44 protein-coding genes (1 of these 44 running past the window's edge) are annotated in these 57,671 nt (G+C 71.2%); 5 read left to right on the plus strand and 39 right to left on the minus strand.

Going from position 1 to position 57,671, the window contains the following annotated elements:
- Positions 1-667 precede the first annotated feature (667 nt).
- A complete protein-coding gene (locus QM595_RS06490) occupies positions 668-1,150 on the plus strand; it encodes a hypothetical protein (RefSeq protein ID WP_415170719.1) in 483 nt (160 codons plus the stop codon).
- Between the two features lie 111 nt (positions 1,151-1,261).
- Here the strand turns inward: QM595_RS06490 and QM595_RS06495 are convergent, their stop codons facing one another.
- From QM595_RS06495 to QM595_RS06565, 15 genes are all read right to left on the minus strand, one after another.
- Complete coding sequence (locus QM595_RS06495; protein WP_415170720.1) at positions 1,262-1,639, minus strand: hypothetical protein; 378 nt, start codon at positions 1,637-1,639, stop codon at positions 1,262-1,264.
- Positions 1,640-1,779: 140 nt separating this feature from the next.
- Positions 1,780-3,246 (minus strand): pyruvate kinase, encoded by a 1,467-nt coding sequence (gene pyk / locus QM595_RS06500; protein WP_415170721.1) that lies wholly within the window; start codon positions 3,244-3,246, stop codon positions 1,780-1,782.
- An 81-nt stretch (positions 3,247-3,327) separates the two neighbouring features.
- Entirely contained in the window at positions 3,328-4,818 is a 1,491-nt protein-coding gene (locus QM595_RS06505) for a glutamate synthase subunit beta (RefSeq protein WP_415170722.1), read from the minus strand.
- A 32-nt stretch (positions 4,819-4,850) separates the two neighbouring features.
- The gene (gltB, locus tag QM595_RS06510) at positions 4,851-9,410 is read right to left on the minus strand and encodes a glutamate synthase large subunit (protein ID WP_415170723.1); all 4,560 of its coding nucleotides are present in this window, start codon (positions 9,408-9,410) and stop codon (positions 4,851-4,853) included.
- A gap of 153 nt (positions 9,411-9,563) precedes the next feature.
- Positions 9,564-10,457 carry a prolipoprotein diacylglyceryl transferase gene (gene lgt / locus QM595_RS06515; protein WP_415170724.1) on the minus strand — a complete coding sequence of 298 codons (894 nt, stop codon included), beginning with the start codon at positions 10,455-10,457 and terminating at the stop codon, positions 9,564-9,566.
- Complete coding sequence (locus QM595_RS06520; RefSeq protein ID WP_415170725.1) at positions 10,454-11,035, minus strand: SCO family protein; 582 nt, start codon at positions 11,033-11,035, stop codon at positions 10,454-10,456. The genes lgt and QM595_RS06520 overlap by 4 nt, the downstream gene beginning before the upstream one ends.
- A gap of 76 nt (positions 11,036-11,111) precedes the next feature.
- Positions 11,112-11,912: a tryptophan synthase subunit alpha gene (gene trpA / locus QM595_RS06525; protein WP_415170726.1), complete on the minus strand. Its 801-nt coding sequence runs from the start codon at positions 11,910-11,912 to the stop codon at positions 11,112-11,114.
- On the minus strand, positions 11,909-13,192 hold the full coding sequence (trpB, locus tag QM595_RS06530; protein WP_415170727.1) for a tryptophan synthase subunit beta: 1,284 nt from the start codon (positions 13,190-13,192) through the stop codon (positions 11,909-11,911). The genes trpA and trpB overlap by 4 nt, the downstream gene beginning before the upstream one ends.
- Positions 13,189-13,971, minus strand: coding sequence for an indole-3-glycerol phosphate synthase TrpC (gene trpC / locus QM595_RS06535; RefSeq protein WP_415170728.1), 783 nt, complete (start codon positions 13,969-13,971; stop codon positions 13,189-13,191). The genes trpB and trpC overlap by 4 nt, the downstream gene beginning before the upstream one ends.
- A gap of 58 nt (positions 13,972-14,029) precedes the next feature.
- Positions 14,030-14,461, minus strand: coding sequence for a DUF2752 domain-containing protein (locus QM595_RS06540; protein ID WP_415170729.1), 432 nt, complete (start codon positions 14,459-14,461; stop codon positions 14,030-14,032).
- Between the two features lie 4 nt (positions 14,462-14,465).
- Complete coding sequence (locus QM595_RS06545; RefSeq protein ID WP_415170730.1) at positions 14,466-14,666, minus strand: HGxxPAAW family protein; 201 nt, start codon at positions 14,664-14,666, stop codon at positions 14,466-14,468.
- Positions 14,667-14,676: 10 nt separating this feature from the next.
- Positions 14,677-15,225, minus strand: coding sequence for a Trp biosynthesis-associated membrane protein (locus QM595_RS06550; protein WP_415170731.1), 549 nt, complete (start codon positions 15,223-15,225; stop codon positions 14,677-14,679).
- Positions 15,222-15,569, minus strand: a complete 348-nt coding sequence (gene hisI / locus QM595_RS06555; protein WP_415170732.1) for a phosphoribosyl-AMP cyclohydrolase — start codon at positions 15,567-15,569, stop codon at positions 15,222-15,224. The genes QM595_RS06550 and hisI overlap by 4 nt, the downstream gene beginning before the upstream one ends.
- Positions 15,569-17,374 carry an ABC transporter ATP-binding protein gene (locus QM595_RS06560; RefSeq protein WP_415170733.1) on the minus strand — a complete coding sequence of 602 codons (1,806 nt, stop codon included), beginning with the start codon at positions 17,372-17,374 and terminating at the stop codon, positions 15,569-15,571. Before QM595_RS06560 ends, hisI begins: the two co-directional genes overlap by 1 nt.
- Positions 17,371-19,140 (minus strand): ABC transporter ATP-binding protein, encoded by a 1,770-nt coding sequence (locus tag QM595_RS06565; RefSeq protein WP_415170734.1) that lies wholly within the window; start codon positions 19,138-19,140, stop codon positions 17,371-17,373. The genes QM595_RS06560 and QM595_RS06565 overlap by 4 nt, the downstream gene beginning before the upstream one ends.
- A 161-nt stretch (positions 19,141-19,301) precedes the next feature.
- Here QM595_RS06565 and QM595_RS06570 point away from each other — a divergent pair, with 161 nt between their 5' ends.
- Entirely contained in the window at positions 19,302-19,583 is a 282-nt protein-coding gene (locus QM595_RS06570) for a helix-turn-helix domain-containing protein (protein WP_415170735.1), read from the plus strand.
- A 26-nt stretch (positions 19,584-19,609) separates the two neighbouring features.
- On the opposite strand, the gene QM595_RS06575 is transcribed toward QM595_RS06570, so the two are convergent.
- From QM595_RS06575 to hisD, 7 genes are all read right to left on the minus strand, one after another.
- A complete protein-coding gene (locus tag QM595_RS06575) occupies positions 19,610-20,899 on the minus strand; it encodes an HNH endonuclease (RefSeq protein WP_415170736.1) in 1,290 nt (429 codons plus the stop codon).
- A gap of 215 nt (positions 20,900-21,114) precedes the next feature.
- Positions 21,115-21,876 (minus strand): imidazole glycerol phosphate synthase subunit HisF, encoded by a 762-nt coding sequence (hisF, locus tag QM595_RS06580; protein ID WP_415170737.1) that lies wholly within the window; start codon positions 21,874-21,876, stop codon positions 21,115-21,117.
- Between the two features lie 6 nt (positions 21,877-21,882).
- Positions 21,883-22,626 (minus strand): bifunctional 1-(5-phosphoribosyl)-5-((5-phosphoribosylamino)methylideneamino)imidazole-4-carboxamide isomerase/phosphoribosylanthranilate isomerase PriA, encoded by a 744-nt coding sequence (gene priA / locus QM595_RS06585; protein WP_415170738.1) that lies wholly within the window; start codon positions 22,624-22,626, stop codon positions 21,883-21,885.
- Positions 22,623-23,252 carry an imidazole glycerol phosphate synthase subunit HisH gene (hisH, locus tag QM595_RS06590; protein ID WP_415170739.1) on the minus strand — a complete coding sequence of 210 codons (630 nt, stop codon included), beginning with the start codon at positions 23,250-23,252 and terminating at the stop codon, positions 22,623-22,625. Before hisH ends, priA begins: the two co-directional genes overlap by 4 nt.
- Positions 23,249-23,860 carry an imidazoleglycerol-phosphate dehydratase HisB gene (hisB, locus tag QM595_RS06595; protein ID WP_415170740.1) on the minus strand — a complete coding sequence of 204 codons (612 nt, stop codon included), beginning with the start codon at positions 23,858-23,860 and terminating at the stop codon, positions 23,249-23,251. Before hisB ends, hisH begins: the two co-directional genes overlap by 4 nt.
- On the minus strand, positions 23,857-24,939 hold the full coding sequence (locus QM595_RS06600; protein ID WP_415170741.1) for a histidinol-phosphate transaminase: 1,083 nt from the start codon (positions 24,937-24,939) through the stop codon (positions 23,857-23,859). The genes hisB and QM595_RS06600 overlap by 4 nt, the downstream gene beginning before the upstream one ends.
- Positions 24,940-24,941: 2 nt before the next feature.
- On the minus strand, positions 24,942-26,267 hold the full coding sequence (hisD, locus tag QM595_RS06605) for a histidinol dehydrogenase (RefSeq protein ID WP_415170742.1): 1,326 nt from the start codon (positions 26,265-26,267) through the stop codon (positions 24,942-24,944).
- 75 nt (positions 26,268-26,342) lie between these two features.
- Between hisD and QM595_RS06610 the strand changes: the two genes are divergently transcribed.
- Together QM595_RS06610 and QM595_RS06615 are read left to right on the plus strand one after the other, a co-directional pair.
- Positions 26,343-27,008 carry an LON peptidase substrate-binding domain-containing protein gene (locus QM595_RS06610; protein ID WP_415170743.1) on the plus strand — a complete coding sequence of 222 codons (666 nt, stop codon included), beginning with the start codon at positions 26,343-26,345 and terminating at the stop codon, positions 27,006-27,008.
- Between the two features lie 91 nt (positions 27,009-27,099).
- Positions 27,100-27,729, plus strand: a complete 630-nt coding sequence (locus tag QM595_RS06615; protein WP_415170744.1) for a response regulator transcription factor — start codon at positions 27,100-27,102, stop codon at positions 27,727-27,729.
- A 16-nt stretch (positions 27,730-27,745) separates the two neighbouring features.
- Here QM595_RS06615 and QM595_RS06620 read toward each other — a convergent pair whose 3' ends face one another.
- On the minus strand, positions 27,746-29,965 hold the full coding sequence (locus QM595_RS06620; protein ID WP_415170745.1) for a sensor histidine kinase: 2,220 nt from the start codon (positions 29,963-29,965) through the stop codon (positions 27,746-27,748).
- Positions 29,966-30,046: 81 nt separating this feature from the next.
- Between QM595_RS06620 and QM595_RS06625 the strand changes: the two genes are divergently transcribed.
- Positions 30,047-31,534: a hypothetical protein gene (locus QM595_RS06625; protein WP_415170746.1), complete on the plus strand. Its 1,488-nt coding sequence runs from the start codon at positions 30,047-30,049 to the stop codon at positions 31,532-31,534.
- Positions 31,535-31,539: 5 nt separating this feature from the next.
- On the opposite strand, the gene QM595_RS06630 is transcribed toward QM595_RS06625, so the two are convergent.
- The 16 genes from QM595_RS06630 to QM595_RS06705 form a co-directional block, all read right to left on the minus strand.
- Positions 31,540-32,523 (minus strand): DUF2510 domain-containing protein, encoded by a 984-nt coding sequence (locus tag QM595_RS06630; RefSeq protein WP_415170747.1) that lies wholly within the window; start codon positions 32,521-32,523, stop codon positions 31,540-31,542.
- Positions 32,524-32,526: 3 nt separating this feature from the next.
- Positions 32,527-33,384: an NPCBM/NEW2 domain-containing protein gene (locus QM595_RS06635; RefSeq protein WP_415170748.1), complete on the minus strand. Its 858-nt coding sequence runs from the start codon at positions 33,382-33,384 to the stop codon at positions 32,527-32,529.
- 29 nt (positions 33,385-33,413) lie between these two features.
- Positions 33,414-34,700, minus strand: coding sequence for a hypothetical protein (locus tag QM595_RS06640; protein ID WP_415170749.1), 1,287 nt, complete (start codon positions 34,698-34,700; stop codon positions 33,414-33,416).
- Positions 34,701-34,784: 84 nt separating this feature from the next.
- On the minus strand, positions 34,785-35,081 hold the full coding sequence (locus QM595_RS06645; protein WP_415170750.1) for a WXG100 family type VII secretion target: 297 nt from the start codon (positions 35,079-35,081) through the stop codon (positions 34,785-34,787).
- Between the two features lie 48 nt (positions 35,082-35,129).
- Positions 35,130-39,650 carry an FtsK/SpoIIIE domain-containing protein gene (locus QM595_RS06650; RefSeq protein WP_415170751.1) on the minus strand — a complete coding sequence of 1,507 codons (4,521 nt, stop codon included), beginning with the start codon at positions 39,648-39,650 and terminating at the stop codon, positions 35,130-35,132.
- The gene (locus tag QM595_RS06655; protein WP_415170752.1) at positions 39,647-40,807 is read right to left on the minus strand and encodes an RDD family protein; all 1,161 of its coding nucleotides are present in this window, start codon (positions 40,805-40,807) and stop codon (positions 39,647-39,649) included. The genes QM595_RS06650 and QM595_RS06655 overlap by 4 nt, the downstream gene beginning before the upstream one ends.
- A complete protein-coding gene (locus QM595_RS06660) occupies positions 40,804-43,071 on the minus strand; it encodes a transglutaminase domain-containing protein (protein ID WP_415170753.1) in 2,268 nt (755 codons plus the stop codon). Before QM595_RS06660 ends, QM595_RS06655 begins: the two co-directional genes overlap by 4 nt.
- Positions 43,068-44,369: a DUF58 domain-containing protein gene (locus tag QM595_RS06665; protein WP_415170754.1), complete on the minus strand. Its 1,302-nt coding sequence runs from the start codon at positions 44,367-44,369 to the stop codon at positions 43,068-43,070. The genes QM595_RS06660 and QM595_RS06665 overlap by 4 nt, the downstream gene beginning before the upstream one ends.
- Positions 44,369-45,337 (minus strand): AAA family ATPase, encoded by a 969-nt coding sequence (locus QM595_RS06670; protein WP_415170755.1) that lies wholly within the window; start codon positions 45,335-45,337, stop codon positions 44,369-44,371. The genes QM595_RS06665 and QM595_RS06670 overlap by 1 nt, the downstream gene beginning before the upstream one ends.
- A 40-nt stretch (positions 45,338-45,377) precedes the next feature.
- Complete coding sequence (locus QM595_RS06675) at positions 45,378-51,533, minus strand: Ig-like domain-containing protein (protein ID WP_415170756.1); 6,156 nt, start codon at positions 51,531-51,533, stop codon at positions 45,378-45,380.
- Positions 51,530-52,261 (minus strand): hypothetical protein, encoded by a 732-nt coding sequence (locus QM595_RS06680; protein ID WP_415170757.1) that lies wholly within the window; start codon positions 52,259-52,261, stop codon positions 51,530-51,532. Before QM595_RS06680 ends, QM595_RS06675 begins: the two co-directional genes overlap by 4 nt.
- Positions 52,261-53,799 carry a serine/threonine-protein kinase gene (locus QM595_RS06685; protein ID WP_415170758.1) on the minus strand — a complete coding sequence of 513 codons (1,539 nt, stop codon included), beginning with the start codon at positions 53,797-53,799 and terminating at the stop codon, positions 52,261-52,263. Before QM595_RS06685 ends, QM595_RS06680 begins: the two co-directional genes overlap by 1 nt.
- Positions 53,796-54,968, minus strand: coding sequence for an FHA domain-containing protein (locus tag QM595_RS06690; protein WP_415170759.1), 1,173 nt, complete (start codon positions 54,966-54,968; stop codon positions 53,796-53,798). Before QM595_RS06690 ends, QM595_RS06685 begins: the two co-directional genes overlap by 4 nt.
- The gene (locus tag QM595_RS06695; protein ID WP_415170760.1) at positions 54,965-55,807 is read right to left on the minus strand and encodes a PP2C family protein-serine/threonine phosphatase; all 843 of its coding nucleotides are present in this window, start codon (positions 55,805-55,807) and stop codon (positions 54,965-54,967) included. The genes QM595_RS06690 and QM595_RS06695 overlap by 4 nt, the downstream gene beginning before the upstream one ends.
- 209 nt (positions 55,808-56,016) lie before the next feature.
- The gene (locus tag QM595_RS06700; RefSeq protein ID WP_415170789.1) at positions 56,017-56,628 is read right to left on the minus strand and encodes a DUF4339 domain-containing protein; all 612 of its coding nucleotides are present in this window, start codon (positions 56,626-56,628) and stop codon (positions 56,017-56,019) included.
- 191 nt (positions 56,629-56,819) lie between these two features.
- A protein-coding gene (locus QM595_RS06705; protein WP_415170761.1) for a DUF3352 domain-containing protein crosses the window boundary here: on the minus strand, positions 56,820-57,671 show its final stretch. Its footprint extends 987 nt past the window's final position; only the last 852 of its 1,839 coding nucleotides appear in the window; its start codon lies beyond the right edge, outside the window; the stop codon is at positions 56,820-56,822.

A 57,671-nucleotide genomic window follows, 5' to 3' on the forward strand; every position in this document is an offset into this window, starting at 1 on the left:
GCTTCACTTGATAAGTGCCCGATCTGCTCGGTGGTTCTGACCTTCGCAAGCCAGAGTCTCCCAAGCAGAACGGGCACTTTCACGTTCCTAGGCCGCGCGTCACCAGATCACCCATGAAACGCCGAGGTTAGCTGACGCTCAAGTCTTGGAGCGCGTGTGGCACGCCGACCCACTACGGCGCCACCGGCCCCGGCGTCGATCGCTCCATCAAGCCAGACATCCACCACACCGGCGGAAGAGCCCTCTACACGCGGCCCGTCGTCGTGCCAGGCCAAGAGACCGTCGCCCTCGGGCTCGCCCCGACGGCACTCGCCGGTCCTGGCCTTCAAGTCGCTGCACCAGGCCGCGGCGGCGCGACCAACAACACGGTGTTCAGCGTCGGCACCAGCAACGCCACAGCCCTGGTCACTCGCGAGGCCAGCCGCCTGTTCGACATCCTCGAAGCGGGAACCGACAGCGAAGACGATCTGCCCCTGCCTGACCCGCAGTACCACCCGCTACTCGTGCGCGCCTTGCTTCTCATGCCAGCAGTTGGGGCGGCTGGGACTCCTACTTCCGGCGAGAGCTCGGGATCAACGGTCAAGACGCCCGACGCAAACTATCGGCGCTGCTCGGCTACGGAAAGCTCGACACATCCCGCCTTGGCGTCGCCGCCACGAACCGCGCGGTGCTCGTCGCCGGCAGCCTGATCGGCAGAGATCAGCGCCACACCTACGACCTCCCGCTGCCACCCTCGCTTCGGACCCGTGCGGAGTGGCACCGCTTCGCCATCACCCTCGCCTACGCCGTTCCCACCGTCGGGCATCTCACCCGATACCGCGGCGCGAAGGTCTACTTCGACACTCCGGACACCACCCTCGCGGCCGGCGACCGGATCGAGGGCGAGCGCTTCACCGTCCGACGAGGGAGCCTCCAGCACGAACTGGTCCAAGGAACGCGAGCGATGGTGTTCAGAGACGGCGCTTCGTTTCCGATCCACATCGAGTGCATGGACGACGCCCAACGCCTCGGTGCAGGCAAGAACGTCCGCTACGCGCTCGTCGTCTCGATCGAGACCACCGAGGAAGTCTCCACAACGATCCACGACGAAGTGCGAGCCAGACTCCGCCAGCAAGCGCGTGAGCGTGCCCGCGGGCGCATCCAGAGTTGAATCGAAGCGCTGGCTACCGCGCCCCACTTCCAGCGCAAGGCACTTCTTCCAATCAGCCCACCCGCTAAACGGGCAAGAAGAGCCTCTTGGAGGCCTAACGCCGATCGCTTCTTAGGGCGCAGCCGCCGGGCGGCGGCCGCGGGGGCGAATCTCAACGCCTTCCGCGGCTACGGCCCTTCTTACTGCCTGCTGACTGACACCGAACCGTAGCCCGACCTCCACGAGCGTCAGCCCGCTCTCGTACAGACGCACAGCTTCGGGAGTGTCCGCCAACGCGAGCCCGCGCTGACGCAGCGGGACCGAGCGACGAACCAGGTGTGCGGCCGCCGTCCTGGTGTAGATGCCGAACCTCCTGCTGACCTCGGCAATGTTCAGCCCCTCGCCGTACAGGGCCACGAGCTCGTCGACCTGGGCGGCGCTCAGAAAAGTTTGAGTCTTCCCAACTGAACGGATCAGCCGACCCCGGTCATCGGTGATCGAGGGTTCCAAGGGCCGCTCACTACGCTTGTAGACACCCCGAGACAGGCGGGAAGCCACGGTTTTCATGGCCGGGGAAAAGTTCTCAAACTCTCTACGCAGGTGCACGCCACCGTCCGGCGAGGCGCTCGTCGCGCCGGAAGGGGGAATGGTCAGCCCCGCTTGTAGGCGGGGGCGACCTCGTTGATGGCGTCGCCCATCCGGTGGATGCGCAGCGCGTTGGTGGAGCCGGGGATGCCCGGCGGGGCGCCGGCGATGATCACTACGAGGTCGCCCTCCTCGACCCGGCCCAGCTGCAGCAGCGCCTCGTCGACCTGGCGGACCATCTCGTCGGTGTGCTCGACCTCGGCGGTCTTGAACGTCTCCACGCCCCAGCTGAGCGAGAGCTGGGAGCGGACGTTGGCGAACGGGGTGAAGGCCAGCACGGGGATCGGGCCGCGCAGCCGGGAGAGCCGGCGGGCGGAGTCGCCGCTGGCCGTGAAGGCGACGAGGTACCTCGCGCCGACCCGCTCGGCGACCTCCTCGGCGGCCTTGGCGATGATGCCGCCCTTGGTGTGCGGATCCCAGTCGATATTGGCGGCCAGTCCGTTGAACTCGAACGCGTGGCTCTCGGTGGCGGAGACGATGCGGGCCATGGTCTCGACGGTGTGGACGGGATACTCCCCCACGCTGGTCTCGGCGGAGAGCATCACCGCGTCGGCGCCGTCGAGCACCGCATTGGCGACGTCGGAGGCCTCTGCCCGGGTGGGCTGCGGGTTGGTGATCATCGACTCGAGCATCTGGGTGGCCACGATGACCGGCTTGGCGTTGAGCCGGGCCTTCTCGACGATCCGCTTCTGGAGGAAGGGCACCTCCTCCAGCGGGCACTCCACCCCCAGGTCGCCCCGGGCGACCATGAAGCCGTCGAAGGCCTCGATGATCTCGTCGAGGTTGTCGATGGCCTGCGGCTTCTCGATCTTGGCGATGATCGGCACGTTGACGCCGACCTCGCGCATCACCTTGCGGACGTCCTCGGCGTCGGCGGCGTTGCGCACGAACGAGAGCGCCACGAAGTCGACCGCGAGGCTCAGCGCGAACCGCAGGTCGTCGATGTCCTTCTCCGACAGTGCCGGCACCGAGACCGCGACGCCGGGCAGGTTGATGCCCTTGTGATCGCTGACCGGGCCACCGACCAGCACCTCGGTGGCGACGTCGGTGCCCTCGACGCCGGTGACCCGCAGCCGGATCTTGCCGTCGTCGATCAGGAGCATGTCGCCGACCTTGACGTCGCCGGGAAGCCCCTTGTACGTCGTACCGCAAATGGTGGCGTCGCCCTCGACGTCGCGGGTGGTGATGGTCCAGGCCTGGCCGCGGCGCAGCGTCCACTTGCCGCCCTCGGGGCGGGCCTTGAAAGTTTCCAGCCGGATCTTGGGCCCCTGCAGGTCGGCCAGGATGCCGACGCCCTTGCCGCTGGCGTCGGAGGCCTCGCGGACCAGTCGGTAGCGCTCGGCGTGCTCTTCGTGGGTGCCGTGGCTGAAGTTGAGCCGGGCGATGTCCATGCCGGCATAGACCAACTCGCGGATCCGTCGTTCGGAGCCGACTGCCGGGCCCAGGGTGCATACGATCTTGGCTCGCCTCACGTCGACACAGTCTACCGCTTAGATCGATCCAATGCCCCGTCGGGTGGGCAGCGGACCTCCGCGCCGCCCACCCGACGCGGCTCAGACCATCAGCGGCCGGTCGGTCGGCCTGATCGGCGCGGGGAGCGCCGTCGAGCCGGTGAGGTAGGCGTCCACAGCAGCGGCCGCGGACCGGCCCTCGGCGATGGCCCAGACGATGAGCGACTGGCCGCGACCGGCGTCGCCGGCGACGTAGACGCCCGGGACCGAGGTCGCGAAGGAGGCGTCGCGGGCCACATTGCCGCGCGGGTCCAGCTCGACGCCGAGCTGCTCGACCAGGCCGGGCTGCTCCGGGCCGACGAAGCCCATCGCGAACAGCACCAGGTCGGCCATGAGCTCCCGCTCGGTGCCCTCCTGCTCGACCAGCCTGCCGTCCTGGAAGGAGACCTCGACGAGCTTGAGCGCCCGCACGTTGCCGTCCTCGTCGCCGAGGAACTCCTTGGTCGAGACGGCGTAGACCCGGCTCTGCACATCGAGCTGGGCGCCCTCCTCGTGGGCGGAGGAGACCCGGTAGATCATCGGGTACGTCGGCCAGGGCTGCCCGGCGGGACGATCCTCGGTCGGCTGCGGCATGATCTCGAGCTGGGTGATCGAGGCGGCGCCCTGCCGGATCGAGGTGCCCAGGCAGTCGGCACCGGTGTCGCCGCCGCCGATGATGACGACGTGCTTGTCGGTCGCAGAGATCGGCACCTGATCTGGCGCCAATGGCTGGCCGAGCGCGGCGCGGTTGGCCTGCGGCAGGAACTCCATCGCCTGGTGGATGCCCTTCAGCTCCCGTCCCGGCACCGGCAGGTCGCGCGGCACCGTGGAGCCCATGGCGAGCACGATGGCGTCGTACCGCTCCTTGAGCTGGTCCCCGGTGATGTCGGTGCCGACCGCGACGCCGGCCCGGAAGACGGTGCCCTCGCGGCGCATCTGCTCCAGCCGCCGGTCGAGGTGCTTCTTCTCCATCTTGAACTCGGGGATGCCGTAGCGCAGCAGACCGCCGAGGGCGTCGGCGCGCTCGTAGACCGCGACCGTGTGACCGGCGCGGGTCAGCTGCTGGGCGGCGGCCAGACCGGCGGGGCCGGAGCCGATCACCGCGACGGTGCGGCCGGAGAGCCACTCCGGCGGCTGCGGCCGGACGAATCCCGACTCCCAGGCCTTGTCGATGATCGAGACCTCGATGTTCTTGATGGTCACCGGGTCCTGGTTGATGCCGAGCACGCAGGCGGTCTCACACGGCGCGGGGCACAGCCGGCCGGTGAACTCCGGGAAGTTGTTGGTCGCGTGCAGCCGCTCGATGGCGCCCTCCCAGTCGTCGCGCCAGACCAGGTCGTTCCACTCGGGGATGATGTTGCCCAGCGGGCAGCCCTGGTGGCAGAACGGGATGCCGCAGTCCATGCAGCGGCTGGCCTGGGTCGTGATGATCGGCAGCAGCGCCCGGCCGATGCCGCCGGGGTAGACCTCGTCCCAGTCCTTGACGCGCTCCTCGACGGGGCGGCGCCGCGCGACCTCGCGGCCCTCCTTGAGAAAGCCCTTCGGGTCAGCCATTGCGTGCCTCCTTGTCCCTGTGCTGGCTCCGCTCAGCCATGGAGGACCTCCATGATCCGGGCGGCGGCCTCGTCCTCGGACAGCCCCTCCTCGAGGGCCTCCTCGCGGGCCTCCAGCACTCGCTTGTAGTCGCTGGGCATGACGAGTGTGAACCGCGCCAGCGCGGCGTCCCAGTCGCCGAGGAGGCCACTGGCCACCTCGCTGCCGGTCTCCTCGAAGTGCTTGACCACCAGGGTCTTGAGCTCGTCGGCGTACTTGGCCGAGACCGGTCCCAGCTCGACGAGCTCGGGGTTGACCCGGAACTCCTTGAGGTCGAGCACGAAGGCGTAGCCGCCCGACATGCCGGCCGCGAAGTTGCGGCCGGTCTTGCCGAGCACGACCACGCGGCCGCCGGTCATGTACTCGCAGCCGTGGTCGCCGACGCCCTCGGCCACCACGGTGGCGCCGGAGTTGCGCACGCAGCACCGCTCCCCCACGCCGCCGCGGAAGAACATCTCCCCCGAGGTCGCGCCGTAGCCGATGGTGTTGCCGGCGATGATGTGTTCCTCGGGCTTGAACGTCGCGGCCCGGTCGGGGCGTACGACGATCCGGCCGCCGGAGAGACCCTTGCCGACGTAGTCGTTGGCATCGCCCTCGAGCCGCAGCGTGATCCCGGTCGGCAGGAAGGCCCCGAACGACTGGCCGGCCGAGCCGGTGAAGGTCAGGTCGATGGTGCCGTCGGGCAGCCCCTCCCCGCCGTACCGCTTGGTGACCTCGTGGCCGACGATGGTGCCGACGGTGCGGTTGACGTTGCGGATCTCGCCGCTCCAGCGGACCGGCTCGCCGGTCTCGATGGCGGGCCGTACCACCGGCAGCAGCGTGGTGACGTCGAGCGACTTCTCCAGGCCGTGGTCCTGCGACTTGGTGTGATGCAGGTCCTGGGTGGCGAACTGCTCGGGCAGCTCGACGCGGTGGAAGATCGGCGACAGGTCGAGCCCGGAGGCCTTCCAGTGGTCGATCGCGTCGCGGGTGTCGAGCACCTCGACGTGGCCGACCGCCTCCTCGATGGAGCGGAAGCCCAGCGCGGCGAGGTGCTCGCGCACCTCCTCGGCGAGGTAGGTGAAGAAGTTCTCCACGAACTCCGGCTTGCCGGAGAACCGCTCGCGCAGCACGGGGTTCTGGGTGGCGACGCCCACCGGGCAGGTGTCGAGGTGGCAGACCCGCATCAGGATGCAGCCGCTGACCACCAGCGGCGCGGTGGCGAAGCCGAACTCCTCGGCACCGAGGAGCGCCGCGACGACCACGTCGCGGCCGGTCTTGAGCTGGCCGTCGGTCTGCACCACGATCCGGTCGCGCAGGCCGTTGAGGAGCAGCGTCTGCTGCGCCTCGGCGAGGCCGAGCTCCCAAGGGCCGCCGGCGTGCTTGAGGCTGGTCAGCGGGGAGGCGCCGGTGCCGCCGTCGTGCCCGGAGACGAGTACGACGTCGGCGTGGGCCTTGCTGACGCCGGCCGCGACGGTGCCGACCCCGACCTCGGCCACGAGCTTGACGTGGACCCGGGCCGACGGGTTGGCGTTCTTGAGGTCGTGGATCAGCTGTGCCAGGTCCTCGATGGAGTAGATGTCGTGGTGCGGCGGCGGGCTGATCAGGCCGACGCCCGGCGTGGAGTGCCGGGTCCTGGCCACCCAGGGGTAGACCTTGTTGCCCGGGAGCTGGCCGCCCTCGCCGGGCTTGGCGCCCTGGGCCATCTTGATCTGGATGTCGTCGGCGTTGGTGAGGTAGTCGCTGGTGACGCCGAACCGGCCGCTGGCGACCTGCTTGATCGCGGAGCGACGCTCCGGGTCGCGCAGCCGCTCGGGGTCTTCGCCGCCCTCGCCGGTGTTGGACTTGGCGCCCAGCCGGTTCATCGCGATGGCGAGGGTCTCGTGGGCCTCCTTGGAGATGGAGCCGTAGGACATCGCGCCGGTGGAGAACCGCTTGACGATCTCGCTGGCCGGCTCGACCTCCTCGATCGGGATCGGGGGCCGGTCCGAGTTGAACTTGAAGAGCCCGCGCAGCGTCATCAGCCGCTCCGCCTGCTCGTCGACGCGCTGGGTGTACTGCTTGAACACGTCGTAGCGGCCCTGCCGGGTGGCGTGCTGGAGCCGGAAGACGGTCTCGGGGTCGAACAGGTGCGGCTCGCCCTCGCGGCGCCACTGGTACTCCCCGCCGATGGCCAGCTCCCGGTGCGCGGGCGCGACCCCGTCGCGCGGGTAGGCGACCGCGTGCCGCTTGGCGACCTCCTCGGCGATGACGTCGAGGCCGATGCCGCCGAGCTTGGAGGTGGTGCCGGTGAAGTACTTGTCGACCACCGACTGGGAGAGGCCGACGCACTCGAAGATCTGCGCGCCGGTGTAGGAGGCCACGGTGGAGACGCCCATCTTGGACATCACCTTCAGCACGCCCTTGTTGAGCGCCTTGATGAGGTTCTTGACCGCCACCTCGGGGTCGGTCTTGACGTAGTAGCCCTCCCGGGCCAGGTCCTCGACCGACTCCATGGCGAGATAGGGGTTGACCCCGGCAGCGCCGTAGCCGACCAGCAGCGCGACGTGGTGGACCTCGCGGACGTCGCCGGCCTCGACCAGCAGGCCGACCCGGGTGCGGCTCTTCTCGCGCACCAGGTGGTGATGGACCGCGCCGGTGAGCAGCAGCGACGGGATCGGCGCCTTCTCGGCCGTCGAGTGACGGTCGGAGAGCACGATGATCCGGGCGCCGGCGGCGATCGCGTCGCTCACCTCGCGACAGATCTCCTCGATCCGGGCCGCCATCGCCTCGCCGCCGCCCTCGACGTCGTACAGGCCCCGGGAGACGTGGGTGACCAGGCCGGGGTGGTCGCCCTCGCGGTTGATATGCCGGATCTTGGCCAGGTCGTCGTTGGAGATGACGGGGTAGGGCAGCACCACCTGGCGGCATGACGCCGGGGTCGGCTCCAGCAGGTTGGCCTCCGGGCCGATCGAGCCGAACAGCGAGGTGACCAGCTCCTCGCGGATGGCGTCGAGGGGCGGGTTGGTGACCTGCGCGAACAGCTGCGCGAAGTAGTCGAAGATGAGCCGGGGCTTGCTCGACAGCGCCGCGATGGGCGAGTCGGTGCCCATCGAGCCCAGCGGCTCGGCGGCGGTGTTGGCCATCGGGGTGAGGATGACGCGCAGCTCCTCCTCGGTGTAGCCGAAGACCTGCTGGCGACGGGTGACCGAGGCGTGGGTGTGGACGATGTGCTCGCGCTCGGGGACGTCGTTGAGGTGGATCAGGCCGGCGTGCAGCCACTCGTCGTAGGGCTGCTCGGCGGCGAGTCGCGCCTTGATCTCCTCGTCCTCGACGATCCGGTGCTCCTCGGTGTCGATGAGCAACATCCGGCCCGGCTGCATCCGGCCCTTGCGGACGATCCGGGCGGGGTCGATGCCGTGGAGCACGCCGGCCTCGGAGCCGTAGACGACCAGGCCGTCGTCGGTGACCCAGAACCGGCCGGGACGCAGGCCGTTGCGGTCGAGCACCGCGCCGACCTGGGTGCCGTCGGTGAAGACCACGTTGGCGGGGCCGTCCCAGGGCTCCATGAGCGAGGCGTGGAACTCGTAGAAGGCGCGCCGCCGCTCGTCCATCTCGCCGTGGTTCTCCCACGCCTCGGGGATCATCATCAGCACGGCGTGGGGCAGGCTGCGACCGCCCAGGTGCAGCAACTCGAGCACCTCGTCGAAGGACGCCGAGTCCGAGGCGCCGGGGGTGCAGATCGGGAAGAGCCGCTCCAGGTCGCCGGGGATCAGGTCGGAGTCGAGCAGCGCCTCACGGGCCCGCATCCAGTTGCGGTTGCCCATGACGGTGTTGATCTCGCCGTTGTGGGCGATGAACCGGAACGGGTGGGACAGCGGCCAGCTCGGGAAGGTGTTGGTGGAGAACCGCGAGTGGACCACCGCGATCGCCGAGGCGACCCGCTCGTCGCGCAGGTCGGGGAAGACCTGGTCGAGCTGGGCGGTGGTGAGCATGCCCTTGTAGATCAGCGTGCGGCTCGAGAGCGACGGGAAGTAGACGTCGGTCTCCCGCTCGGCGCGCTTGCGCAGGCAGAACGCGAGCCGCTCCAGCGCCATCCCGGTGATCCGGGAGCCGGCGCCGGCGACGAAGATCTGCTCGAAGGCCGGCATCACCGCGCGGGCGGTAGGGCCCAGCGAGCTCGGGTCGACGGGGACGGCGCGCCAGCCGAGCACCGCGAGGCCCTCCTCGACGGCGATCTCCTCGATGAGCTGCTTGGTCTTGGCGACCTGGTCGACGTCGCCGGGCAGCATCGCGATGCCGACCGCGTAGGCGCCGTCCGGCGGGAGGTCGCCGATGCCGGCCTCTTGGCGGACCACCTCGCGCAGGAACGCGTCGGGGACCTGGATGAGGATGCCGGCGCCGTCGCCGGAGTTGGTCTCGGCCCCGGCCGCGCCGCGGTGGTCGAGGTTGAGCAGCGCGGTCACGCCCCGGCGGACGATCTCGTGGCTGGCAATGCCGGTCAGTGTCGCTACGAAGGCGACGCCGCAGGCGTCACGCTCGAAGCGCGGGTCGTAGAGACCCTGGGCGGCGGGGAAAGAGTGCTCGTAGGGCACTGGAACGCTCCCGTCGTCGGTCGTGCACAGACACGCTCGGGACCGGTCGTCTCGGTGAGGAGAGGTGCGGCGGGGCGTGTGCCGTGCGGTTCGGCTGAGGTTGGTGCAGGGGACGGCATTGGCCCACGCGCTGCGGCGAACGTTACCACGAAGTTACGGGGCCTGCACCGACTCCCCCGACTCCCGGTGCTGGTCGACGTACACGCTGTTCTCGCGGCCAGGATGGCGCTTGAGGCTCCAGAGGAAGTACGCCGTGGCGGCGACGAAGACCACGATCGAGGTCCAGACGTTGAACCGGAGCCCGAGGACGTCGTTGAGCTCGACATTGTCGATGCGCAGCATCTCGATCCAGCCGCGGCCGGCGGTGTAGACCATGGCGTAGAGGGCCAGCATCCGCCCGTGCCCGATGCGGAACCGCCGCTCCAGCCAGAGCAGCAGCGCGAAGCCGAGCAGGTTCCAGATGCACTCGTAGAGGAAGGTCGGGTGGAAGGTCGCCGTCGCGGGCAGGTCGGCGCCCTGGAGGGATTCGACATAGGCGTCGGTGAAGTGGGCGCGGTCGATCTCGACGGCCCACGGGGCGTCGAGCGGCTTGCCGTAGAGCTCCTGGTTGAACCAGTTGCCCCAGCGGCCGATCGCCTGGGCGACCAGCAGCGTCGGGCCGATGGTGTCGACCAGGGGCCCGATCCGGATGCCCTTGCGCTTGGCGGCGATGATCGCGCCGAGCGCGCCGCCGGCGATGCCGCCCCAGATGCCGAGGCCGCCGTGCCAGACGTAGAGCGCGTTCCAGGCGCTCTTGCCGGCGCCGAAGTAGAGGTCGTGGTCGGTGGCGACGTGATAGAGCCGGGCGCCGACGATGCCGAACGGCACCGCCCAGAGCGCGATGTCCTGGATCTCGCCGGTCTTCCCGCCGCGAGCCTTCCAGCGCAGCTCGGAGAGCCAGACCGAGACGATGATGCCGGCGACGATGCACAGCGCGTAGCCGCGAATCGGGATCGGGCCGATGTCCCAGACGCCGTTGCTGGGGCTGGGGATGCTGAGTGGGATCATTCCTCCGGCTGCTTTCCGTGCAGGATGGCCTGGATGTCGGCGGCGTACTGCGCCGAGGAGGTCTCCATGTTCCACAGCACCGTGCTGATGTGGTCGGGCGTGACCGCGGTGACGATCGTGGAGTGGGTGGTGAGGTCGTAGCCGCCACTCGGCAGCTCGGTGCCGTCGGAGACGTAGACCGCGAGCGGCTTGCCGAGCGCCACGATGTCGTCGAGGTCGCCGGTCAAGCCGATGAAGTCCGTGCCGTAGTGGTCGAGGTAGTCGCGCAGCACCTGCGGCGTGTCCCGCTGGGGGTCGGTGGTGACGAAGACGACGTCAACGTTCGCGCGGTCGTCCTTGTCGAGTCGGGTCATCGCGCTGGCGATGCTCGACATCACCATGGGGCAGTAGTCGGGGCAGTTGACGTAGCCGAAGAAGACCAGGGTGAGCGGCTTGGTCGCGTCATCGTGGAGGGAGTACGGCGCCCCGTCGGTGTCCGTGAGCGTGATCTCGGGCACCTGGTAGGCGGCGTGAGTGATCCCGGTGAACTCGACCGTCTTCCCGCCGCAGCCAGCGAGCAGCGCCAGCAGGATCGGCAAGGTTGCGACCGCTCGGCGCGTTCTGGGTGTCAGTTTGCGACCGTTCACCGGGATTTTGGTGTCAGTTTGCGACTGCTCACGCACGTCTGACACCGGCGGCCAGGTCCTCGGTGAGCGTGGCCAGGGCGCCCAGCGCCGCCCGCTCGTCGCCGGGGTGGTCGAGGAACACCTGGACGAAGGCGGAGCCGACGATCACCCCGTCGGCATAGGCGGCCAGCTCGGCGGCCTGGTCGCCGTTGGAGACCCCGAGCCCGACGCCGACGGGCAGGTCGGTGGCGAGCTTGGTCCGCGCGACCAGGGGGGCGGCCAACTCGCTGGTGGTGGCCCGGGTGCCCGTGACGCCCATGACGGCCGTGGCGTAGACGAAGCCGCGACAGGCCGCCGTCGTCATCGCGATGCGCTCGTCGGTGCTGGAGGGGGCGACCAGGAAGACCTTGTCGAGGTCGTGCGCGTCGGCGGCGGCGATCCAGTCCTGGGCGTAGTCGGGGGTGATGTCAGGCGTGATCAGGCCGGCTCCCCCGGCGCTGGCCAGGTCGGCGGCGAACCGCTCCACCCCGTAGCGTTCGACCGGGTTCCAGTAGGTCATCACCAGGGTCGGCGCACCGGTCGCGGCGACCGCCTCAACGACCTTGAGCACGTCGGCTGTGCGGACGCCGCCCTCCAGCGCCCGCTGTGCGGCGGCCTGGATGACCGGGCCGTCCATGACCGGATCGCTGTAGGGCAGGCCGATCTCGACGATGTCGCAGCCGGCGGCGACCATCGTCTTGAGGGCGGCGATGCTGCCCTCAACGGTCGGGAAGCCGGCGGGAAGATAGCCGACCAAGGCGGCCCGGCCCTCGGCGCGGGCCTTCTCGAACGCGATCGTGGTGCTGCTCATGCCTTCCCCAACCCCCCGTGCTGGTCGCCTCGGGCCCCGGCCTCGCCGAGCCCGAAGTAGTCAAGGGCCGTGCCCATGTCCTTGTCGCCGCGGCCGGAGAGGTTGACCAGGATGGTCTGGCCGGGCCGCTCCCGGGCGATCCGCAGCGCGCCAGCGACGGCGTGCGCCGACTCGATGGCGGGGATGATGCCCTCGGTCTCGGCCAGGGTGCGCATCGCCTGCATCGCCTCGTCGTCGGTGACGGGCAGATAGGTGGCCCGGCCGCTCTTGGCCAGCCAGGCGTGCTGTGGCCCGACGCCGGGATAGTCCAGGCCCGCCGAGATGGAGTGCGACTCGATGGTCTGGCCGTCGTCGTCCTGCAGCACGTAGGTGCGGGCACCGTGGAGGACGCCGACGCTGCCGCCGAAGATGGTCGAGGCGTGCCGGCCGGTCTCGACGCCCTCTCCCCCGGCCTCGAAGCCGTAGATGTCGACCGACTCGTCGCCGAGGAAGCCGGCGAAGAGCCCGATCGCGTTGGAGCCGCCGCCGACGCAGGCGGCGATGGCGTCGGGCAGGGCGCCGGTCAGGTCGAGGCACTGTCGACGAGCCTCGTCACCGATGCCCCGGACGAAGGAGAGCACCAGGCTGGGGAACGGGTGCGGGCCGGCGGCGGTGCCGAAGAGGTAGGCGGTGTGATCGACATTGGCGACCCAGTCGCGGAAGGCCTCGTTGATGGCGTCCTTGAGGGTCGCCGAGCCGGTGTCGACGGGGACGACCGTGGCGCCGAGGAGCTGCATCCGGGCGACGTTGAGCGCCTGTCGCTCGGTGTCGACCTTGCCCATGTAGACGGTGCAGTCGAGGCCGAGGTACGCCGCCGCGGTGGCGCTGGCGACGCCGTGCTGGCCGGCACCGGTCTCGGCAATCACCCGGGTCTTGCCCATCCGCTTGGTCAGCAGCGCCTGGCCGAGCACGTTGCGGATCTTGTGGGCGCCGGTGTGGTTGAGGTCCTCCCGCTTGAGCAGGATCCGGGCGCCGGCGACCTCCGAGAGCCGGTGGGCCTCGTAGAGCATGCTCGGCACGCCGGCGTAGTTCTGCAGCAGTCCCTCGAACTCGGCGATGAAGGTGGGGTCGACCATCGCCTTCTGCCAGGCGGTGTCGAGCTCGTCGAGGGCGCGGACGAGCGCCTCGGGCATGAAGCGGCCGCCGAACGCCGCGCCGCCCTCCTGATTGGGCGCGGCAGGCGGGCCGCCGAACCAGCCGAGCTCGTCGACGTCGAAGCTCGTCGTGGCCTGGTAGGTCATGGGAGGACTCCCGTCATCGCGCGTACGGCGGTCTCGGGATCGCCGTCCTTCACCAGTGCCTCGCCGACGAGAACGGCGCGGGCGCCCTCGGCGACGAACCGCTTGACGTCGACGGGGCTGAAGATGCCCGACTCGGCGACCTTGACCCGATCGTCGGGGATGAGCGGAGCGAGCCGGCCGAAGGTGTCGTCGTCGACGGCGAGCGTCTTGAGGTTGCGGGCGTTGGCGCCGACCAGCTCGGCACCGAGCGTGACCGCGCGCTCGGTCTCGGCCTCGTCGTGGACCTCGACCAGCACGGTCAGGCCAAGCTCACGGGCGAGTTCGTAGAGCGAGCGAAGCGAGTCGTCGTCGAGTGCCGCGACGATCAACAGCACGAGGTCGGCGCCGGCGGCCCTGGCCTCGAGGACCTGGTAGGACTCGACGACGAAGTCCTTGCGCAGGATCGGGGTCTCGACGACGGCCCGGACGGCGCGCAGGTCGGCGAGGCTGCCGCCGAACCGGCGCTGCTCGGTCAGCACGCTGATGGCGGCGGCTCCGCCGGCGGCGTACGCCCGCGCGAGCTCGGCGGGGTCGGGGATGTCTGCCAGGGCGCCCTTGCTCGGGCTGCGGCGCTTGACCTCGGCGATCACGCTGCTGCCGGGGGCGCGGAAGTGGGGCATCGGGTCGCGGGGCGGGTCGACGTCGGCGAGCGCGGCACGGAGGTCGGCCTCGCTGGTCGTCGCCCGGCGCTCCTCGAGGTCGAGCCTGACCCCGGCGATGATCTCGTCGAGCACGGACATGGGGATCAGTCTCCCACGCGACGCCACCGGGCCACGCGCCGGTGGGGCCGGACCCGGCCTATGGTGCTAGCCAGGCCCCGGCAGGAGTGTTGCGAGCGACGGTGAAGCCCAGCGCAATGACGGCGCCGCTCATCCAGAGCAGCCTTCGTAGCCGCTCTGGCATCTGCCGCTGGGGGACGCCGCGCCAGCCGCGGATGGTCCAGGCGAGCAGCGCCACGATGGCGATCGGGATGCCGATGACCGCCAGCAGGTTACTGGAGGCGGCGGCGCCGACGTTGCCGTTGGTGAGATCGTTGACAGCGCGCAGTCCGCCGCAGCCCGGGCAGTAGATGCCAGCCACGGAGAGCGGGCAGACGCCCCAGCTGTAGCTGTGATGCGGGTCGCGCAGGTGGAGCGCCAGGGTCGCCGCCGACAGGCTGCCGATGGTGACCAGCGGCGCACGGAGACGTTGCCAGCGGGTCGCCGGCTCCACCTCGACCGCGAGGGACATCTCGCTAGTGGCCGACGCCGTTGTAGCCGAGCTTCGACAACACGACGAAGAGCACCCCGGCAACGACCACGAGGGCGACGCCGATCCAGAAGACGACGTAGTTGATCGGGCTCAGCATCAGGCCGACGCTGCCGACGACGAAGCCCAGCAGAGCGACGGCGACGGCGCTCCAGGCCGCCGGAGTGTTGCCGTGGTTGTCAGACATGGGGGTCAGTCTATTCAGACGGCTTCTCGGGTGAGGCATCGGTCGGATCGAGACCCTGGTCGAGCGCCTTCCAGACGTCGAGGTTCTCCGAGATGCCGGCAGCGGGCACGGCCGCCGGGGCGTCGTACTTCCTGCTCATCTCGGGCCAGGTGGGAGCCAGACGTACCGCGGCCACAGAGGCGAGGAGCGCGAGCAGCAGGCACCCGGCGGCGATGATCGGCCAGGCGGTGATGCTCGCGGAGCCGAGGATGCCGTCCTCCTCGCGGGCGGCGTCGTGGGTCAGCCGTAGGCCGGTGGCGACGGTGACCAGCGCGCCGGCAGCGGCCAGGGCGGCCAGCCCCGCGATGGCCCGGCGGAACCTGCCGCGGGTGACGAGGACAACGCCCCAGGCGGCCAGGGCCACCAGCGCCAGGGCGTTGGTGACGGGCGAGTCGAACCTGGTCAGCAGCTGCTCGGGCAGCTGGGGCCGCTCCCCCGTCCACCAGTTCTTGGTGGCGGCGACGGCCGCGAACCCCGAGCCTGCGGCGCCGGCGGTGACGGTGGGCCAGAAGGACCTCAAGACAGCAGGCCAGCGTCGAAGCAGGTGCGCTCGCCGGTGTGGCAGGCGGGACCCTCCTGGTCGACCTTGAGAAGCACGGTGTCGCCGTCGCAGTCGAGCCTGACCTCCTTGACCCACTGACGGTGGCCGGAGGTCTCGCCCTTGATCCAGTACTCCTGGCGGCTGCGGGACCAGTAGGTCGCCCGGCCCGTCGACAGGGTGCGGGCCAGCGCCTCGTCGTCCATCCAGCCCAGCATCAGCACCTCGCCGGTGTCGTGCTGCTGCACCACGGCCGGCACGAGTCCGTCGGGGTTGCGCTTGAGCCGCGCGGCGATCTGGGGGTCGAGGGTGCTCACGGGTCCCATTATCCGTGCTGCGCCACCCAGGAGGCGTGCAGGCGTCCGTAGGCGCCGCCCTCGCCGACCAGCGCCTGGTGCGGTCCGCGCTGCACGATCCGTCCATCGGCCACGACGACCACCTCGTCGGCTGCCTCGGCAGTCGAGAGCCGGTGGGCGATAGTGACGCTGGTGCGGCCGGTCATCAGCGACTCCAGTGCCCGGTTGATCCGCATCTCCAGGTAGGGGTCGACGGCGCTGGTGGCCTCGTCGAGCACCAGCAGATCGGGGTCGGCGAGCCGAGCGCGCAGCAGCGCGACGAGTTGCCGCTCGCCGGCACTGAGCGACTCACCGCGCTGGCCGGCCCGCGTCTGCAGGCCGCGCGGCAGTCTCGCGAGCCAGTCGCCGAGGCCGAGCGAGGTCGCGGCGGCCGCGATCTCCTCGTCGGTGGCCGACAGCCGACCGTAGCGGACGTTGGCGGCGAGGGTGTCGTCGAAGAGGAAGCCCTCCTGAGGGACGAGGACGACGCTGCTGCGCAGCGAGTCCTGTCGGATCCGGCGCAGGTCGATGCCGTCGAGCCTGACGACACCGCTGGTCGGGTCCATCAGCCGGGTGAGCAGTTTGGCGATGGTCGACTTGCCGGAGCCGGTCTCGCCGACGACGGCGACCCGGCTGCCGCGTGCGATCGACAGGTCGATGTCGTGGAGGACCGGCGCGCCGCCGGGGTAGGCGAAGGTGACGCCCTCGAACCGGACCTCGATCGGACCGCGCGGCAGGGTGGCGCCGTCCTCGCCGGGGTCGACGAGGTCGGCCGGGGTGTCGAGGATGCCGATGACACGGCGCCAGGAGGCGATGGCGTTCTGGGCTTCGGTGAGGATCTGGGTGCCCATCTGCACCGGACCCACGAAGAGCGTCACCAGGAACGCGAACGCCAGCACCTTGCCGGCGGTCATGTCGGCACCCCACCAGCCGCCACCGGGGATGTGCTCGGCCCGGCCCAGCCAGATGCCGGCCAGGATCACGCCGGCGTTGGCGAGGCCGGCCGAGATGCCACCGAGGGAGAAGGAGACCACAGTGAACAACTGCGCCCGGGTCTGGGCCTCCCGGTTGGCGTCGATGGCGGCGTCGATGCGGTCTTGGGTGCGGTCCTCGACGGCGTACGCCTTGACCACCGCCGCCCCGACGACCGGCTCGGAGACGGCGGACAGCAGCGCCGCGACGGTCTGCCGGACCACGGTGTAGGCGGCCGACAGCTTGCGCTGGAACCACCTGATGCTGAGGAACAGTGGGGCGAAACAGACCCATACGACCACGGCAAGCGGCCAGGAGTAGACCGCCATCACTACCGTGGCCACCAGCATCTGGCCGACGCTGACCACGAATAGCAGTCCCCCGAAGACCAGGAACTGGCTGACCTGGTCGACGTCGCTGGTGACCCGGCTCACCAGCGCGCCGCGGCGCTCGGTGTTCTGGGTGAGCATCGGCAGGTCGTGGACGTGGCGGAACGCCTTGGTCCGTAGGGTCGCCAGGCCCCGCTCGGCGTTGCCGAAGAGCCGTGCCGTCATGGCGTACGACGCCCACCCGGTCAGCAGGATCGCTACGGCCGACACTGTGGCCGCCGCAAGGGTGAAGCCAAGGTCGGCGCCGCCCTCGGCGCCGAGGCCCTTGTCGAGGGTCTGCTGGACGGCGACCGGCACGATCACCTGGCCGACGCTGGCGATGACCGCCAGGAGCAGGGTCACCCCGATGCCAGCGGTGAGCTCGGGCGAGTGTCTGACGCCCCGGCGGATGGTCTCGATGGTGCCCAGCTCGGCGCCGCTGTCAACCGTGCTCACGCCGTGGCCTCGGCCTCGTAGGCATTGACGAGGTCGGCGTAGGTGGGGCTGCGGTCGAGCAACTCGGCGTGACTGCCGCGGTCGACGATCCGTCCGCCGGCGAGGTGGACGACCTCGTCGGCCAGCCCGATGGTGGCCTTGCGGTAGGCGACCACGACCAGAGTGGGGCCGCCGACCGCTGAATGCTCGCGCAGCCCGGCCAGGATCCGGGCCTCCACCTCGGGGTCGACGGCGGAGGTCGCGTCGTCGAGGATCAGCAGCCGGGGCCGGCGCACCAGCGCCCGGGCGAGCGAGATCCGCTGGCGCTGACCACCGGACAGCGAGGTGCCTCGCTCGCCGAGACGGGTGTCGAGGCCGTGTGGCAGCCCCGAGACGAACCCGTCCGCCTGCGCGGTGCGCAGCGCATTCCAGACCTCGTCGTCGGAGTAGGCGCCGCCCAGGGTGACATTGCCGCGCACGGTGTCGTCGAAGAGGAACGCGGTCTGCGGCACTACCGCTACTGCGGTGGCGAGCTGGCCGTGCGCCAGGTCGCGCAGGTCGACGTCGTCGATCCGGATGCTGCCGCTGTCGGGATCGACGAGCCGGGTCAGCAGAGTCACCAGTGTGCTCTTGCCCGCCGCGGTCGCGCCGACCACCGCGACGGTACGGCCGGGCTCGGCGGCGAAGGAGACGTCGGCGAGGAGCGGCTCGTCGTAGTGGAACGCCACCCGGTCGAGCGTCAGCCGAGCACCGGCATCGGTCGTGGGCAGCGAGGAGGCGCCGTACGGCATGCTCCCGGTGGCGTCGAGGACTGATCGCACCCGACGGTAGCCGACGACGCTGCGCGGGAACTCGCCGAGCAACCAGCCGATGGACCTGATCGGGAAGGAGACGACCGTGAGCAGGTAGGCCACCGTGACAACGTCGCCGGCCACCGTCGCGCCGCTGCGGACACGGGCAACGCCGACGAGCAGCACCACGAGCACGCCGAGGTTGGGCAGCGCCGCCAGGGCCGGGTCGAAGGCGGCGCGGATGCGTCCAGCGCGAATGTTGACGTCGCGCAGCTCGCTGGCCTTGGCAGCGAAGCGGTCGGTCTCCTCGCTCTCCCGGCCGAGGGTCTTGATCACCAGCGCGCCATCGAACGACTCGTGAGCGATCTCGCTCAACTCGGCGCGCAACTGCTGCGCCCGCGTCATCAGCGGTGAGCTGAGGCGCTGGAAGAGGAGGTTGGCCAGGATCGTCGCCGGGAAGATCAGCAAGCCCACCAGAGCGAGGACCAGGTCCGCCACGAACATCTGGACCACCGCGATGGCCATCATTACCAGCGTGCCCACCGCCATCGGCAGCGGCGCGATCGGTCCCCAGGCGGCCTCGACGTCGGAGTTGGCGTTGGACAGCAGCTCGCCGGCCGGGTGTCGCTGATGCCACGACATCGGCAGGCCGAGATACTGCCGGGTCACGGCACGCCGGGAGTGCGCCTGCATCCGGTACTGCATGATGCCGGCACCGAGCCGCCGGGCGACGATGCCGACAGCGCGCAGCAGAGCGACGCCCACGAACAGGCCGAACACGGCCCAGAGCAGCCCCGCGCCGACGTCCTCGCCGTCGAAGGCCGGCAGTAGCACATGGTCGGTGGACCATCCCAGAACCCAGGCGTCGGCGACCGTCAGCACGCCGAACAGGGCGCTGCCGATCGTCGAGGCTGCGAAGACCCACGGCTCTCGCCTGATGGCGACCCCGAGAACCCGGAACCCGTCGAGTGTCGTCGCCCGCCGAGAATCGCTCACGACGTCCGAACCTAGCCGCCGCCGCAGACATTCCTGCCGGGAGGGTCAAGCCACCGCCGAGGCTGATGACTCACTGCCCAGGTGAGGCGACACCCAACTCAGTGGACAATACCAAACTAGTTGGGCGGACTAGCTGTCGCGCCGCCGACAAGGTTGAGCGCGTGCCTGACCGCGAGCCTCCTGCCTCCTACATCAGGGCAGCGGCTCGGCTCGGTCAGCTGGTGCGATCCAGGCGCGAGCAACTCGGCTGGACCCAGGAGCGTCTCGCCGAGGCGGCGGGCATGTCGCGCAACCAGATCCAGAACATCGAGAACAACCGCAACAACACCAAGGACCCGCAGACCGGCAAGCCAGGCCCGGGCAATGCCCGACTGGAGACGATCTTCCTGCTTGCCGAGGCGCTCGACGTCAGCGTCCACGACCTCATCGATCCCGGCGACTGACCTCCGGACTGGGCGACCCTGCCGGGTCACGCCACTTCAGGAGGACCGGTCGGCGGCGCGGAGGACCGGTAGGCGCGGCCGGCCGGAGTCGTGATCTCCACCTGATGAGGCTGGCCAGACTCACTGACCGGCCGCACCCGCCATGCCGTCGCCTGCTTGGCGTGGTTGCACTGCTCGCACAGGCCTTGTCCATTGTCGACGGAGGTCCTACCACCCAGCTGGACCGGCTCGGCGTGATCGATATGGCGAATCGGCGCGTTGCACCACGGGGTGCGGCACCACTGGTCGCGCAGTCGTATGAACTCGGCAAGCTGCCGGGGAAAGAATCGCTTGCCCGACTCCATCGCTATCAGCCGACCGTCCTCCGGGGCGGTGAACAGCCGCCGAATCCAGATCTTGGTCCTGGCGTCGACGGCATCGGCGACCATCGCCCGGGCGAGGCCGCCGGGAATCGGGCCGAAGCCCTCGACCCTGGCCGGCAGGTTCGCGCCTTGGAAGAGCGTTGCCAGGGACATCGTCAGGTTGATCCCCACTGGCACTGCGGGGCTGCCTGTTGTCGGGGCGTCCCCAGAGAGGACCCGCGCAGCCAGGGTGTCGGCCATGACCTGACCGCGGTTGGTCGCGATGCCCGCGGCGACGGCAGCATCGGCGGCGCGCTTCAGCGAGGCATAGGCCGCCACCCCCTGCGCCACCGGGAGCAGCGCGGTGAGGTAGACCATGGCGTCCGGGGCAGGTCGGATCGTGACGGTCCGCTCGGACTCCGCCTTTGCCTGGCGGCGAGCGATGCTGGCGGCGTCCAGCTCCGCTCCACGCGCCCGGGCGCGGCCAGCCAGCTCGCGGTCTCCCATGCGCGAGAGCCGCACCGGGTCCGAGGCCAGCTCGCGGTCGATCTGTCGTCGGTCGGCCAGTTCGAGACAAGCGGTCTCGCGAGCCAGGATCGTCGCCCGCCACTCCGAGATGTGGCCCTGGTCGAACGCCGACTTGGCGTTCGGCATCTCGGCACTCAACACCTTCGCGAGTCCGAGCATCTGCCGTCCCCGTCGCGGTGAGACCCGACGCGCCAGCGCGATCTGCTCCGCCACACCTCGGCCGTGCAGATGCTCGGGCAGACCACGGGATGCAGCGATCGCTCGCTGCGAGGCGTCGAAGGCCGCTGCCAACCTGGCCTGTCGTGCCTCGAGCGCACACTTCAGCTGCTCGATCTCGCGAATCTCATCGATCCGCTCCCCGTCGTCGGTCGGGAGGTCGACGTGCGTGATGCGCTCCCGCCAGCCTCGCAGCACCTGCACGGTGATCGGCGGCAACGGCATCGACATCAGGGCACCTCCTCGCGTGCGCACGACAATCTGTCGTTCGCCGCTCCTGGAGGCCCGAATCTGGGCTATTACCTACCCTCGCGACTGACGAGCCCTTCTCCGGATCACCTCTCGCGGTGCCAGTGCCCTCGGGCTTCGCCTGAGCAGGACACTACGTCGGCCCGCCGACAGTCCCCGAAGACTGGTCTAGACAACCGTTGCCGCCACGCGCCGTCTCAGCGGACCGGCTGGCCGGCCTCGCGCAGCGCGGCCTTGACCTCGGCGATCCGCACCTTCCCGAAATGGAAGACGGTCGCCGCCAGCACCGCATCGGCGCCGGCGGCGACCGCCGGCGGGAAGTGCGCGGCGGTGCCGGCGCCGCCGGAGGCGATGACGGGGATCGATACCTCGCGGCGTACGGCGGCAATGAGCTCGAGGTCGAAGCCGTCCTCGGTCCCGTCGGCGTCCATGGCGTTGAGCAGGATCTCTCCCGCGCCGAGCGAGGCCGCCCGGGCGGCCCACTCGATCGCGTCCAGCCCGGCCGACTTGCGGCCGCCGTGCGTGGTCACCTCGAAGCCGGAGGCCGCGCCGGACGCACGGCGGGCGTCCACCGACAGCACCAGCACCTGGTTGCCGAAGCGGTCGGCCACCTCCGCGATGAGCGACGGATCGTTGATGGCGGCGGTGTTGACGGCCACCTTGTCGGCGCCCGCCCGCAGCAGCCGGTCGACGTCCGCGACCGACGACACTCCGCCGCCGACGGTCAGCGGGATGAAGACCTGCTCGGCCGTCGCGGAGACGATCTCCATAGTGGTGGCGCGGCCCTCGTGGGAGGCGGAGATGTCGAGGAAGGTCAGCTCGTCGGCGCCCTCGGCGTCATAGGTACGGGCCAGCTCGACCGGGTCGCCGGCGTCGCGCAGCTCACGGAAGTTGATGCCCTTGACCACTCGGCCGGCGTCGACGTCGAGGCACGGGATGACCCGGACCGCCAGTGACACGGTGGCTCACGCCCCCTTGGTCACGGCCAGCGCCTCGGCCAGCGACAGCGACCCGGTGTAGAGCGCGGTGCCGGCGATGGCGCCCTCGACGCCTCCCCGAGATCCGGCAGGGCGCACCAGGGTCATCAGGGCACGGATGTCGTCGATGGTGGTCACGCCGCCGGAGGCGACCACCGGCCGGTCGGTGGCCTCGCACACCGAGCGGAGCAGGTCGAGGTTGGGGCCCTGCAACATGCCGTCCTTGTTGACGTCGGTGACGACATAGCGGGCGCAGCCCTCGCCGTCGAGCCGGGCAAGCGTCTCGAACAGGTCGCCGCCGTCGCGGGTCCAGCCCCGGGCGGCCAGGGTGCGGCCACGGACGTCGAGGCCGACGGCCACCCGGTCGCCGTACGTCGCGATGGCGCGCGCACACCACTCCGGCTGCTCCAGCGCGGCGGTGCCGATGTTGACGCGCGCACAGCCGGACTCCATGGCGTGCTTGAGAGACTCGTCGTCGCGAATGCCGCCGGAGCGCTCGACCTTGATGTCGACGGCGGCCGTCACCTTGGCGAGCAGGTCGGCGTTGGAGCCGTGGCCGAACGCGGCGTCGAGGTCGACGAGGTGGATCCACTCCGCGCCCAGCTCCTGCCAGCGCAGCGCGGCCTCGATCGGGTCGCCGAAGACCTTCTCGGAGCCGTCGACGCCCTGCACCAGCTGCACGGCGCGGCCGTCCTTGACGTCGACGGCGGGGAGGAGCTCCAGATATCTCACAGTGTTCCGATCCAGTTGCGAAGGAGTACGGCGCCCGCGTCGCCCGACTTCTCGGGGTGGAACTGGGTCGCCCACAGCGGGCCGTTCTCGACGGCGGCGACGAACCGGTCGCCGTAGTGCTCCGACCAGGTCACCAGCGGGGCGCGGGTGCGGTCGTTGGTGACCAGGTCCCATGACCGGGCCGCATAGGAGTGGACGAAGTAGAACCGCTCCCCCTCGACGCCCTTGAAGAGCTCCGAGCCGGAGGACACCTCGACGGTGTTCCAGCCCATGTGCGGCACGATCGGTGCCTCCAGCCGGGAGACCACGCCGGGCCACTCGCCACAGCCCTCGGTGTCGACGCCGTGCTCGATGCCGTGCTCGAAGAGGATCTGCATCCCCACGCAGATGCCGAGCACCGGGCGGCCTCCGGCGAGTCGACGGGCGATGATCCGCTCGCCGCGGATGGCGCGCAGACCGGCCATGCAGGCGGCGTAGGCGCCGACGCCCGGCACCAGCAGCCCGTCGGCGGCCAGTGCGGTGTCCAGATCGCTGGTCAGCTCGACCTCGGCGCCAACGCGCTCCACCGCGCGCACGGCGGAGCGGAGGTTGCCGGAGCCGTAATCGAGGACGACGACCTTCTTCACAAAGCGCCTTTGGTGGAGGGGATCCCCGTCTCCCGAGGGTCGAGCGCGATCGCATCGCGGAACGCACGGGCGAACGCCTTGAACTGCGTCTCGACCAGGTGGTGCGGGTCGCGCCCGGCGAGCACCCGGACGTGCAGGGCCAGGTGGGCGTGGAAGGCGATGGTCTCGAAGACGTGACGGGTCAGCGAGCCGACATAGCCGTCGGTGCCGATCTGGACGTAGATCTGCCCCTCCGGCTCGCCGGTGTGCACACAGTAGGGCCGGCCGGAGACGTCGACGACGGCCTGCACCAGCGCCTCGTCGAGCGGCACCGTGGCGTCGCCGAAGCGGCGTACCCCCCGCTTGTCGCCCAGCGCCTCGCGCAGCGCCTGGCCGAGCACGATGGCGGTGTCCTCGACGCTGTGGTGGGCGTCGATGTGGGTGTCGCCGCTGGTGTGGACGGTGAGGTCGACCAGCGCGTGCCGGGCGAAGGAGATCAGCATGTGGTCGTAGAACCCGACGCCGGTGGAGACGTCGTGGCGGCCGGTGCCGTCGAGATCCACCTCGACGAGCACCTTCGACTCGCTGGTCTGCCGCTCGATCCGTGCGGTCCTGGCTGCAACACTCATGGGCTGGTCACCTCTGTCAGTGCGTTCTTGAAAGCCGTCATCTCCTCGGGGGTGCCGATCGAGACCCGCAGCCAGCCGTTCGGGCCGGTCTCCCGGATCAGCACGCCCCGGTCCAGCAGACCCTGCCAGACCGCGTGCCGGTCGGCTAACCTGCCGAACAGCGCATAGTTGGCGTCGGAGTCGGTCACCTCGTAGCCCTCGGCGCGCAGCCACGCCACCGTCGCGTCGCGCTCCTCGCGCAGTGCGGCGACGTTGCCGAGCAGCTCGTCGGCGTGGCGCAGCGCCGCCAGCGCGGCGGCCTGGGTGACCGCCGAGAGGTGGTAGGGCAGCCGGACGACCCGGATGGCGTCGCAGATGGCGGGATCGGCGGCCAGGTAGCCCAGCCGCAGCCCGGCGCCCGCGAACGCCTTGCTCATCGTCCGGGTGACCACGAGGTTGCGATAGGAAGCCAGCTGCTCGAGCGCACTCGGCACGCCCGCGCGCCGGAACTCGCCGTAGGCCTCGTCGACCACCACGATGCCGTCCTCGCCGACGGCCTCGCAGAGCGCGACGACCGCCTCCGGGGGCAGCGCGGTGCCGGTCGGGTTGTTGGGGCTGGGCAGCAGTACGACGCTGGGCCGCACCTCCTCCACCAGCGACCGCGCCTTGTCGAGGTCGAGCGAGAAGTCGTCCTCACGGACACCGGCGACCCACTCGGTGCTGGTGTCGCGGGCGTACTCGGGATACATCGAGTAGGTGGGTGCGAAGCTCACTGCGGTCCGGCCGGGGCCGCCGAAGGCCTGCAGCAGCTGCAGCATCACCTCGTTGGAGCCGTTGGCCGCCCACACCATCTCCGGGGTGACCGCAGCGTCGCGGGAGAGGTACGCCGCCAGCGCGGTGCGCAGCGCGACGAACTCCCGGTCCGGGTAGCGGTGGAGCGTGGCGGCGGCAGCCGCCACCGACGCGGCGATGTCGGCGATGCAGGCCTCGGAGGGGCCGTAGGGGTTCTCGTTGACATTGAGCTGGACGGGGACGTCGAGCTGCGGCGCGCCGTAGGGCTCGATCCCGGCGAGCTCGGGCCGGATCGGGGGGAAGGCCATGACTACTCCGCCGTCGCGTCAGGAGCGAACCGGACCGACACCGCGGCGCCGTGGCCGGGCAGGTCCTCGGCATGGGCGAGCCGGACCACGTGGTCCCTCACCTCGGCCAGTCCCTCGCGGCTGTAGTCGACGACGTGGATGCTCTTGGTGAAGGCGCGCACCGAGAGCCCGCTGGAGTGGCAGGCGCAGCCGCCGGTCGGCAGCACGTGGTTGGAACCGGCGCAGTAGTCGCCCAGGCTCACCGGTGCGAACGGCCCGATGAAGATCGCGCCCGCGTTGTGGACCCGCGCCGCCCGCTCGTGGGCGTCGGCGGTCTGGATCTCGAGGTGCTCGGCGGCGTAGGCGTCGACGACCGCGAGCCCCTGCTCCAGGTCGTCGACCAGCACGATGCCGGACTGGCTGCCGGCCAGGCTGGTCCGGATCCGGTCGGCGTGCTTGGTCACCGAGACCTGCTTGTCCAGCTCGGCCTCGACATCGTCGGCGAGCGTCTCCGAGGGGGTGACCAGCACCGCCGCGGCCAGCGGGTCGTGCTCGGCCTGGGAGATCAGGTCGGCGGCGACGTACGCCGCCTCGGCGGTGTCGTCGGCGAGGATCGCGATCTCCGTGGGGCCGGCCTCGGAGTCGATGCCGACCTTGCCCTTGACGAGCCGCTTGGCGGTGACGACGTAGATATTGCCCGGGCCGGTGATCAGGTCGACGGGGGTGACCCCGGGGAGGCCGTAGGCGAACATCGCGATCGCCTGGGCGCCGCCGACGGCGTAGACCTCGGTAACGCCGAGCAGGGCACATGCGGCCAGGATCGTCGGGTGTGGCAGGCCAGCGAACTCCCGCTGTGGCGGCGAGGCGAGGGCGATCGAGCGGACGCCGGCGACCTGGGCGGGCACCACGTTCATCAGCACGCTGGAGACCAGCGGGGCCAGCCCGCCGGGGACGTAGAGCCCGACACGTCCCACGGCCACCTTGCGGTGGGTCACTCGCGCCCCCGGCGCCAGGTCGGTGACCGCGTCAGCCTCCAGCTCGGCGGTGCAGGTGGCGCGGAGCCGGCGGATCGACTCCTCCAGCCCGGCGCGGACCTCGGGGTCGAGGTCGGCGAGCGCGCTGTCGAGCGCCTGGCGCGGCACCGCGATCTCGCTCTGCTGGACGCCGTCGAAGCGGGCGTTGAACTCCAGGACGGCCTCGACGCCACGGTCGCGGACGGCGTCGATGATCGGCTGCACGACATGGGTGGCGGCCTCGATGTCGAACTCTGCGCGCGGCACGGCGGCGCGGTAGTCGACGGGCGCGGCGGCGTCGGACGCCGTGCCCCGGAGGTCGATTCGCCGGATCATGCTCAGATTCTACGAGGCAGCCGACCCGCGCCGCCTCTGAGATAGCGGGCGTGGACATCAGGCTAGGTTGGCGTCGTGAGCGACGCGCTGCCGATGTTCCCGCTCAATATGGTGCTGTTCCCTGGCGTGAGCGTGCCACTGCACGTCTTCGAGGACCGCTATCGCGCCATGGTCCACCATCTGCTGCGCATCGAGGACCCGGCGCAGCGGCTGTTCGGCTCGGTGGGCATCCGGGAGGGCTGGGAGGTCGGCTCGCACGGGTCGCAGTCGCTCTACCGGGTGGGCGTCAAGCTGCAGCTGGGCGAGGTGGAGTCCCATCCCGACGGCAGCTTCGACATCGTCGCGGTGGGCCGGTGCCGGATCCAGCTCGACCGGCTCGACACCAGTGGGCTGTTCCCGGCCGGCCACGTCGTCGACCTGCCCGAGCAGCCGGCGACCGTGCCGGCGGACGTCAGCGACCGGGCCCGGGCGACGTTCACCGCCTACCGGGCCGCGCTGGCCGGGCTGCGCGGCGATCCGTTCTCGGGGACGCTGCCGCGCGACCCGGAGTACCTCTCCTGGACGCTGGCCGCCTGTGCCCCGCTGCCGCTGGCCGAGCGGCAGTCCCTGCTGGAGGCGGGCGATGCCGGCGAGCGGCTCATCCTGGTCACCGACCTGCTGCGCGCCGAGTTGCGCGCGATGAACGTCATCCCGTCGCTGCCGGCCACCGAGGTGGCCCGGACCAGCTGGTCGCCCAACTGAGGTGGGCGTTCCAGAAGTGGACCCGGGGCGGCCGCTGTCGCCCGAAGTGCCGACTCGCGCGGGCAGACTCCCCGGACGATAGTCGAGGACCATGATCAGGGTCGCCACCGTCGACAATCACGAGATTGTCCGTGACGGCGTCGTGGGACGGCTGGCGGGGAGCGCGCCCGAGATCGGGGTCGTCTCCTCCACCGCGAACGTCCAGGAGCTGTTCGACTCGCTCGCCGCCGGCATCGAGGTCGACGTGGTGCTGCTCGACCTGCATCTGCAGGGATGCGACTCCACAGCCTGGATCCCGACTCTGGTCGAGCGAGGCATGAGAGTGCTGCTCTACACGACCGAGGAACGGCCTGTCCCGCTCCGGCAGGCGATGCGGGCCGGGATCTGCGGCCTCGTCCTCAAGTCGGATCCGGCGGGCGCGATCGTGGACGCGATCTGGGCGACCGAGGACGAGGGCTTCTACTGCTCGGGGACGCTGGCCCATGTGCTGCTGACCGACGAGATGATCCTCGCGGACCTGTCCCCACGCCAGTCGGAGATCCTGAGGCTGCTCGAGGAGGGCCTCGACTACCGGGCGGTCGCCTCGCTTCTCGGATTCTCCGAGGGGGCGCTCAAGACGCATCTGTCACGGGTACGCGACAAGTTCCGCAAGATCGGGGTCGAGCCGCGCAACACCCACCACATCATCAGGCTCGCCCGGGACCAGGGGCACCTGACCTGATCGCGGGGCGCCGACGCTAGCCTCCCTCGACGCGCAGCACCGTGCTGAGCCCGGTCTGCTGCACCGCGACCGGTACGCCGAGGGCCTCGGTCACCCTGGCGCACTCTGCCACTCCCAGCGGCGGCATCACCGAGACGCGGGAGGACTGGTCGGCGTCGCTCAGCACCACCAGGCGGTACTCGGGCCGGATCAGCGACGTCAGCGCCCCGACCAGCCGCCCGAGGGCCCGGCCGGCACCGCCCGGGAGCAGTCCGGTGCGCAGTTCGACGACGCCGCCGGCCGACCGGAAGCGGGTCACCTGTCGTCGTAGGGAGTCGTCGTAGAAGCCGGGGACGTACAGGTCGTCGCGCACCTCCGCCGCCAGCAGCCGCGCCCGCTCGCGGGTCTCCGGCCTGGTGAGGTCGATCGTCCCGTCCACGATCCCGCTCAGCCAGGGCACGACGTGACGGCGGGTGTGATCGAGATGGAGCGAGCTCAGTTCGATGGCGGACTCGTGGAGAGCCATCTCGAGCGAGGCACTGGCCAGCCGGTCGGTCGCCGCCTCGATCTCGCCACCGAGCCGGCGCAGCAGCCAGCCGAGCACGATCACGGCCACGGCCGGCATCACGGTGGGGTTGACAGCGCTCCACGGGATGCCCGCGACCGCGAGGGAGGGGGCGAGGAGGGAACTCGCCGACACCAGGCAGAGGTGGCTCGCGACCAGGGCGACGCCGTAACCGACCGGGAGCGTCACGGCGGCGGTCGACACCAGAGCCGCGGTGAAGGTCACCGACCAGGAGTGACCGAGTGAGAGCGCCCCGGGATCCATCAGTACGAGGCCCACCGACTGCAGGGCCATCGTCCAGGTCCACACGCCGAGGACCCGTCTCAGGCTCCACATCCCGGCCGAGACCCGGGTGAGGACCACCAGCGAGAGCGAGTACGTCGCGATCAACGCGAACTGCCCGAGCTGCCTCGGCATGTCGAGGGCGTTGTGGACGGCGGGGATGACACAGACGAGTCCCAGTGCCCAGGCGAGTGGCCGGACCACGGTCGCGACATCACCGGAGGCGAGGCTGATCCGCCGGTACGCCTCGGCGAAGATGCGTCTGGTGTCCGCCGACACGTTGTGTTGGCCCGGCAGCGAGATCGACACCGTGGTGCCGCCGCCGGGCGTCGGCGCGATCCGGGCCATGCCACCGGCCCGCTCGACGGGGCCCTCGACGGATCGGCGCAGACCGAAGCCCGGGGTGAAGTCCACCGGCAGACCCCGACCCTGGTCGACGACGTCGACCGTCACGACATCGCGCTTCACCCGCGCCCTCAGCACCGCGGTCCGGGCGCCGCTGTGCCGGGCGACATTGCGTAGCGCCTCCCCCACCGCGCGCTCCAGTGCCTCGATGCTGGTCGAGGAGAGCGGCAGGTCGCCGAACGGTCCGTCGAACCTGACGTCGAGTCCTACCGGCGCGGCCCGCCGGATCCTGCCGGCGAGACCGAGGCGCGACCCGGTCTCGGACACCACCGAGTCCGGCCCCGCCGACCCGGCCGGGGGCCAGAAACCGGTCGCGCCGGCGCCGTACTCGGCAAGGGCGTTCACCGCGACGATGGCCGACCTGACGACCTCGCGGGTCCGGGTCGCCGGCCCGGTCCCGTCCGCGACCTGCCGGAGTGCGGCGAGTACCTGGTCGTGGAGCACGTGTCCGATGGTGTCGAGGGTGGCCTGTACGGCCAGCAGGCGAGCGTCCTCGAAACGCCGTCGCTGTGCCGCGGCCTGGAGCCGGTCGGCCTCCCTGGCACCACGATGCATCGAGCGGGCCAGCGCGACGACGCCGTAGCACAGGCCGACGGCCAAGACCACCACATCGAGGTCCCGCATCCCCCTGGCCAGCAGCCAGACCGTTCCCGACACCGCCGCGACACCCAGGTAGCCGACCGAGGGAAGCACTCGGGCGGCGCTCAGCAGGAAAGCCCCCAGCATCAGGCCCGGGCTGGCGTCACCCGGACTCGCTCGCGGGTCCGAGACCAGCACCACGATGATCGGCAGGCTCAGCGCGACCAGTTGGCGCGGCCTCTCCCCCGCCCGCCACAGATCGACGCCGACCGCCCACTGCAAGAGCGCCAGCGCGACCCGAAGGCCGAGGTCGGAGGTCGCGACCTCGCGGTCGATCAGCGGCAGCAGCAGCGAGAGCCCGAACAGGCCTTGGAAGAGCACGTGCAGACGGCGCAGCGATCGTTCGTGTCGCCCGGCCCGGTCCACATCGCCTCATTGTGGCTGCAGTCCAGGCGAGGGAGAGGTATGTTTCAGGGCAAGCGAATGTGAGACATCACGGAGATCGTCGTGGCACGCAACGCCGAGGAGATCGTCGATCTCACGCCCTTGGCCGGCCGGCAGATCGGCATCGGCGCCAGGATCGGCTGGTTGCTGCGCACCTGGCGAGTCAGCTCCGGAACCTCGTTGCGCACCATCGTCAAACGACTCGGCGGCGCCTATTCAGCCGCGACGCTGTCCCGGATCGAGACCAACGCCGTACGTAACGGCACCGCTATCGACGCCTACGAGACCGCCCTCGGGCTGCCCCACGGCGCGCTGCGGGTGCCGGTCGAAGTGTTGTGCCGTACCTATTCCTACTCGCCGACGGACCTCTCGCCCTACCGCCCACCGGCGAGCCTGGACGACTTCACCGCCGTTGTCGCGGCGGTGTGCGACCGTCCCACAGCCGGTAACTGGCTGCGCTTCGCCGAACACCACAGCGACGGTCCGTTCGGGCTTCCCGCCGGCTCGGTCCGGCCACTCGTCAGTCAGCTGGCGAGCGAGCTGGGGCGCGGTCTCGGCGCCGCCTACTACTGCCGCTACGAGGCACTGGCACGGCTACGGTGCGGCCTGTACGCCGACGTGGTCCTCGACGTCGTCCGCGAGCAGGTCCTCGCGGACGGGGCACAACGGCCCTTCGACCTGATGAGCGCGGTCTCCGAGCATCCGACCCCCGAACTGATGACCTGGTTCGGCGAGCTGCTGCTCACCTCTGACTCGGTGCCGCTCTTCCGCGCCACCTGTCTGGGGATCCAGAACGTGCGTGGTGTCGGCGGCCTCGGCGAGCGGGACTGGTCGGCGATGGTGCCGGCCTATGCCGAGGCCTGCCGCCGCTACGCGGAGGACGAGGCCAGGGGCGAGACCCTGGTGAACACACTCGCGGCGTGCCCGCCGGAGTTCCGACGGAGAGTCGCCGCACTGCTCGACTGGCCGCTGCCCCCGCAGCGGCGGCCCCGGTCCTGGACGGCCGACCGGCGCAACGTCCACTTCCGATATGCCTGCGAGATCGCCGCCGAGGTGGCTCGCGGCCGCCCCGGCGAGCCGATGCTCGCGCGACTCGTCTTCGAGCTGATCTTCGACTTCCGGGCGGCCAACGCGGTGACGTCGGCCTTCCTGCTGGGCGCCTCGGTCTTCGCCGAGGATCTCGTCGCCGCACTGGAGTCGGTCTCGCTGCACGGCCCCGACGTCACCACCAGACACGGCGCGGGGAGTGCCTTCGGGAACCTCATGCTCCCGCCTCGCACCTCGGACGTCGAACCGTGGCTCTCCTCCGACGACCCCGTCATCCAGCAGACCGGGCTCGCTCTGGCGGGGTACGGCGGCATCCGGCTCGACGCCACGAGGCTGCGCCGCTACCTCGGCGGCGGGCCCAACCTCGCCGGCCGGGCGCTGTTCAGCGCCGGCATGTCGGAGCACCCCGCGCTCGCCGACGTCGCCCGCGACACCTCGCTCCCCCGCGACATCCGACAGGGCGCCGCCTGGTGGCTGGAGGAGGGTGGCCGGGTGTTGCGCTAGCGTGTTCAGGAAGGTCCGACCTGCTCTCCGCTGAGAGTCAGCCCGCGTTCGCTGCGGTAGAGGTCCGTGCCGGCGACGTCCAGGTAGGTGTCCGCGTCGCCCATCTCGCCACCGGTGGTCGCCATCGGCCGGATCGTGATCCAGTCGAGGAGGGCGGCGTCGCCCTCGGGGGTGCGCGGCGTGAGGTAGTCCTTGACGATCACGGTGAACCGGTGGCTCACTCGCCCGCCTTCCTCGACGGGATTCTCCCAGTGCACGCTGGCCGCCGACGGGGCACCGTAGCCCCAGATGTTGGTGCTGGAGTACTCACGACACTCGGAGCCGTCGCTGAAGTACTGCTCGACGCGGACGCGATCGTCGTCCTTGCTCGGCATCACCCCGGCGCCGGTGTAGTCCCCGGCGATGTGCTCGATGATGAAGGAGGCGCGCAGGTCGGTGGCGAAGCCGGCTGTCGTGGCGACCGCCTCCATGACACCGGGGATGGCGATGTCGGCTGCCGGATCGAAGTCGCACGCCTCACCGATCTGGTGGCCACCGCTGAGTCCGCCGTCGACGGGATCGTAGAGCGAGATGGTCAGCCGATAGCTGTAGCCGGCCTCGTTCGCGTAGTCCCAGGAAGCGGAGTGGGCCGGGCCTGGCGATGGCGTGGGCGTGGGAGTGGGCGTGGGAGTCGAGGTGTCCTCGACCGTCGGCGTCGGGGTAGGGACCGCGACGCTGGTCGTGGCCGCCTTCGCGGCTCCGCTCGACGAGCCGTGGCCGGACCGGGACGTCGCCACCACCACGCCGGCCACCGCCACGCAGCCGGCCACGGCGAGGACGCCCAGGACGAGCACCCGGCGCCGCCCCGGACCCGAGGCCGGGGCGGCGGAGTGGTGGTCGGGGAGGATCGGCGGCTCCGGTGCCGTGTGCTCGGTCCATCCGAGGCCGTCCCACCAGCGCTGGGCGCCGGAGCCGTCGTCGTACCACCCCGGTGGGATCGTCTCGGCCACGACTCAGTCGTCCCAGCCCTGCTCGATGCTGGTGTTGCAGTAGATCCGGGGGGAGCCGAGCGCGACCGTGGCCCAGCCCGACAGGTCGGTGGTCTCGATCCGCAGCCGCAGGGTGTTCGTCAGGTCCAGCGTGATCGGCTCGGAGACGCCGAGGCCGAACTGCTTCTTGTAGGTCTCCGAACTGTCCCTCAGGATCCGGAGCTGGCCCTTCGAGCCGCTGTCGGAGTAGTCGTCGGCCAGGCCCACTGTCGCGGTGAGCTGGGTGCAGAGCCGGCTGAGGTTGTACTCCTCGTAGCCGGAGGAGGCGTGGGTGTACTGCTTGAGCGATTTGGTGAAGTAGGCACCGTTGATCCGGATGCTGCTGACGGAGTCGAAGGCGTAGTCGTCATAGGAGCCGACGTCGTAGAGGTCGTACCACTTCTCGGTGGGAGCCGACGTCGACGTCGTCGACGTGGTCGAGGCCTTCTTGACCTTGACGAGGATCCGGTTGGAGAAGCCGGCGCGCTTCTTCCGGGTGCCGGGGACGTAGATGCGGTAGATCCGCTTCTGGGTCGTGGTCGGGGTCTCGACGAAGGTCACCGCGCCGCCGTTGCCGGTGCGCCCGACGGCGTTCTTGTGCCAGCGGCCGGTCGGGTAGAGCGCCTGCAGGACGACCTTCTTGCCCAGCGGCGCACCGCGGACGACGCCCGAGATCGTGACCGAGCCGCCGAGGGTGATCTTGGTCGCGCTCACCGTGATGCGGGCCTTGTACTTCCCCTTGGCAGCGGCCGGGGAGGCGGACAGCACCGTGGCGGCGAGTACGCCGACGACCAGTGCCGCGAGGAACGCGACGAGCCGTCGCGGGAAGGGAGTGGACATCATGGGTGTTCCGATCTTCGAGGGTGGATGGTTCACGCGTCGCCGCGCGGGGTGAGGTCGGGGAGCTCGACGCGGCGGATCCGGTCCCGGGCGTCGGATTCCGCCGGGCCGGTCACGACCGGCTCGAGGTCGAGGTCGAGCACGATCTGCCGGATGTCGAGGCGGGCCTCGGACTCCGCCGGCCCGGTCAGGACCGGGTCGGCGATGTCGGGCAGATCGATGACGGTGATGTCGAAGCGGGCCTGCGAGGCCGCCTCGCCGGTCTGGATGATCTCCGGCGGCGCCTCCCAGTACCTGATCGGCGCCGGCCGGGTGCTCCGGTCGATCAGGTAGGGCTGCGCCAGCGGCGGGAACTTGAGCTGGTCGCGCAGGTCCTTGGCGAGCGCGCCGAGCTCGGTATCGGCCTCGACGTACTTCTCGTAGGTCCTCGTGATCAGCTCCAGCAGGTTGTCGACGACCTGCTCGCCGACGTCCACCAACAGCCCCACCATCGCCTCGATCGCCCACTCCAAGACGGCCTCCAGCGCGGTCCGCACGATCGGGTCGCGCTCGGCACCGTGCCCCTGGCTGTCGGTCAGGTCGGCGGCCTTGAGGATCGCTCGGAAGCCGTTCACCGAACCACACAGGCCGTCGTAGGAGGCCTTGAGCTTGACCACCGCGTCGATGACCTCGTGGTGGTCGATGTAGAGCGCGGCAGCGGTCCCGGAGACGGACGCCCTCACGTCGGGATTGGTGCTGACCACGTCGGCGAGCATGTCGACGAGCTGGTCCCTGATCCGGTCGCGGAGCATCTCGATGGGATGGAGGATCAGGTTGTCGAAGGCGTCGTTGAGCTGCTGCTTGACGAAGTCGGCGGTCTCCTGGGCCGCCCACTCCATGAGCTCGAGCAGGATGACTCGTGCCATCGCCTTCTTGGCCGCGAACGCGGCGATGCCGACGCCGGTGCTGATCGCGGCGATGTCGGCGGCGATATCGAACGACAACGTCGTGATGAGGCCGGTCTTGTAGAGGCTGATGGAGGTGGCGACCGTGTCGCAGCCGATCTTGGTCGCGTCGCCGACCAGCTCGATCTTGCCGTTCAGGTCGGTGCTGCAGAAGACCGACCACTCCTCGACCAGCGACTCGTAGGCGTCAGACTCGGAGTTCTCGGAGAGCACGCCCAACAGGTGGTTGAGCGCGTTGCCGAAGTCGACCAAGCTGTCGCACATCGACTTGAAGGTGTCCCCGAAGTCGGCGAGTTTGTCCTCGTCGACGTCGGGCCAGCGCAAGCCGTAGAAGCTGAAGACCGGGGTGAACCAGTCAGGGAGCAGGATCGCCATCGGCATCTCCTCGTCGGTCGGAGGCTGGGGCGGCCCGGGCGGCGCTCGCTCGGCGAGGTGCCCGCCCGGGATCCCGGCCGGGCATCAGCCGCGGATGGCGTTGGACAGGTCGCTGTCGGTGGCGGCCAGGGTGTCGGCGGCCTGCTCGAGGTAGGCCGAGAGGCCCTCCAGCGCGTCGATCGCCTGGTGGGTGCCGTTGGCGAACTGCTCGAACTGGTCCTGGTAGGTGACCGAGGCCAGGTCGGTGACGAAGCCCGACTGGACCAGGTTGTTGATCAGTCCGCTGAGCTCGGTCAGCGTGCTGTTGAGCTGCTCCTGGCCGTTGCGCAGCTGGCCCGCGGCGGAGCGCATCTCCTCGTAGGAGACGTTGACATTCGTCATGATCCTCTTCCTTTCGATGGTGCCCGGGACGGGCGATGTGTGGTGAACCTATGAAGCGGTCGTGGATGCGGACAATGGGGACCGCTCCCCTCCCGCGAGCGGCAGCTGGACCCGGACGGCCCGGCCGCCCGCCACCGCCATCCCCCGGCCGACGGGGAACTCCGTGCGCTGAAGCCGCGGGAACGGAGTCCGGAAGATGGCCTCCCCCTCGACCCAGTCCGGCTGCAGCAGCAGTCCCCGCCGGGCGGACTTGAACTCGGCGTAGAGCGGGTAGATCGATCCCCAGGTCGCGCTCTCGGAGTCGCCGACGACGAGGTGGTCGGATCTCTTGGCCCGCTGCACCAGCTCGACCAGCGGCTTGTCCGCCGGGCCGTTGACCAGGTCGCCGACCCCTTCGACGAAGATGGCCAGCCGTCGCTTGCGCTCCGGGCCCGCCAGCGCCCCGGAGAGCTGTCGGGCGGCCTCGGCGATCTCCTCGGGGGTGGTCGCGACGACGTCCCAGTCCAGCGCACTGGGCACGATCGAGCGGCCGACCCCGAAGTAGACGAGCACCAGATCCTGCTTCCAGCGACGCAGCGACCGCGCGAGCACGAGCACCGCGTTGGTCCGGCCGCTGCCCGGTCCGCCGCCGATGACGAAGCAGCCCGTGGGGTCGAAGCCGATCGGTTCGAGGGTCTCGTCGCTGATCCCGAGCAGCGGCTGGCCACCGACCTCGGTGGGGAGGTCGACGAGCCGTATCTCGGTCGGCAGCGCACCGACGCGCGGCGCGAACGGCACTCCCCGGCGTACCATGCTGCGGGCGAAGCCGGCCATCGCATGTGACTGGTCGGCGACATTGCCCAAGCCGCCGAGCACCGCGATCTGGGTCTCCAGTCCGTCGATCACGGCACGCCCCGGTCCGGCCCCGTCGAGCACGTCACCGGGGACGCCGAGGACGCGGTAGCCGTTGTCGTCGGCCAGCCGGAGCACCACCCGGCGGGGCACGCTGGCCGCCATCGCACCGGGCACGCTGGCGTGCCGGTCGGCCGTGAAGACGACGTGGATGCCGAGTTGGCGCCCCTCGCTCATGAGCTGTTGCAGCACGCCGTACCACTGCGCGCGTGGCCCCACCACCTCGTAGGCGTCCCGGAAGGCGGGCAGGTTGTCGATCAGCAGCAGCAGTCGCGGCTCGTCGGGCCGGCCGGCGAGCCGTCGGTAGTCGGTGATGGTGCCGGCACCCGCCTGCGGGAAGGTACGCGCGCGCTCCTCGGCGAGGTCGCGCAGCGTCCGCAGCAACCGCACCACCCGCTCGTGGTCCTCGCCGGCGACCACGGCGCCGACGTGTGGCAGCGGCTCGAGCATCCGCAGCCCGCCCGCGGCGAAGTCGAGGGCGTAGACGTGCACCGGACCGCCCCGCGGCGTGATGCCGGCAGCGGCAGCGAGGGTGCGGAGCAGCACCGACTTGCCGGAGCCGCTGGTGCCGTAGACGGCCAGGTTGCCGTCCACGTCGGGGAGGAAGGTGACGACCCGCTGCGCCTGCTCCTCGGGGAGGTCCGCGACCCCCAGGATCAGCTCGGCGTCGGTACGAGGGCCCAGCAGCGCGAGGTCGTAGGCCGGGCTGAGCTCCTCCAGCCAGGGCTTGCGAGGTGCCGGCACCTCGGCGAGCCGAGATGCCTCGACGATCGACTCGACCAGCCGCACCTGGTCGGTGGGACCGAGGTCCGCCGGGCCCTGCCGCCGGTCGGCCTCGGGGCGCTGCCAGGGCTCCTCGGCGCCGAACCGGAGCGGATGGACCTGGACGCTGGCGGGCTGCGTCGCCGACACGTCGGTGTGGCCGCCGGCGTAGGCCGACTGGAACGGGGTCAGCCTCCCCGGCCCGGACTTGGCGATGGCGCGACCGGGGAGCGCCGGGTCGAAGCTCGCGGCGACCGGGGTCCCGATCACGTCGGAGCTGTCCGACTCGTCGGCCACCCGCAGCGCGATCCGGAGATTGGTGTTGGCCCGGATGTTGTCGCTGATGACGCCGGCGGGACGCTGCGTCGCCATGATGAGGTGGATGCCGAGCGAGCGGCCCCGCTGGGCGATATCGACGACGCCGTCGACGAAATCCGGGACCTCCTTCTTGAGCGCGGCGAACTCGTCGATCACCAGCACCAGCGCGGGCGGCGCCTCCGGGTCGCCCCGCTTCTCCAGCTCCAACAGGTCCTTGGCCTTCTTGCGGTTGAGCAGGTGCTCGCGGTGGCGCAACTCGGCGCGGAGGCTGGTCAGCGCTCGCCGTACCAGATGCGGGCTCAGGTCGGTGACCAGTCCGACGCAGTGTGGCAGCCGGACGCACTCGGCGAACGCCGCGCCGCCCTTGTAGTCGACGAACAGGAAGGTGACCCGGTCGGGGCTGTACTCGGCGGCCATGCCGAGCACCCAGGCCTGCAGGAACTCGCTCTTGCCCGCGCCGGTGGTGCCGGCGACCAGCGCGTGAGGTCCCTGGCCGCGCAGGTCGAGATGCATGGCGTCCACGCCCATCTGGCCGACCAGCGCCCGGAGCGAGCCGGGACGTGGCCGTGGCTGCGGTGCCGCTCCCCGGATATGCAAGGAGAGGTTCTGGCGCCATCGATCGACCACCGCGGCGCCGCTCTCCGCGAGGTCGGCGCCGAGCAGCGAGACGAGCGGCACGTGCTGTGGCAGGTCGCTGGCGTCGGCGACCGCTGCGCCGGAGTCGAAGAGCGGCGCGAGGGCCAGCGCGAACCGCTCGGCGTGCTCCCGGCTGACGCCCTCGGCCACGACGCCCTCGACCACCGTGCCGTGCCTTACGAAGTGGGCTCGCGCGGCGGTCAGGCCGGCGGAGACGTCGAGGAAGGTGCGGCAGATGGCCGGGAGCCCGGTGGCCTCCGCCGCCAGCCAGATCGGCAGGATCCCGGCCTGGGCGGCGCGATCGCCGAGCTGCACCAGGCGGGCCCGGTCGACGGGAGCCTGCTCGGTGACCACGACCACGACCACAGGCCGCGGCGGCGCGGCCGCCGGGTCTCCGGAGCCGAGCCGGCCGCCCGCGACGGTCGCGGCCAGTTCCTGCGCGAGGGGGCCCTGCGGCGGGGGCGGCTCCTCCGCGCCGCGGCCGAGCCGGGTGCGGACCATCTCCTCGAGCTCGGCGACGACCTGGCCGATGCTGGGTTGGGTGTCGGCGAGGTGGATGCCCTGGATCGGGCTCTGCGGTGAGGAGGTGTGCGGCAGCCACCGCAGCCACTCCAACTCGGCCCGCTCGGCCTGGCTGGTCAGCGCGACGACCACGAGCTCGGCCGGCGAGTGCAGCCCGGTGAGCTGGAGCAGCAGGCCGCGCAGGGCATCGGGAGCGTGCTGGGCGCCGACCACGCCGAGCGCGCCGGCCACCGCCCCGGACTCGACGAGCGGCACGTCGCCGACCAGGCTGAACCGGCTCTCGAGCTCGCGCAGCCGCTCGGAGAGCTCCGGCATACCGTCGTCGATGTCGGGCGGCGCCGAGAGGGTGTTGCGGGAGGGCAGCGTCGCGGTGCCGAGCCTGACGCTGAGGAAGGACCAGTGCTCGGGCCGCCTGGTCCACAGCAGCGACCCTCGGTCCAGACCGGCCCGGTAGATCTCGGCGACCGCCGGTGCCTCGGCCCTCCTGACGGCGGCCTCGGCCGGGATCGCCGCCGCGAGCGTGCCCTCCAAGCCGTCGAGCTGGGCCTCGAACCTCGCCAGCTCGCCGTTGAACTGACGCTTGGTACGTCGCTTGGTGTTGAGATAGTTGCCGGCCATCATCATCGGGGCCATGGCGACGAAGAGCAGCGACATCGCCCGGCCGGTCAGGACGAACATCGAGACGCCCATGACGATCGGGGCGGCCAGCATGATCCAGGCGAACATCGGCGGCTCGGGCGGGCTCGGCACCTGTGGCCGCGGGTGCTGCTGCTCCGGATAGCGGGCCTCCACCCGGGGCGATCGGTGGAACGGCACCGCACCGCCCTGCATCGCCCGCTCCGGTGGCGCCACCGCAGCGCCGACCGGGGTGACCGTCAGCCAGCTGTCCCCGAGCAGCACCCCCTGTCCCGGCGGGAGGGTGAGCCGGGAGACCGGGACCCCGTCGACGACCACGCCGTTGGCGGAGTTGAGGTCGACCACCTCCACCGTGGCCCCCACGTCGATGCGGGCGTGACGCTTGGAGACGAAGGAGTCGCCGAGGACAACGTCGGCGCGGGCGTCTCGGCCGACCACGCTGGACCCGGCCGGCAGGTTGAAGCTCCGGCCGGCGTCCGGCCCGGAGGTGACCCGCAGGATCGCGGCGACCTGACCACCGGCGTCGAGGCCGGCCACCGGCGCCGGCACGACGCTGACCGAGCAGCCCGACGCGATCGGCGCCTCGCCCACCGTCCGGTCCGGCGCGATGGTGACGTGGCTGCCGCCGCCGGGTGGTGACACGCTCAGCGTCACCGCGGCATCGAGTCGTCTGCGCTCGCTGTCGACCGGGTCCGCATCGAGCAGCTCCCGGGCGATGTCGCCCACCGATGCCGCGGCGTCGGTCGTGACGACGACGTCGACGGCGTGCCCGGAGGAGCGTTGATAGGCGAGCTTCAGTCTCACGTGAGCCGCTCCACCCGGAAGGCGACGTCACCGAGGAGCACCGTCGTGCCAGCTTCGAGGAGTGTCGGGGTGCGCGGCTCGAGACGCGTCTCGACGCCGTCCTTGTCGACGTAGACGCCATTGGTGGAGTCGAGGTCCTCCACGTGCAGCCCGGCCGGCCCGGTGGTCAGCGCGGCGTGGGTCTTCGACATGCTCCGGTGCGGGTCGTGCAGGGCGTGCGCGGTCTCGCCCTCGCCGGCGGCCGGCTCGCGCCCGACGACGACTCGGCCGACGACCTCGACGCTCTGCGCGCCCACCAGCCGCCAGCGCGGTGGCGCCTCGGGCACCGGACCGAGGCGGGTGCTCTCGTCGACGAACGCCCCGGCGGACGGCGTGCTGACGGCAGGCGGCACGGGGGACATCGGCGGCGGCGCGGCGAGCGGCACACCCGGCGGTGGCGGCACCATCCCGGTGGGGCCGATCGGAGGCGGGGCGGAGGCGGCCGGAGCCGTCGGCGCGAGGTAGGGCGGTGGAGCCGGGGTGGCCGGTGTGCCGACGCTCGGCGGAGCGGGCGGAGCAACGGGCGGCTCGGTGGCCAGCGAAGGCGGCGCCGCGGCGAGGTACGGCGGCGGGGCGCTCGACCGGGGGGCGCTCGACCGGGGGGCGCTCGACCGGGGGGCGGCGGCGTCGCGGCGCAGCGGCCGGCCCCGCACCACGACTGTGTTGACGGCCCGGTCGTGCCAGCCCTGGCGACGCGGGTGTCCGGGGATCACGAACGGCTGGATGAGCAACCCGATCCCGCACGGCGCCGCCAGCAGCGCCAGCACCAACTGCCGCACGAAGGCGCGCCCCCAGCCGATCGGCCGGCCGGTGTCGGCATCGACGATCGCGATACCGACCATGAGCTTGCCGAGGCTGCCGCCCTTGGTCGCGACCAGCCCCCACTGCACGATGCTCAGCACGATCCCGAGCGCGGAGAGCACCATCACCGCCGCGACGGCTCCCCCGCTGACGGTGGCGTAGGGATCCGACAGGGTCGCCAGCTGGATCGCGTAGACGGGCACCCAGACGACCGCGCCGATCGCCACGTCCAGCAGGTAGGCGCCGAAACGACTGCCCACGCCGGCGTACGACGTGCCGGTCGGGCCGAGCGGGACGGAGGTGCTGAACTGACTCATCGGTTTCCCTTCTGACGGATTCCTCGTGAACGGACCGCGCGAGGCAGGACGTCTCGCGCCCTCTCGGCCAGCGCGGCCCAGGGCAGCGAGGCCGGGGAGAGGAGCGCCAGCGGACGACGCCACCACGGTGCGCCCTTGCGCAGCCGCACCAGGGCGGTCCTGACGTCGGACCAGTAGGCGTCGACCTCGGCGTCGGTGGGCGTGCCGGCTCCGAAGACGTGCCGGTCGGCGACCAGCGCGACCGTGGTGAGCTCGGGGCTGTGGTAGCGCTCGGCGAGCCGGGCGCCGTTCTCGTAGCGGGTGTTGCCGCGCGGCAGCCGCACGCCGAGGTCGCGGGCCCGGTCCGCGACCTCGTGCCAGCCGCCGCTGATCCGCCGGACCGGGTCCGGTGCGCGTCGCCGGCGCCGGCGCCGCAGCCCCTTGGCGAGCAGCAGCAGCCAGACCGGCGAGGTGATCCCCACCCCGACAGCGCCGTACCCGAGGTATCTCAGCACCGAGCCGACCCCCGAGGCGCTCTCGTCCCTCGACTTCCGACCTGCGCCCTGGGGCGCCTTCTCGTCGTCGTCGTCGGGCTCCTCCGGCACCACCGGAGGTTGCAGCACGTTCGGTTGTGGCTCCGGCTCGGGATCGCTCTGCTCCTGCTTGGGGGTGCGGTCCTTGTCGGGGGTCGGCGCGAACGGCACCCAGCCGGCTCCGGCGAGCTTGATCTCCACCCACGCGTGCACGTCCTTGCCCTTGACGACGCCGGCGGGATCCTCAAGCACGAAGCCCATGACCACGCGGGCGGGGAGACCCCGCTGCTGGGCGACCACGGCCATGGCGGAGGCGTACTGCTCGTCGTTGCCGATCAGCTGCTCGGCGCCGGCGAGGTCGGTGAGGCGTCGTACGCCGTGGCCCGAGGCCGACGGCGCCTGGCCGGGCTTGCCGTCGCTGTAGAAGCCCTGCCGGAACTGGTCGACGAGCAGCTGCGCCAGGGCGCCGCCGGTCGGGCCGCCCGCCTGGGCGGTCCACTGCTGGACCCGCTTGGTCAGCGGCTGGATGTCCGCCGGCGGGTTGACGCCCGGTCCGCCCTCGGCGTCCAGGCTCGCCGGCGCGGCCGGGACGGCGGGGCGCACCACCTCGAACTCGTAGGTGGTGCCGGGCTGGACGCCGCCGAGCTGGGCCATCGTGCCGGTGGCGTCGTTGTAGACGAGGCCGGCGCGCGCCGCCGCGTCGTCGTGCCCGTCGCGGGTCACCGTGACGGCTCGGGTCTCCCCGACGGTCGGCACCCAGGGCCCGGAGTAGTCGGCGATGGCGACACTCACCCGGGTCGCCTCGGCGGTCTCGGTGTCGGCGAGGCGGCCGAAGCTGCCCGACTGGGTCGGTGCCTCCGGCCCGCCGGCGACATTCCAGACGACGCCGTCGAAGGTGTCCATGGTGGCCAGCCGGACCCGGTCGCCGGGCGCGAGCCCGGTCGTGGTGAACATGGTCCGGTCCCCGAGGGTGGCCTCGTCGTAGAAGGCTCGGTAGCGCGAGAGCGGGCTGGGATAGTCGAGCGGGTCGAAGGGCGGCTGGACGTGGTCGCGCAGCACCTCGCGCGACCCGCCCGCGGTGGCGGCCGTCAGCCCGGTGCCCAGGGCGCCGGCGATCACCGCGACCACCGCGGTGAGGAGCAGCCTGCGGGGCCATGCGACCCGGGCACCACGGGTGGCGCGCCAGCGCTGCCAGACCAGCAGGCTCAGGGTGAGGGCGAGTCCGCGCGGCAGCGGCAGCCCGCTGTCCCTGCTGCCGAAGGCGACCGCGACGACGAGGACCGCGATCAGCACCAGCGGCGCCGCGCCGGGCCAGCGGCCGCGCCACAGCAGGGTGCCCGCCGACACGCCGGCGACCAGGCCGAGGATCCAGGGCACGACCAGCACCGTGCCGGTGCTGCCGAGCGGGGTGAGCAGGGTCAGGGAGTCCCGCCAGGCGTGGATCGCGCCGGTGCCGAGCGCTCGCAGCGCCTCCGCGCCGGGGAGTACGCCGCCGACGGCGTGGTCGGGCACGGCCAGGGCGGCGCCGAGGAGCAGGTAGCCGCATACCAGTATGAGTGCCGTCAGCCACGGCCCCCAGTCGAACCGCCGGCTCGTCGCCGCGACCGCGAGCCCGAGCAGCAGCCCGACCCCCGTCGCGGCAGCCCAGCGCCAGCCGCCGTAGGCGTCGGCGAGCGGGCTGGCGGCGAGCAGCCCGAGCACCACCACGACGGCGGCGTCGGCCAGCATCAGTCGGGGCGTGGGGGCGCTCATCGCGACAGCCTGCGCAGGGTGCTGCCGAGATCGTCGAGACTGCCCACGGTCGCGATGTCGAGGTCGCCCATCTGTCGCAGCGTCGTCTCGGCCGACGGCTCGGCGCGCACCACGATGGTGCGCAGGTCGAGCGCCAGGTGGCGACGTGCCCGGCGGATCTCGGCGGCCTCGGTGAGAGAGCCGCACACGAACACCGCGACGCTGGCGCCCGGGTGGTCGCGGGCCACGCCTCGGGCGACCTCCGAGAGCGGCCGCGCGGCGGGCTCGTAGTCGACACCGGAGTACTGGTCGAGCAGCCGCTTCGTGCTGCCGGTGTGCAGGACCCGCGAGGACGTGGTGGCGGTCAGGGTGTGGCCCTCGCTCAGGGTCCGCACCCCGAGGGAGGCGGCGATGGAGACCGCGGCCTCGAACTCCTCCTCGCTCACGTAGTCGTCGAGCCGAGTGCTCAGCACCACGAGCATGTGGGAGCGGCGGGTCTCCTCGAACTGGCGGACCATCAAGGTGCCGGTACGGGCGGTGCTCTTCCAGTGGATATTGCGCCGGTCGTCGCCGGGGACGTAGCCGCGCAGGGCATGGAAGGCGACGTCGTTGTCGGAGAGCTTGCGAACGGTCTCGCCCTCCAGGTCGCGCACCAGGCCCGAGGCCGACCCCTCGACCCTGACGGTGCGCGGGTGGACGTAGAGCAGTTCGGGCTCGGTGAGCTCCTGCTCACGCCGGAGCAGGCCGAGCGGGTCGGCGCGGACGGTTCGCACCGGACCGACGGTGAGGACCGCGCGACGCGAGGTGGGGATGGCGAAGAGCTCCTCGTGCTCGGCGCGCGGGGCCAGGCTGGGCAGGTCGAACCGGGCCCGGCCCTGCCCGACCACGAGCTCGACGCTCAACGGCAGCGTCCGGTGTCCGGTCCGGTTGAGCAGCCGGGCGGCGCCGTTGGCGCGCTCGCCGACCACGACCCGGTCGCGGGACAGGTCGAGGGCCGCCGAGAGCTGATGCCTGCCGAGGACGAAGGCGACGCAGACCAGCAGCAACGCCAGCACCAGCCAGCCGGCGACGACCAGCTCGGTCCAGCCCAGCGCCAGGCCCGCGATCAAGGCGGGTACGGCGAGCAGCAGCGCCGCCCACGCCGTCCCGGTGACCACCTCGAGGACCGGCCCGGTGACCGGCCGCGCCCACGCCCGAGGGCGCTCGGTGCGGTCCCGCAGGAACGCGACCAGGCCCAGCCGCAACCCGCCGGCACGACGTGGCAGCGACTGGAGCCGGCGGCGCAGCCGCGCCGGGTCGAACCGGGACCGGCCCGCCATCAGGCCACCCGCTCCTGCGGGGCCGAGACCTGGCCGAGGATGCGGGCGATGACCGACTCGGCGGTCGTGCCGCGGAACTCCTCCTCGGGGTCGAGCACCATCCGGTGGGCCAGCACCGGCACCGCGAGGGTCTTCACGTCGTCGGGGACGACGTACTCCCTGCCCGAGGCGAGCGCCCACACCTTCGCGGCCCGGGTCAGCCCGAGACCGGCCCGGACGCTGGTGCCGAGCACGACGTCGTGGGCCTCACGGGTCTCCTCGATCAGCCGCGCGACGTACTCCAGCACGGCCTGGTCGACGTGGACCCGCGCCGCGAGGTCGATCATCGACGCCACGTGGTCGGTGCTGATCACCGGACTGAGCACGCTGCCGCCGCGAGCCTGGGTGGGCTGGCCGAGGATCTTGACCGTGCTGGCGTGGTCGGGATAGCCGAGCGAGGTCTTGATGAGGAACCGGTCGAGCTGGGCCTCCGGCAGCCGGTAGGTGCCCGCCTGCTCGATGGGGTTCTGGGTGGCGATCACGATGAACGGCCGGCCTACCGAGTGGGTCACGCCGTCGACGGTGACGTGGCTCTCCTCCATCACCTCCAACAGCGCCGACTGCGTCTTGGGCGAGGCGCGGTTGATCTCGTCGGCGAGCACGACATTGGCGAAGACCGGGCCGGGGTGGAAGTCGAACCGCTGGGTGCGCTGGTCGTAGATCGTCACCCCGGTGACGTCGCTGGGCAGCAGGTCCGGCGTGAACTGGATGCGGCTCTGCTTGCCCTGCAGGGTCTGTGCGATCGCGCGGGCCAGCGAGGTCTTCCCGGTGCCGGGGAAGTCCTCGAGCAGCAGGTGGCCCTCGGCGACGAGCGCGGTCAGCGCGAGCTGGATCACGCGGGTCTTGCCGACCACCGCCTGCTCCACGTTGCCGACCATCTGCGCGAAGGTCTGGGAGAACCAGTGGGTCTGGTCCGGGGTGAGGGTCATCGTGTTCCTTCGTTCGGGCTGGGAGAGCTGGCGGAGTGGCTTAACACGACGTCACCGAGTCGGAGATGCCGTCGACGGTGACGACATAGGTCTCGCACAGGCCCGTGTACCACGGGGGTCCACCGCCGTCACCTCTCCCGTCGGAGCCGACCGTCATGGTCTGGGAGCTCCAGTTCGTGGCGTTCTCGGTGATCGTGTAACTTCCGGGCGCGAAGCCGGTGACCGCGACCGACAGGACCCGGCAGGTCCCGCCCAGACGGACGTCGGGAGTGTCGCAGTTGCCGGCCGGCGCGGACACGCTCGTCAAAATGGCCTCGACCGTTCGCGCGTCGGCATTGCCGCACTTCTGCGCAACGTCGCTGTAGAGCCGGTCCGTGCTGGTGGCACCCTCGGACACGGTACGGACCTTGATACAGGCCTGGTCGCCGCCCTGCGTGGTGGAGATGGTCTTGCTGGTGGCGGTCGTCCACGAGCTGCCGTCCTGATATTGGACGGCGAGGACCGGGCGTCCGTTGGCCGCGGGGGTGCCCCAGCTGAAGCCCACCGACATATAGCCCCCGGAGGCGGTGATATTCGTGGGCTGCGCGGGTGTCCCGAACGGGCGGACGCCGCCGACGTCGGCCGACTTGCCGAGGATCTCGCCCGCCTGGTCGTCGCGGGTGACGGGCTTGACCGTCACCGTGTAGGGCCCGTTGTTGGCGCTGAAGGTCACGTCGGCGGTCGTCGTGCCGGCACCGACGGTCTTGGCCGGGCCGCCGGTGCTGGTGACCCGGTACTCCACGATGTCACGACCGCCGTCGTCGGCGGGGGCGTCCCAGGAGATCCGCGCCGTGCTGTCGCCCTCGCTGACCTTGGTGAGGTTGCGGACCTCGGAGGACTTGTCGTAGGGGTTGACCTTGTCGGAGGGGTCGCTGGGCTCGCTGAGACCCGCCCGGTTGCTCGCCTGCACCGTGAAGGTGTAGTCGTGGCCGTTGTCGACGTTGAACACCGTCTGCGTGCCACTCACCTGCTTCGGTGACTGGGCGGCGCCGTCGACATTCATGGTGACCTGGTAGCCGTCGAGGTCGTCGCCGTTGTCGTCGGGTGCCGACCAGCTGACGGTGACGATGCCGCCCGCGACGCCGTCGTCGGCGCTGGCCACCGCGGTCGGCTTGGCGACGACGGCGGGCACGCCGAAGGCCTTGTCCGGCTGCGAGGCCTCCGACCAGGCCTGTTTGCGGGCCTCCTCGACGATGTCGTTGACGGCGCGGATCCGGAACTGCCTCATCTCGCCGTTGGTGAGACCGTTCCACTGGAAGGAGGTGGTGCCGGCCGCGACCGTGCGGGCCTCGGCGGTGCCGAGCAGGGCGATCTCGTAGAACTTGATCGGCGAGCCGACGTTCTGCGGTGGCGTCCACGTCAGCTCGAGCTGTCCGTCGCGGTGGAGATAGTCCTGTACGACGGTCGGGGCAGCCATCATCTCGGGCACCCGGTCGGGGGTGACCGACTCCGAGGCGGGACTGGGCTCGCTCGGCCCGACCCGGTTGTGGGCGGTGACGGTGAACTGGTAGGTCTGCCCCGGGGTCAGCCCGGTGACCTCACAGGTGGTGGCCGCACCACAGTCCCGGGACCCGCCGGACCACGCCACGACGTACTTCTCCACGGGTGCGCCCTTGTCGTCGGCCGGCGTCCAGTTCAGCGTCACGCTGTCGTGGGTCGCGCTGGAGACGGCCGGCCGTCCCGGCGGGTCCGGCGCGGCGACGACCACGATCTCGGCGCGTGCGGTCACGTCGCGGTCGGGACGCCCGGAGCCGTCGTGGACCACGAACCTGACCGTGATCGTGCCGGCGAACCGGGCGGCGGAGGTGACGGTGACCCCCGAGCCGGCGGCCTTGGCGGCGCCCTCACCGCTCTCGACGACGGCGTCGGAGACGGTCAGCGGCTCTCCCTCGTAGGGATTGACGGCGTAGTCCCCGATGTCGAAGGAGACCGGCGCGCCCGCCTCGGCCTCCAGCGGCCCGATCTGGCTGACCGTGACCAGCGGCTTGTCGCTACTCACGATGGTGACATGTGCCGTCCCCTTCCCCGAGGCGCCACCGGGGTCGGTGACCGTCAGCGGCACGTCGCTGACGTCGAGGTCGGCCACGCCGTCCTTCGCCTTCAGCACCAAGGTGGCGCGATCTTCGACGCGCGCCTCGACCTTGTCGGTGCTCTGGGCCGTGAAGGCCAGCCGGGGCAGGTCCTCCGCATTGGCGTCGGCGGCAGCGGCGGCCAGGTCGATGCGCTTCTCCTCCGCCTCGTCGCCGCCGACGAGTTGCACGTCCACGTCCCGCAGCGTCGGCGGCTCGTTGCGGGTGGCGATCACGTCGATCGGGATGGTGAGCAGCGAGGTCAGCCCGGTCGCATCGTTGAGGTCGGCGCCGTCGGTCACCTCGAAGGTGACCGAGGCGCGGCCCACGAAGTCGGCGGGAGCGGTGATCACCATGCGGTCCAGCGCCGTCACCTCCACACCACCGGCGAACGGCGCGGTCTCGACCGCGTCCGGCACGGTGACGATCGGCGAGCGCCCCGCCCGGACCAGCACGTGGTCGGCGAGCGCGATCTCGCGGGACTCCCCCGCCTTCATCTCGACCGGGACGGTGGTCGGGTCCAGCACCGGGGGGACGTCGTCGGTGCCGCTGACGAAGACGAAGCCGAACGACTCCTGGTCCTCCGCGTCCAGCACGCGATAGACGACGACCTGGTCCTCGGCGGCGAGCACCACGTTGAGCTTGTCGTCGACCACCGAGCTGACCCGCGGGTCCCAGGCCTCGATGCGAAGATCCTCGCGGCGGCCGTCCAGGTCACCGTCGTTGTCCAGCACGTCGACGGTGATCGTCTCGCCGGGCGTCTTCCCGGCGATCTGGGCGAGGGCGGCCACGTCGTCGCGGGTGGTGGGGGCGTAGAGCGGCGCGTCGGCGCTGGCGTCGATGGTGAAGCGGGCGGTGTCCATCGCGCCCAGCTCGTCGTTGATCTCGTAGCTGAGCGTGGTCTGCGCCTTGGCCGCTCCCTCGACCGGCGGGACGGTGACCACGACGAAGTCGTCCTCGAGGCTCGCGGTGGTGCCCTCGCCGAGTTTGAGGTCCTCCGAGAGCAGCGGTGGATCGCCGTCCGGATCCGCGTCGTTGGTGAGCACGTTGTAGGCGATGACCCGGTCCGGGCGCACCGCCAGCTGGTCGTCGAGCGCGACCGGGCTCTGGTTGGTGGCGGCCCGAGGCGCGACGCCGACCCGGATCGGTACGACGCCGCGGGCTCCGTAGCGATCGTGCACCTCGGCCTCGAAGACGTCGGTGCCGGTGGCCTCGTCGAAGGGCTGGTACTCGATCCAGTCCAGCCCGGTGTTGACGACCCGGCCGAGCTGCGGCGCGCTGACCAGGCCGGAGAGGGTGACGGCGTCGCCGTCCGGGTCCGAGCCGGACAGGCCGAGCTCGATGCGCACCGCTCGGTCACCGATCGCCCGGGCCTCGACGGCCTCGGGCCTGGGCGCCGCATTGTCCTCCGGGTCGTCCGGCTTGACCGTGATGACGACCTCGGCGTCGTCGCGTTGCCCGCGAGCGTCGCGCACGCCGTAGGTGATGCGGTACTCCCCTGCCTGGTCCGGCGCCTTGAACCGGAGCCTGGTCCCGGAGACGAAGAGCGCGAGGTCCTCGGGCTTGACGAGGTCCTGCTGCAACAGCAGCAGGTCGTCACCGTCGGGGTCGACGTCGTTGCCGAGCACCGCGACGCTGCCGACCGCGCCTGCCCGGACGGTGACCTTGTCGTCGGCAGCGACCGGCGGCCGGTTCGCCACCGTGAGGGTGCCCTGTCCTACGGTGACCGTGCCGGCCGTGGTGTTGGGCCCGTCGGTGACGGTGTAGCCGATCGAGACCGGCGCGGTCAGGTCGCGGGCCGTCTCGACGCGGAGCAGCCGGTTGCGCAGCAACGAGGCCTTGACGCCCGAGCCCGGCGGCACCGATACCGACGTCACCGCGAGCACGCCCGCCTCGGGGTCGGTGTCATTGGCGAGCAGATCGAGCAGGGCGTGCCCGCCCGGCGGGATCAGCCCCTCGTCCCTCATCGCCACCGGCGGCAGGTTGGTCTCGCTCTTCTTCAGCACGTCCAGCCGCACGAACGACTGCGCCTCGGCACGGTCGGTGTAGGCGCCGTAGTCCAGGTAGTAGGTGCCGGGCTGGGACGATCTCGCCTGGAAGAGGCCCGTCAGCGGGTCCTGTTGGATGTCGACTCCGCCGAGGCCCGGGACATCGCGCAGATGGAGCGCGGTGCCGTCGCGGGAGGAGTCGTTGGCCAGCGGCGCCACCTGGATCCACGAGCCCGCCAGGCCGACCGCGCGGTCGGGGACCAGTGCCGGCGGCACGGCGGTGCTCTGGTTGACGTTGACGGTGACCTTGCCCGAGGTCACACCGTCGCCATGGCCGTCGGAGACCGAGATGTCGATGGTCTTCGTCCCGGCCTTGCCGTCGTCGGTGTAGTCGATGACGCCTTCCGGGCGGAAGGTGACGGTGCCGCTCTTGGCCGTGGCGGACTGCAGCACCAGGGCATCGCCGTCGGCGTCGGTCCAGTCCGGGAGGACGTAGAGCGAGGTCCGCTGGCCGCGGCCGAGGGTGATCGCGGTCTCGCGCGGGACGTCGCCGTCCTTGACCAGCTCCGGAGGCCGGTTGTCCTCGAGCGGCGTGATCTGGACCCGCAGCTCGGCCTCGTCCGTGCCCGCTTCGCGGCCGTCGGTGACGACATAGCTGAACCGGGCCTCCTTGCCGGCGTCGTTGGCGCCGAACTGCATCTGGATCTGGGTGCCGTCGCCGACGATCGCCACCCGCTCGGGCTCGGGACCGCCGAGGTGCTTGATCTCCTCCACGGAGGAGACCGTGAGGATGTCGCCGTCGGCATCGACGTCGTTGCGGACCACCGGGAGGATCGACTCCTGGCCCGGTCTGGCCCCGAGCACGTCGTCGCGGGCGATCGGCGGATGGTTCTCCTCGGTACGGCGGACCTTCGCCTCTTGTTGCGGGTCCGGGTCCTCCTGCTGCTCCTTCTTCACCTTGGGATCGACGTCGTCCCAGTTCTCCACCCGCGGCAGGCCCTCTTCCTGCACCAGCCAGGAGACTCCGGAGAGGGTGTCGTTGAGTACGACGACGTCGCGATTGCGCCGGAAGGTCAGCGTCGCGCTGCCGGCGACTCCCGGGATCTTCTCGGCGTGGACGTCGTCCCCGTGCACGCGCACGTAGGCCTCGGCGTCGGGGTCGGCCCAGGCGGCGTGGACGTAGCCGGCGTGCACGAGCGGAGCCGCCGGCGGGCCGTCGAATCCGCCGCGCACCGACTCGAGGACACCGCCGTCGAGGGCACCGCGCAGCAGGTCGCCACGAGTGGCGACGTAGAAGGAGTCGCTGGCCGGGCCGGGCTGCTGCAACCGGATCGAGAGCGGGTCGTCGGTCTCGACACGCAACGGATCGGCGCCGGGCCGCAGCAGCACGCCGGTGTCGCGGTCGAGCACCACCGGGCTGCTGCCGACAGCGGTGACCGCGAGTGAGGTGCCGACCTTCGCGCCGAGGTCGCGCGGCTCGCCGGGGTCCGGGAGACCGGCGGTGACCGCGACCGGGGTCACGGTGTGCTTGCCCTGGTTCACGAACCAGGCGGTGCCGTCCTCGCCGACGGCGACGGCGCCGTTCCGGCCGACCCTGACGTCGGGCTCCAGCTCCGGGGTGAACCCCGAGACCGTGTCGGCGGTGCGGACCCAGCCCGCCCCGGTCTCGGTGTCGAGGATGGCGACGGTGTCGCCGCCGAAGGCGGTGGTGGCCGTGGCCGGTAGCTCGATGGGGTCGTTCGCGCGCCCGGCGGCGACGTCGATACGTCGCAGGCTGGCCCCACCCGAGCGGACCGCGAGGAACACCGTGGCGCCGTCCTGGTAGACGTCGAAGTCGCCGGAGTCGGACTGGATGGCCAGGTCGAGCTGTCGGATCTGCGCGTTCAGCCGGCCGAGCAGGTTGCGACTCGGGTCCTGGTTGGTGACCCAGACGCTGCCGTCGTTGAGGTCCACGTCACTGATCGGAGTGCCCTCGGCTCGGGTGGCGAGCACGACGAGTGCCGAGACGGCCACGGCGAGGGAGACGCCGGAGGCGATCCGTCGGGTCCGGCGGGCCCGACGGCCGGGGCTTCGTAGCGACGACAGGCGGGGCACCCTCATTCCTCCTCACCTCCGATCCGGTCCAGCAGCGGAAGGTGGTGGGGTCGGACGATCCGGGCCGCCACGACGTACTCCACCAGGCGTGCCCGGCGACCCGTGGCCAGGCTGCCGGCCGCTCCGCGCAAGCCCTTGACGCCTGCTCTGGCGTACTTGTCACAGACGTTGTCGAGCTTTCGGTTGAACGTGGTGGCCGACCAGCCGAGGCGGCGCGCGGCGGCGACATTGGTCGGAATGTCGCTGGGTCCCGTCCCAGCACGACGCAGCGTGTTCTCCGCCAGCGCCAGCAACAGCCGAAACTGCGAGGGCGTCAGCTCCACGTGCCCGAGGGTGCGCCCGACCGTGGCCTCCGCGGCCTCCTCGAGGACCTGCATGAACGCCGCCTCCGCCGAGCTGACGGTCAGCTCGTACGTCGTGCCGCCGGCCGTGAAGAGCACCGCGAGCGCGGGCAGCACCATCGGCAGTCGTGAGCCCGGACCGAGCCAGGACTGCAAGGTGCCGGCCTCGCCGCTGACGGTGACCGAGAGCCGGGAGCCGACATTGGCGATCCACCAGAACCCGTTGTCCCAGAAGAGCTCCACGATGCGGCGGTGCAGGAAGGCGTTGTCGTCGTCGACTACCAGATCCGCCTCCCGGCCGACCGAGAACCGGCGGGTGCGATCGACGCGGTACTCCTCGCCGCAGAACTCCACGACGAGCGACTCGCCCTGCTCCGCCTCGGCCGGCCCCATCACGCGGCCCCGGCGCAGATCTGGTCGCCCGGCAAGGAGGTGGCCGAGTCCGCCCGCACCACGACGGCCTGGGCGCACACGACGGCCCCGGCAGTGGCCCTCACGTCCAGGCGCGGCACGTCCAGGTCGGCGACCGGCTGCGGCTGGTTGGCGATGCTGTAGCTCACCGCGTAGTGATCACCCGGCTGCGGCGCGGGGTTCACCCAGGTGAACGTGACGGTTCCCGGCCGCGAGGTTTCGGCGGTGGTCGCCGTCGGCGGGGCGACGTAGGTTCCGGGGGCGCCGAGCGCGTCGGGTTCCACACTCTCCTCGAAGGCGGCGCGGCTCTCGGCGTCGGCGCCGCCGGAGTCACCTCCGCCCAGCAGCAGCACGGTGCCGGCCGCGACCGCGACGACGGCCACCGCGCCGATGCCGAGCAGCAGTCCCCGGCGACCTGGGCGGTCCGGTGCCGCCGGCTCCTCGGTGGCCCTGGCGCCGCCGATCACCCGGGGGCCGTAGACGGTGTCGAGCGCGTGGCCTGCCGGTGTCCGGAACTGCTCGGTGTCGTCGGGCACGGGGCTGACGAAGCGAGGCTGCAGCAAGGTGCCGTGCCGCTCGAGCGCCTCGGGCACGATGATGGAGACCGGACGGATGTAGGTGCGTTGGTCGTCGGTCTCGGCCTGCTCCGAGGCGGCGGCGGAATCGAAGACCTCGATGCGGGTCTGCGCCAGCCCCAGCTCCGCCTGGACGTCCTGCAGCAGCCCGGCGAGGGCGAAGGCGGATGCCGGCCTGTCGTCGACCCGCTTGGCCATCCCCCGGGCGAGCAGGTCGTTGAGGGAGTCGCCGACGTCGGCGCGACGGATCCGGCCGAGTGGTTGGCGCTCGATGCGGTTCATCAGCGTCGGGTTGTCGTTGGCGCCGCCGGCGACCTCGAAGGGCGAGCGTCCCGCCAGCAACGAGTAGATCGTCGCCGCGAGGGACCAGACGTCGCTGCGTACGTCGGCCGACGGGCTCTCGGCGAAGGATTCCGGGGGCGACCACGGCACCGACAGGCCGTAGCTGACCTCCTCCTGACCCGCCGTACCGGCGATGCCGAAGTCGGTCAGCTTCGGGGCGCCGAAGGCGCTGGTGAGCACGTTCTGCGGCTTGATGTCGCGGTGCAGGATGCCGGCTCGGTGCGCGGTCTCCACCGCGCTGGCGATGCGGATCCCGGTGTCGAGCACCTCGGCGACACCGATCCGCTCGGTCCGGAACCTCGGGGACAGGCCGGGCAGGGAGCAGTACTCCATGACCAGATAGGGCCGGCCGTCCTCGGCGACGTCGGCCGCGTAGATGGCCACGATCGAGGGATGGCCGGAAAGTTGCGCCATCACGTTGGCCTCGGCCTGCAGCTGGGTCATCCCGGCCCCGGCCGTGACCGCCTCCCGGAGCACCTTGATCGCGACCCTGCGGGCAGGAAGCTCCTGCTCGTAAAGGTAGACGTCGGCGAAGCCGCCACCGCCCAGGTCGCTCACGTAGCGATAGCCGGCGATGGCCGGCGCGGCCAGCCTGGTCTTCACGGAAGGGTCACCTCGACGCAGATGCCGTCCGAGATCTGCAAGATGTCGCCAGCTCTTACGGAGGTCGCCAGGCCCTTCGGCAGGGGCGTGCCCACGCCGCCTGGGCGGCGTAGCACGGTGCCATTGGTCGAGACGTCGGTAACGGTGAGGCCACCGTCGACGACGCCGAACTCCAGGTGGGTGCCGGAGACATAGGGGTCCTCGATCACGACCAGTGTCGGGAGCGTCGCGCTCGTGGTGTTGGTGGCTCGCGGCGAGCGGCCGACCAGGACGGGGCGGTCGACGTCGACCTCCTTGCCGGTCGAGAAGACCAGCCGGGCGACGACGACCGGCGCATCGGCTGCCTGCCGGGTGCCGGCTCGCCGTGCGCGCAGCTTGGCGAACTCCTCCGGCGTCATGGTGTGGTCCTCGGGGTGGTCCTTGGGGTGGTCCTCGGCCGAGGCCGGCCCGGCGCTCGGCTCGGAGACGATCTGGTCGGGTTCGCGGACCGCGGCATCCTCCGGGCGGCGACCGGCGACCGTGGCGCCCCACAGCTCGTCGTAGCGAGACTCGTCGGCCTCGAAGATCGTGGCGGCCGGATCGACTCCGGCCGGTGCCGCGCCTATTGCGGCTGGCTCCCGGTGCTCCTGGAGCGCCGGTTCGGGTTCCGGTTCGGGTTCCGGCTCCGCCGCAGCCTCGGGTTCCGGCTCGGACTCTGGTGCGGGCTCGGCTTCCGGCTCGGGCTCGCGATCCAGCGCGTCGCCCACCGTGATCGACGAGGCCAGCACCACGGCCGCGTCGGCCATCAGCTCACGCGCGTCCGGGGCCGCGGCCGCCGTACTGATTCGGGCTCCGATGTCGCCGCTGACCGGCAGGCGGTGCTCGGACCAGGTGCTGACGTCGGCGCCACGCCACTCGACGGCACCCTCCTCGCCGGCGACCTCCACCACATAGTCACCGCGCACCACCGCCCGGATCTCGCCGTCGCGCCACATCACGACGGCGAACCGCGGCAGCCCGGTGAGACGACCACCGCCCAGCGCGTCCAGCAGAGTCAGCACGTCGGGGTCGGTGTCGAGCTGCTCCCAGAGCGCCACGAGGTCGAGGTGCGCGGCATCCTCGACGAGGATCGCGACGCCTGGTCGGACCAGGCCGACCGCGCTGCCCACGCGGTAACGGATCCGCGTCATCCTCGACTCCCGCGACCGGGGATGGTGTCCTCGCTGGCCGCCAGGCCACGGCCCGCGGTCTGCTCCTGGACCACGCCGCCACGGACGTCGATCACGACGGCGGTGGCGTTGTCACGACCGCCCGCGTCGACCGCCTGCCGGATCAGCGCGGCAGCGGCAGCGGCGGCGTCGAGATCGGTCGCGAGCGCACTGGCGATGAGGTCGTCGGCCAGCTCGGAGGTCACGCCGTCGGAGCAGAGCAGTACCCGCGAGGCTCCCTCCACCGGGATGAGCGAGTAGTCCGCCGGCGCCTCGGCGATCGCACCGAGTGCCCTGGTGATGACGTGCCGGTCGGGGTGGGTGGCGGCCGCCGCGGCGGCCAGCTCGCCGGCGTCGATCATCTCCTGAACCAACGAGTGGTCGTGGCTGAGCTGGTCGAGCCGGCCCTGCCGGAACTGATAGGCGCGCGAGTCGCCGATATTGGCGAGCAGCCAGTAGGCCACGTCGTCACGGACGACGTAGACCAGCGCCACCATGGTCGATCCGGGAACCGGCCCCTCGGCTGGCGCGATCGCGGCGATGCGCTCGCCACACAGCGCGATGCAGCGCTGCACAGCCTCCGCGTCGACGCTGGGCGAGTCGGCCAGTTCCGCGAAGCTGCTCGCGACGATGGCGCTGGCGACCTCGCCCGCCTGGTGGCCGCCCATGCCGTCGGCGACGAGAAAGACCGGTGGGCGCAGCAGCCAGGAGTCCTGGTTGACCGTCCGGGTCCGGCCGGGATGCGAGCAGGCGCCGGCCTCGAGCCAGATGCCGCTCGAGCCGGCCGTCGGCGACCAGGGCTCGACCCTCTGGACCGTCATGGGGGCTCCTCCTTGGGCGGTGCGGATCAGCGGCCATGCCGGACCGTAGTGGCGTGGTGCGCCACCGAACATGGGGACTGCTCCCCACCGGTACGTCGCCCTTGACCCACCGCCGAAGAAGTGTGGAACACCCGATCACCCCGGTCGAGTCGCCCTTTTGACCGACACCCGACCCGCGACCGACGACCCGAGGAGCCGGACGAACCGGCTCAGCCGTCGAGGAGCGAACCGAGCGGGACCCCGTGCTGACCGGGCACCCAGACGAGGGTGTCCGAGCGCAGTCGTCCCTCCTCGGCGTACCCCCGCAGCTCGGCGATGCTGTAGGGGCCGTAGGTCGCCTCGCCATGCCAGACGAGCCACTCCCGGGCCGGCGAGGTCGCGGTGTTCGTCGCGTCGTAGGGCCCGGTAACGGGCCGGCCCGCCCCGGTAAGGAGGACCAGCAGCCAGGCCAGCAGCGGGAGCGACACGGTGAGCACCGGCCAGGACCACGCCGCGAGGAGCCAGGCCTGACGGGCGGGCAGCGGGCCGAGGCCACCGATGCCGGAGCGCCAATAGAAGTCCACGATGAGACTGAGATCCGCGCCCGCGCTGAGGTCCCAGACGCAGAGTCCGGCGGTCAGCAACAGGAACGCCACACAGAGCGCGCCGCAGACGTGGAGCGGGGCGCGGCGGGTGAATCCCAGCGGTGCCACCACGACGGCCAGGCAACCGATGAGACGAAGCCCGGTCTCCGCCGACCACCTGAGGTCCCAGCCGTAGTCGACGCTCAGCCAGACGCCGGCGACCGCCGCCAGCAGGCACAGCAGCCCCCACCCCAGCATCACCACGGCGCAACAGACCGCTAGGCCGTGATTCCTACGCACACCCCCATCGAAGCCTCGTCGAACCCTCGCGGTCAATGCCCGCCGTGGTCGGCAAAACGGGCGACAGGCCCCGGCCGATTCGCTGCTAATGCGGTGGATCCGAGTCAGCCGGTGACTCGGATCCACCGCACTCGGGAAGTGCTGAGGAGTCAGTCGGTCGAGAGCTTGACCACGGCGTGGGAGACGCCGTCGTCGACCCAGGCGCTGAAGCCCAGCCCGGCGAGCGGCTCGAGATTGTCCGCGACCTGCTTGTCGCCGGAGGCGAGCGCCTTGAGAGCCACGTCGAACCCGTTGAAGTTGACGTAGAGGACGACCGTCGACTTCTCCCCTTCGGGGACGACGTCGGTGAACGCCTTCGCCTTGCCCAGGCCGCCGTCGTCGGCGACCTTCTCGCGGAACTCGGGATCGAAGCCGAGCACCACCGCGTCCTCGCCCTCGTCGGTGTCGAGCAGACCCTCGGGGACATAGTCGCCGTAGGCCGACTTGAGCTTGTCGATGACCGAGCCGATCTCCTCGGCGTCGCCGTGGAGCTTGATCGCGATCGGCAGGTCGTCGGGCGAGGAGGAGTTGACCAGGACCTCGGGGTCGATGCCCGGGCCGACCGCCAGCGCGACGGAGTCGCCGAGCAGCTTCTCGATGTCGCCGGGCAGCTCCAGGCCGGTCATCTCGCTGAGCTGGTCGAACAGCGTCGAGGGGTCGAAGCCGTCGCCGCAGGTGGCCTCGATCTGGTCGACGATGCCGTCGACCCAGCCGTCGGCGAGCGAGAAGCCGATGGCGGCGGCCACGTCCTCGGGCAGCGTGGTGATGGCGGTCGAGGTGGGCGTGGAGCCTTCGACCCCGGAGTCGCCGACGACGGCCATCTCCAGGCCGCCGTCGCTGAACCGGATCGTCGCGGCGGCGCCGCCGAAGTCGGCGAGCTTGCTGCGGGCCTGGTCCAGCTGGGTGGAGTCGGTCGCACCTGCGCCGCAGGCGGTCAATGCGCCGAGCAGCGGGTCGCTGCT

The organism is Nocardioides sp. (assembly GCF_047607185.1).
Lineage (GTDB): Bacteria > Actinomycetota > Actinomycetes > Propionibacteriales > Nocardioidaceae > Nocardioides.

Coding starts and splice junctions, on each gene's coding strand:
- QM595_RS06505 (WP_415170722.1), bottom strand. CDS start 4,818: ATGGCTGACCCGAAGGGCTTTCTCAAGGAGGGCCGCGAGGTCGCGCGG.
- lgt (WP_415170724.1), bottom strand. CDS start 10,457: ATGATCCCACTCAGCATCCCCAGCCCCAGCAACGGCGTCTGGGACATC.
- trpA (WP_415170726.1), bottom strand. CDS start 11,912: ATGAGCAGCACCACGATCGCGTTCGAGAAGGCCCGCGCCGAGGGCCGG.
- trpB (WP_415170727.1), bottom strand. CDS start 13,192: ATGACCTACCAGGCCACGACGAGCTTCGACGTCGACGAGCTCGGCTGG.
- trpC (WP_415170728.1), bottom strand. CDS start 13,971: ATGTCCGTGCTCGACGAGATCATCGCCGGGGTCAGGCTCGACCTCGAG.
- QM595_RS06540 (WP_415170729.1), bottom strand. CDS start 14,461: ATGTCCCTCGCGGTCGAGGTGGAGCCGGCGACCCGCTGGCAACGTCTC.
- QM595_RS06545 (WP_415170730.1), bottom strand. CDS start 14,666: ATGTCTGACAACCACGGCAACACTCCGGCGGCCTGGAGCGCCGTCGCC.
- hisI (WP_415170732.1), bottom strand. CDS start 15,569: ATGGGACCCGTGAGCACCCTCGACCCCCAGATCGCCGCGCGGCTCAAG.
- QM595_RS06575 (WP_415170736.1), bottom strand. CDS start 20,899: ATGTCGATGCCGTTGCCGCCGATCACCGTGCAGGTGCTGCGAGGCTGG.
- hisB (WP_415170740.1), bottom strand. CDS start 23,860: ATGAGTGTTGCAGCCAGGACCGCACGGATCGAGCGGCAGACCAGCGAG.
- QM595_RS06600 (WP_415170741.1), bottom strand. CDS start 24,939: ATGGCCTTCCCCCCGATCCGGCCCGAGCTCGCCGGGATCGAGCCCTAC.
- hisD (WP_415170742.1), bottom strand. CDS start 26,267: ATGATCCGGCGAATCGACCTCCGGGGCACGGCGTCCGACGCCGCCGCG.
- QM595_RS06615 (WP_415170744.1), top strand. CDS start 27,100: ATGATCAGGGTCGCCACCGTCGACAATCACGAGATTGTCCGTGACGGC.
- QM595_RS06635 (WP_415170748.1), bottom strand. CDS start 33,384: ATGATGTCCACTCCCTTCCCGCGACGGCTCGTCGCGTTCCTCGCGGCA.
- QM595_RS06640 (WP_415170749.1), bottom strand. CDS start 34,700: ATGGCGATCCTGCTCCCTGACTGGTTCACCCCGGTCTTCAGCTTCTAC.
- QM595_RS06645 (WP_415170750.1), bottom strand. CDS start 35,081: ATGACGAATGTCAACGTCTCCTACGAGGAGATGCGCTCCGCCGCGGGC.
- QM595_RS06655 (WP_415170752.1), bottom strand. CDS start 40,807: ATGAGTCAGTTCAGCACCTCCGTCCCGCTCGGCCCGACCGGCACGTCG.
- QM595_RS06660 (WP_415170753.1), bottom strand. CDS start 43,071: ATGAGCGCCCCCACGCCCCGACTGATGCTGGCCGACGCCGCCGTCGTG.
- QM595_RS06665 (WP_415170754.1), bottom strand. CDS start 44,369: ATGGCGGGCCGGTCCCGGTTCGACCCGGCGCGGCTGCGCCGCCGGCTC.
- QM595_RS06670 (WP_415170755.1), bottom strand. CDS start 45,337: ATGACCCTCACCCCGGACCAGACCCACTGGTTCTCCCAGACCTTCGCG.
- QM595_RS06675 (WP_415170756.1), bottom strand. CDS start 51,533: ATGAGGGTGCCCCGCCTGTCGTCGCTACGAAGCCCCGGCCGTCGGGCC.
- QM595_RS06680 (WP_415170757.1), bottom strand. CDS start 52,261: ATGGGGCCGGCCGAGGCGGAGCAGGGCGAGTCGCTCGTCGTGGAGTTC.
- QM595_RS06690 (WP_415170759.1), bottom strand. CDS start 54,968: ATGACGCGGATCCGTTACCGCGTGGGCAGCGCGGTCGGCCTGGTCCGA.
- QM595_RS06695 (WP_415170760.1), bottom strand. CDS start 55,807: ATGACGGTCCAGAGGGTCGAGCCCTGGTCGCCGACGGCCGGCTCGAGC.
- QM595_RS06700 (WP_415170789.1), bottom strand. CDS start 56,628: ATGCTGGGGTGGGGGCTGCTGTGCCTGCTGGCGGCGGTCGCCGGCGTC.